The 55,521-nt window shown below is 70.6% G+C and carries 50 protein-coding genes and 3 pseudogenes (1 of these 53 running past the window's edge); 31 read left to right on the top strand and 22 right to left on the bottom strand.

The genetic code is table 11. The features are described from left to right. On the bottom strand, positions 1–98 hold the 5' end (the start) of the coding sequence (locus AC5JOC_RS00780) for a pirin family protein (RefSeq protein WP_124768697.1). 853 nt of this gene lie to the left of the window's left edge; the window shows 98 of its 951 coding nt (coding positions 1–98); it begins with the start codon at positions 96–98; the stop codon falls past the left edge of the window. Positions 99–216: 118 nt separating this feature from the next. Between AC5JOC_RS00780 and AC5JOC_RS00775 the strand changes: the two genes are divergently transcribed. The 5 genes from AC5JOC_RS00775 to AC5JOC_RS00755 all read left to right on the top strand — a co-directional run bounded on the left by AC5JOC_RS00775 (position 217) and on the right by AC5JOC_RS00755 (position 4,132). Further along, a complete protein-coding gene (locus AC5JOC_RS00775) occupies positions 217–1,335 on the top strand; it encodes an AI-2E family transporter (protein WP_079705105.1) in 1,119 nt (372 codons plus the stop codon). A gap of 47 nt (positions 1,336–1,382) precedes the next feature. Beyond that, positions 1,383–1,826, top strand: coding sequence for a DUF3592 domain-containing protein (locus AC5JOC_RS00770; protein ID WP_192018741.1), 444 nt, complete (start codon positions 1,383–1,385; stop codon positions 1,824–1,826). Between the two features lie 125 nt (positions 1,827–1,951). Continuing rightward, the gene (locus AC5JOC_RS00765) at positions 1,952–2,566 is read left to right on the top strand and encodes a hypothetical protein (protein ID WP_494244868.1); all 615 of its coding nucleotides are present in this window, start codon (positions 1,952–1,954) and stop codon (positions 2,564–2,566) included. A 142-nt stretch (positions 2,567–2,708) separates the two neighbouring features. Continuing rightward, positions 2,709–3,476: a YcnI family copper-binding membrane protein gene (locus tag AC5JOC_RS00760; RefSeq protein ID WP_124768700.1), complete on the top strand. Its 768-nt coding sequence runs from the start codon at positions 2,709–2,711 to the stop codon at positions 3,474–3,476. Further along, the gene (locus AC5JOC_RS00755; protein ID WP_494244866.1) at positions 3,476–4,132 is read left to right on the top strand and encodes a copper resistance CopC family protein; all 657 of its coding nucleotides are present in this window, start codon (positions 3,476–3,478) and stop codon (positions 4,130–4,132) included. Before AC5JOC_RS00760 ends, AC5JOC_RS00755 begins: the two co-directional genes overlap by 1 nt. A gap of 153 nt (positions 4,133–4,285) precedes the next feature. Here AC5JOC_RS00755 and AC5JOC_RS00750 read toward each other — a convergent pair whose 3' ends face one another. After that, the gene (locus AC5JOC_RS00750) at positions 4,286–4,942 is read right to left on the bottom strand and encodes a fasciclin domain-containing protein (protein ID WP_079705110.1); all 657 of its coding nucleotides are present in this window, start codon (positions 4,940–4,942) and stop codon (positions 4,286–4,288) included. Between the two features lie 208 nt (positions 4,943–5,150). Here AC5JOC_RS00750 and recQ point away from each other — a divergent pair, with 208 nt between their 5' ends. The 4 genes from recQ to pip all read left to right on the top strand — a co-directional run bounded on the left by recQ (position 5,151) and on the right by pip (position 11,400). Then, complete coding sequence (recQ, locus tag AC5JOC_RS00745; RefSeq protein ID WP_494244864.1) at positions 5,151–7,154, top strand: DNA helicase RecQ; 2,004 nt, start codon at positions 5,151–5,153, stop codon at positions 7,152–7,154. 161 nt (positions 7,155–7,315) lie between these two features. Continuing rightward, positions 7,316–9,397 carry an acyl-CoA dehydrogenase family protein gene (locus AC5JOC_RS00740; RefSeq protein ID WP_124768703.1) on the top strand — a complete coding sequence of 694 codons (2,082 nt, stop codon included), beginning with the start codon at positions 7,316–7,318 and terminating at the stop codon, positions 9,395–9,397. Between the two features lie 90 nt (positions 9,398–9,487). Then, complete coding sequence (gene ypfJ / locus AC5JOC_RS00735) at positions 9,488–10,375, top strand: KPN_02809 family neutral zinc metallopeptidase (protein ID WP_079705113.1); 888 nt, start codon at positions 9,488–9,490, stop codon at positions 10,373–10,375. 65 nt (positions 10,376–10,440) lie between these two features. Next, positions 10,441–11,400 carry a prolyl aminopeptidase gene (gene pip / locus AC5JOC_RS00730; RefSeq protein WP_079705114.1) on the top strand — a complete coding sequence of 320 codons (960 nt, stop codon included), beginning with the start codon at positions 10,441–10,443 and terminating at the stop codon, positions 11,398–11,400. 122 nt (positions 11,401–11,522) lie between these two features. On the opposite strand, the gene AC5JOC_RS00725 is transcribed toward pip, so the two are convergent. Both AC5JOC_RS00725 and AC5JOC_RS00720 read right to left on the bottom strand, forming a co-directional pair. Next, positions 11,523–12,266, bottom strand: coding sequence for a polysaccharide deacetylase family protein (locus AC5JOC_RS00725; RefSeq protein ID WP_494244862.1), 744 nt, complete (start codon positions 12,264–12,266; stop codon positions 11,523–11,525). 101 nt (positions 12,267–12,367) lie between these two features. After that, complete coding sequence (locus tag AC5JOC_RS00720) at positions 12,368–12,847, bottom strand: FAD synthase family protein (RefSeq protein ID WP_494244861.1); 480 nt, start codon at positions 12,845–12,847, stop codon at positions 12,368–12,370. Positions 12,848–13,077: 230 nt separating this feature from the next. On the opposite strand from AC5JOC_RS00720, the gene AC5JOC_RS00715 reads away from it, so the two are divergent. The 3 genes from AC5JOC_RS00715 to AC5JOC_RS00705 all read left to right on the top strand — a co-directional run bounded on the left by AC5JOC_RS00715 (position 13,078) and on the right by AC5JOC_RS00705 (position 20,578). After that, positions 13,078–13,740: a hypothetical protein gene (locus tag AC5JOC_RS00715; RefSeq protein ID WP_494244860.1), complete on the top strand. Its 663-nt coding sequence runs from the start codon at positions 13,078–13,080 to the stop codon at positions 13,738–13,740. 219 nt (positions 13,741–13,959) lie between these two features. After that, positions 13,960–19,644 (top strand): PKD domain-containing protein, encoded by a 5,685-nt coding sequence (locus tag AC5JOC_RS00710; protein WP_494244858.1) that lies wholly within the window; start codon positions 13,960–13,962, stop codon positions 19,642–19,644. A 10-nt stretch (positions 19,645–19,654) separates the two neighbouring features. Beyond that, complete coding sequence (locus AC5JOC_RS00705; RefSeq protein WP_124768710.1) at positions 19,655–20,578, top strand: glycosyltransferase; 924 nt, start codon at positions 19,655–19,657, stop codon at positions 20,576–20,578. Here the strand turns inward: AC5JOC_RS00705 and AC5JOC_RS00700 are convergent. The 3 genes from AC5JOC_RS00700 to AC5JOC_RS00690 are packed head-to-tail and all read right to left on the bottom strand — an operon-like array spanning position 20,512 to position 23,319. Further along, on the bottom strand, positions 20,512–21,870 hold the full coding sequence (locus tag AC5JOC_RS00700; protein ID WP_124768711.1) for an O-antigen ligase family protein: 1,359 nt from the start codon (positions 21,868–21,870) through the stop codon (positions 20,512–20,514). The genes AC5JOC_RS00705 and AC5JOC_RS00700 overlap by 67 nt on opposite strands. Positions 21,871–21,884: 14 nt before the next feature. Next, a complete protein-coding gene (locus tag AC5JOC_RS00695) occupies positions 21,885–22,676 on the bottom strand; it encodes a CpsD/CapB family tyrosine-protein kinase (RefSeq protein WP_494244856.1) in 792 nt (263 codons plus the stop codon). Then, on the bottom strand, positions 22,609–23,319 hold the full coding sequence (locus tag AC5JOC_RS00690) for a YveK family protein (protein WP_494244854.1): 711 nt from the start codon (positions 23,317–23,319) through the stop codon (positions 22,609–22,611). Before AC5JOC_RS00690 ends, AC5JOC_RS00695 begins: the two co-directional genes overlap by 68 nt. A 221-nt stretch (positions 23,320–23,540) precedes the next feature. On the opposite strand from AC5JOC_RS00690, the gene AC5JOC_RS00685 reads away from it, so the two are divergent. The 3 genes from AC5JOC_RS00685 to AC5JOC_RS00675 are packed head-to-tail and all read left to right on the top strand — an operon-like array spanning position 23,541 to position 27,132. Then, on the top strand, positions 23,541–24,686 hold the full coding sequence (locus tag AC5JOC_RS00685) for a glycosyltransferase (protein WP_164486922.1): 1,146 nt from the start codon (positions 23,541–23,543) through the stop codon (positions 24,684–24,686). After that, positions 24,683–26,191, top strand: a complete 1,509-nt coding sequence (locus tag AC5JOC_RS00680; RefSeq protein WP_124768714.1) for a lipopolysaccharide biosynthesis protein — start codon at positions 24,683–24,685, stop codon at positions 26,189–26,191. Before AC5JOC_RS00685 ends, AC5JOC_RS00680 begins: the two co-directional genes overlap by 4 nt. Then, on the top strand, positions 26,188–27,132 hold the full coding sequence (locus AC5JOC_RS00675) for a glycosyltransferase family 2 protein (RefSeq protein ID WP_411557913.1): 945 nt from the start codon (positions 26,188–26,190) through the stop codon (positions 27,130–27,132). Before AC5JOC_RS00680 ends, AC5JOC_RS00675 begins: the two co-directional genes overlap by 4 nt. A 33-nt stretch (positions 27,133–27,165) precedes the next feature. Here AC5JOC_RS00675 and AC5JOC_RS00670 read toward each other — a convergent pair whose 3' ends face one another. The 4 genes from AC5JOC_RS00670 to AC5JOC_RS00655 form a co-directional block, all read right to left on the bottom strand. Beyond that, positions 27,166–28,806, bottom strand: a complete 1,641-nt coding sequence (locus AC5JOC_RS00670) for a right-handed parallel beta-helix repeat-containing protein (RefSeq protein ID WP_124768716.1) — start codon at positions 28,804–28,806, stop codon at positions 27,166–27,168. A gap of 396 nt (positions 28,807–29,202) precedes the next feature. Next, complete coding sequence (locus AC5JOC_RS00665) at positions 29,203–29,976, bottom strand: CDP-alcohol phosphatidyltransferase family protein (protein WP_430891893.1); 774 nt, start codon at positions 29,974–29,976, stop codon at positions 29,203–29,205. Beyond that, on the bottom strand, positions 29,973–31,241 hold the full coding sequence (locus tag AC5JOC_RS00660) for a glycosyltransferase (protein ID WP_124768718.1): 1,269 nt from the start codon (positions 31,239–31,241) through the stop codon (positions 29,973–29,975). Before AC5JOC_RS00660 ends, AC5JOC_RS00665 begins: the two co-directional genes overlap by 4 nt. Positions 31,242–31,718: 477 nt before the next feature. Next, positions 31,719–33,251 (bottom strand): sugar transferase, encoded by a 1,533-nt coding sequence (locus AC5JOC_RS00655; RefSeq protein WP_494244852.1) that lies wholly within the window; start codon positions 33,249–33,251, stop codon positions 31,719–31,721. 486 nt (positions 33,252–33,737) lie between these two features. Between AC5JOC_RS00655 and AC5JOC_RS00650 the strand changes: the two genes are divergently transcribed. The 4 genes and pseudogenes from AC5JOC_RS00650 to AC5JOC_RS00635 all read left to right on the top strand — a co-directional run bounded on the left by AC5JOC_RS00650 (position 33,738) and on the right by AC5JOC_RS00635 (position 37,553). Next, positions 33,738–34,223 carry a MarR family winged helix-turn-helix transcriptional regulator gene (locus tag AC5JOC_RS00650; RefSeq protein ID WP_197977384.1) on the top strand — a complete coding sequence of 162 codons (486 nt, stop codon included), beginning with the start codon at positions 33,738–33,740 and terminating at the stop codon, positions 34,221–34,223. A 349-nt stretch (positions 34,224–34,572) separates the two neighbouring features. Further along, the gene (locus tag AC5JOC_RS00645) at positions 34,573–35,865 is read left to right on the top strand and encodes a C40 family peptidase (RefSeq protein WP_249404639.1); all 1,293 of its coding nucleotides are present in this window, start codon (positions 34,573–34,575) and stop codon (positions 35,863–35,865) included. A 4-nt stretch (positions 35,866–35,869) separates the two neighbouring features. Beyond that, the gene (locus tag AC5JOC_RS00640; RefSeq protein ID WP_191940544.1) at positions 35,870–36,247 is read left to right on the top strand and encodes a DUF1801 domain-containing protein; all 378 of its coding nucleotides are present in this window, start codon (positions 35,870–35,872) and stop codon (positions 36,245–36,247) included. Positions 36,248–36,349: 102 nt separating this feature from the next. Then, a pseudogene (locus AC5JOC_RS00635) lies at positions 36,350–37,553 on the top strand (SLC13 family permease). A gap of 15 nt (positions 37,554–37,568) precedes the next feature. Here AC5JOC_RS00635 and AC5JOC_RS00630 read toward each other — a convergent pair. Then, entirely contained in the window at positions 37,569–37,943 is a 375-nt protein-coding gene (locus tag AC5JOC_RS00630) for an iron chaperone (RefSeq protein ID WP_124768721.1), read from the bottom strand. Positions 37,944–38,034: 91 nt separating this feature from the next. Next, positions 38,035–39,006, bottom strand: a complete 972-nt coding sequence (locus AC5JOC_RS00625) for an NAD(P)/FAD-dependent oxidoreductase (RefSeq protein ID WP_411557919.1) — start codon at positions 39,004–39,006, stop codon at positions 38,035–38,037. 109 nt (positions 39,007–39,115) lie between these two features. Here AC5JOC_RS00625 and AC5JOC_RS00620 point away from each other — a divergent pair, with 109 nt between their 5' ends. The 4 genes from AC5JOC_RS00620 (at position 39,116) to AC5JOC_RS00605 (ending at position 41,321) form a co-directional block, all read left to right on the top strand. After that, positions 39,116–39,727 carry a helix-turn-helix domain-containing protein gene (locus tag AC5JOC_RS00620; protein ID WP_079705135.1) on the top strand — a complete coding sequence of 204 codons (612 nt, stop codon included), beginning with the start codon at positions 39,116–39,118 and terminating at the stop codon, positions 39,725–39,727. Continuing rightward, the gene (locus AC5JOC_RS00615) at positions 39,724–40,152 is read left to right on the top strand and encodes a hypothetical protein (RefSeq protein WP_494244848.1); all 429 of its coding nucleotides are present in this window, start codon (positions 39,724–39,726) and stop codon (positions 40,150–40,152) included. Before AC5JOC_RS00620 ends, AC5JOC_RS00615 begins: the two co-directional genes overlap by 4 nt. A 40-nt stretch (positions 40,153–40,192) precedes the next feature. Further along, positions 40,193–40,708, top strand: a complete 516-nt coding sequence (locus tag AC5JOC_RS00610; RefSeq protein WP_079705137.1) for a DUF427 domain-containing protein — start codon at positions 40,193–40,195, stop codon at positions 40,706–40,708. 124 nt (positions 40,709–40,832) lie between these two features. After that, positions 40,833–41,321 carry a hypothetical protein gene (locus AC5JOC_RS00605; RefSeq protein WP_086474566.1) on the top strand — a complete coding sequence of 163 codons (489 nt, stop codon included), beginning with the start codon at positions 40,833–40,835 and terminating at the stop codon, positions 41,319–41,321. Between the two features lie 9 nt (positions 41,322–41,330). Here the strand turns inward: AC5JOC_RS00605 and AC5JOC_RS00600 are convergent, their stop codons facing one another. From AC5JOC_RS00600 to AC5JOC_RS00590, 3 genes are all read right to left on the bottom strand, one after another. Then, a complete protein-coding gene (locus tag AC5JOC_RS00600; RefSeq protein WP_494244846.1) occupies positions 41,331–42,320 on the bottom strand; it encodes an MBL fold metallo-hydrolase in 990 nt (329 codons plus the stop codon). A gap of 224 nt (positions 42,321–42,544) precedes the next feature. Continuing rightward, positions 42,545–43,450: a LysR family transcriptional regulator gene (locus AC5JOC_RS00595; RefSeq protein WP_124768724.1), complete on the bottom strand. Its 906-nt coding sequence runs from the start codon at positions 43,448–43,450 to the stop codon at positions 42,545–42,547. Between the two features lie 99 nt (positions 43,451–43,549). Further along, positions 43,550–44,299 carry an NRDE family protein gene (locus AC5JOC_RS00590; protein WP_164486923.1) on the bottom strand — a complete coding sequence of 250 codons (750 nt, stop codon included), beginning with the start codon at positions 44,297–44,299 and terminating at the stop codon, positions 43,550–43,552. An 80-nt stretch (positions 44,300–44,379) separates the two neighbouring features. Between AC5JOC_RS00590 and AC5JOC_RS00585 the strand changes: the two are divergent. From AC5JOC_RS00585 to AC5JOC_RS00575, 3 genes and pseudogenes are all read left to right on the top strand, one after another. Next, positions 44,380–44,859: pseudogene (locus tag AC5JOC_RS00585) on the top strand (flavoprotein); the annotation flags it as partial. A gap of 172 nt (positions 44,860–45,031) precedes the next feature. Beyond that, positions 45,032–45,697: a phosphopantothenoylcysteine decarboxylase domain-containing protein gene (locus AC5JOC_RS00580; protein WP_494244843.1), complete on the top strand. Its 666-nt coding sequence runs from the start codon at positions 45,032–45,034 to the stop codon at positions 45,695–45,697. 19 nt (positions 45,698–45,716) lie between these two features. Next, positions 45,717–47,015: a peptidoglycan DD-metalloendopeptidase family protein gene (locus AC5JOC_RS00575; RefSeq protein WP_494244841.1), complete on the top strand. Its 1,299-nt coding sequence runs from the start codon at positions 45,717–45,719 to the stop codon at positions 47,013–47,015. A 21-nt stretch (positions 47,016–47,036) separates the two neighbouring features. Here the strand turns inward: AC5JOC_RS00575 and AC5JOC_RS00570 are convergent, their stop codons facing one another. After that, the gene (locus AC5JOC_RS00570) at positions 47,037–47,705 is read right to left on the bottom strand and encodes an SGNH/GDSL hydrolase family protein (protein ID WP_124768728.1); all 669 of its coding nucleotides are present in this window, start codon (positions 47,703–47,705) and stop codon (positions 47,037–47,039) included. Positions 47,706–47,830: 125 nt separating this feature from the next. On the opposite strand from AC5JOC_RS00570, the gene AC5JOC_RS00565 reads away from it, so the two are divergent. From AC5JOC_RS00565 to AC5JOC_RS00545, 5 genes are all read left to right on the top strand, one after another. Continuing rightward, complete coding sequence (locus tag AC5JOC_RS00565; protein ID WP_411557927.1) at positions 47,831–48,235, top strand: TOBE domain-containing protein; 405 nt, start codon at positions 47,831–47,833, stop codon at positions 48,233–48,235. Continuing rightward, on the top strand, positions 48,232–49,047 hold the full coding sequence (modA, locus tag AC5JOC_RS00560) for a molybdate ABC transporter substrate-binding protein (protein WP_494244839.1): 816 nt from the start codon (positions 48,232–48,234) through the stop codon (positions 49,045–49,047). Before AC5JOC_RS00565 ends, modA begins: the two co-directional genes overlap by 4 nt. Before the next feature lie 52 nt (positions 49,048–49,099). After that, a complete protein-coding gene (locus tag AC5JOC_RS00555; RefSeq protein ID WP_085512174.1) occupies positions 49,100–49,867 on the top strand; it encodes an ABC transporter permease in 768 nt (255 codons plus the stop codon). Further along, positions 49,864–50,895 carry a sulfate/molybdate ABC transporter ATP-binding protein gene (locus AC5JOC_RS00550; RefSeq protein ID WP_494244838.1) on the top strand — a complete coding sequence of 344 codons (1,032 nt, stop codon included), beginning with the start codon at positions 49,864–49,866 and terminating at the stop codon, positions 50,893–50,895. Before AC5JOC_RS00555 ends, AC5JOC_RS00550 begins: the two co-directional genes overlap by 4 nt. A gap of 97 nt (positions 50,896–50,992) precedes the next feature. After that, complete coding sequence (locus AC5JOC_RS00545) at positions 50,993–51,754, top strand: GH25 family lysozyme (RefSeq protein ID WP_494244836.1); 762 nt, start codon at positions 50,993–50,995, stop codon at positions 51,752–51,754. 26 nt (positions 51,755–51,780) lie between these two features. Here the strand turns inward: AC5JOC_RS00545 and AC5JOC_RS00540 are convergent, their stop codons facing one another. From AC5JOC_RS00540 to AC5JOC_RS00520, 5 genes and pseudogenes are all read right to left on the bottom strand, one after another. Then, on the bottom strand, positions 51,781–51,921 hold the full coding sequence (locus tag AC5JOC_RS00540; RefSeq protein ID WP_153303386.1) for a hypothetical protein: 141 nt from the start codon (positions 51,919–51,921) through the stop codon (positions 51,781–51,783). A gap of 274 nt (positions 51,922–52,195) precedes the next feature. Continuing rightward, a pseudogene (locus tag AC5JOC_RS00535) lies at positions 52,196–52,606 on the bottom strand (arsenate reductase ArsC); the annotation flags it as partial. After that, complete coding sequence (locus tag AC5JOC_RS00530; protein WP_494244834.1) at positions 52,603–53,202, bottom strand: TetR/AcrR family transcriptional regulator; 600 nt, start codon at positions 53,200–53,202, stop codon at positions 52,603–52,605. The gene AC5JOC_RS00530 and the pseudogene AC5JOC_RS00535, both read right to left, overlap by 4 nt. Positions 53,203–53,244: 42 nt before the next feature. Further along, entirely contained in the window at positions 53,245–53,703 is a 459-nt protein-coding gene (locus tag AC5JOC_RS00525; protein WP_064294389.1) for a hypothetical protein, read from the bottom strand. 378 nt (positions 53,704–54,081) lie between these two features. Continuing rightward, positions 54,082–55,353 carry an HNH endonuclease signature motif containing protein gene (locus tag AC5JOC_RS00520; RefSeq protein WP_494244833.1) on the bottom strand — a complete coding sequence of 424 codons (1,272 nt, stop codon included), beginning with the start codon at positions 55,351–55,353 and terminating at the stop codon, positions 54,082–54,084. Between the last annotated feature and the right edge of the window lie 168 nt (positions 55,354–55,521).

Genomic DNA, 55,521 nt, shown 5'->3' with positions numbered 1-55,521 from the left:
CCGCCGAGGGGGACCTCGCGGGCCTCGAGGAGTCTCGTCCCGGATCCGTCAGGTGCGTGGCAGACGCTGGGGACCGGGTCGGCGTCGAGTCTCGTCATGAGCGCCTCCTTATCACGGACAACGCTACTCCCGCTCGGCCTGACCTCGGCCCGCACCGACGTGGTTGACTGGGCGCGGGGCCCGTCCGGCTCCGCCGCTGCCGAGATTGGGGATCCCATGGGCCTGTTCGACAAGCATGAGGACGCACCGGAACCGCTCGCCCGCGGCCTCTGGCACGACCGCATCGGCACGTTCGCGACCCGGAGCATCCAGACGCTCGCCATCGTCGCGGTCGCCGCGCTGATCGTCTTCGCGCTGACCCAGCTCTCCCTCGTGATGATCCCCGTCGTCATCGCACTCATCCTCGCCTCGGCGATCTACCCGCTCATGCGGTGGATGCGGTCGAAGGGGCTCCCGTCGATCCTCGCCACCTGGATCGCCCTCGTCTCGATCCTCGTCGTCCTCGGCGGCATCGGATGGCTCATCGTCTGGGCCGTTCGCAGCCAGTGGGACGACCTCGTCGACTCCGCCTCGAAGGGCTTCGGGCAGCTGCAGGACTGGCTCGGCACCCTGCCGTTCGACATCGACGAGAAGCAGATCGAGGACGCCAAGCAGACCGCGGTCGACTTCCTCACCTCGAGCCAGTTCGGCAGCGGGGCGCTCGCCGGCGTCTCCGCGACGGCGAGCTTCCTCACCGGCCTGGTGCTCATGGTCGTCGTCCTGTTCTTCTTCCTCAAGGACGGACCGCGGCTCTGGGAGTTCCTGCTCCGTCCCTTCACCGGAACCGCGTACGACCGCGCCAAGCGCATCGGCGGCAAGACGGTGGACACCCTCGGCGGGTACGTGCGCGGCACCGCCACGATCGCGGCCGTCGACGCGATCGGCATCGGCATCGGCCTCGCGATCATCGGGGTCCCGCTCGCGCTGCCGCTCAGCGTCATCGTGTTCCTGACCGCCTTCATCCCGATCGTCGGTGCGACCGCCGCCGGCATCCTCGCGGCCCTCGTCGCGCTCGTCGCCAACGGTCCGGTCGCCGCCCTCATCGTCGTCGGCATCGTCGTGCTCGTGAACCAGCTCGAGGGCAACTTCCTCCAGCCCGTCGTCATGGCACGCTCGCTCAAGCTGCACGCCCTCGTCGTCCTCCTCGCCCTGACCGCCGGCACCATCCTCGGCGGCATCGTCGGCGCGGTCCTCGCCGTCCCGATCGCCGCGGTCGCGTGGGGCATCATCGGCGTCTGGAACGGTCCGGACCAGCCGGCCGAGCCCATGCGGCAGAAGCGACCCGAGTCCGTCTGAGCGAGGCCGTCCGGGTCGTGGGTCCGCCCGCCGGATAGCATGTGATCGTGGACCCCCACGATCTCCTCGGCCTCGTCTTCGAGGTCTTCACCTGGATCGGCTTCGGCAGCGCCGTCGTCGTGCTGCTCGTCATGCTCATCGCGCGGGCCGCGGACGGCAGCTGGGTGGAGACGCACGGGGTCATCGTGGACCTGCCGGACGACGCGGGCGGCGGGGACGTCGATCGAGGTCCGGGGCGCGAGGTCCGCTGGATGACCGAGGCGGCCGAGCTGTACTCACGACCCGTCACGGATGCGGAGTTCGACGCCCTCCGCGACCCCGAGGAGCCGAACGTCTTCTACGCCCGCCGGGAACCGTCGCGCGCACGCTTCCGCCGGACGGCCGATCACACGAGGGCGCTCCGGCTGCTCTTCGGCGTGACCTTCGGCATCGGCGTCGTCTGCTCCATCGCCTCGATCGTGCTGCTGTTCGTCGCCGACACCGGGGCCTGAGCGCCCGCTCCCTGGTCCCTGACGCACCCCCTCCCCGGTCCCTGAGCCTGTCGAAGGGCGACGCTCGGGTAGGCTGTGTGCACGAGCGTCGACACCTGGTCCGCTCGCTCTCCCGGAGGCATCGCATGACGGAACGGTGGGCCCGTGTCGCCCGCGGCACCGCCGCAGCCGCGTTCGCCACCTTCGCCGCAGCCCTCTCGCACACGATCGGCGGGGCCGCCGCACCGTCCGCGTTCGTCCTCCTGGTCGGCGGCACCTTCGCCGTCCTGGTCTGCGTCCTCCTCGCCGGCCGCCGCATCACCGCACTCGGGGTCGTCGCCTCCGTGCTCGTGAGCCAGCTCGGCTACCACGCGCTCTTCACCCTCGTCCCGAGCACCGTCAGTGCCACGGTCGCATCCGGCGGTGCGACCGGCCCCGCGAACTGGCACCGGCACGGGGTCGTCGAACTCGCGTCCGGCGGCGTCACCGCGGCGCACACCCACGGCGACACCACGATGTGGGCGGCGCACCTCGTCGCGGCCGTCGCGACCATCGCAGCCATCCTGTTCGCCGAACGCGCGACGCTCGCCGCGCTCGCCGCCCTGACCGTCCGGATCCTCGCCCGCCGTGCCGCACCGACGCACCTCGTCCCCGCGCCCCGCCGGGTGCGCTGGGTCCGCGTCAACCGTCGTCCCCGCAACCTCGGGGTGGTCCTGCTCCACCTGCGACACCGCGGTCCGCCGGCGCTCGCCGCCGCCTGACCGACGCACCACCCTCCGACCGGGACGGGTGCCGTGCGTGGCCGGTCGGCCCCGACGCAGCAGCACCCTTCGGCGCGCCATCCGGCGTGACCATCCCCTTTCCGCACGCTCGACGCCGTGCGGAGCAGTCGACAGGACGATCATGAACGCAACCACCCCCCGCCCCACCTTCCGCAAGCCCGCCGTGCTCGGTGCCATCGCCATCGGCGCCGGAGCGCTCCTCGCGGTCGGCGCACCGCTCGCCGCCAGCGCCCACGTCAGCGTCACGCCGACCTCCACGGCCGCCGGCTCCTACACGGTGCTGAGCTTCGCCGTCGGTCACGGCTGCGACGGCTCGCCCACGACGAGCCTCTCCTTCGAGATCCCCGAGGAGATCAACGCCGTGACGCCGACGGTCAACCCGAACTGGACCATCGACAAGCAGATGGCCCCGCTCGCGAAGCCCATCACCGACAGTCACGGTGAGCAGCTCGCCGAGCGCGTCGGCACGGTCGTCTACACGGCCAAGACGCCGCTCGCCGACGGCTACCGCGACACCGTCTCCTTCCAGGTCCAGCTGCCGGCCGACGCCGAGGGCAAGACGCTCGTCTTCCCCGTGACGCAGACGTGCGAGGTCGGCCAGACCGACTGGACCGACGTCGCGAAGGACGGTCAGACCGAGGACGACCTCGAGTCACCGGCGCCGGTCGTGGTCGTGACCGCTGCCGAGGCCGGCGACCACCACGGTGGTGCTGCCATGGACGACGACGGTGACGGCGACCACACCGAGGCCGCTGCCTCGACCGACGCCGGCACCACCGACGTGCTGGGCCGCGTGCTCGGCATCGCCGGTCTCGTCGTCGGTGCCGCCGGCATCGTCATCGCTGCCTCCGCACGCCGCGCAGCGTCCGACGCGAAGCGCCAGGCCTGATGACGGTCTCCCGTCGTCGCCGTCTCGTCGGCACCGCTGCGACCGCGTTCCTCGCGGTCGCGGCGGTGCTCGCCGTGGCCCAGCCGGCCTCAGCGCACAACAGCATCATCTCGACGACGCCGGCCGAGGGCTCGACGATCACCGAACAGCCGGAGCAACTCGTCATCACGACGAACGACAACCTGCTCGACCTCGGGGATGCCGGCCAGTCCAACCAGATCCAGGTGACCGGTCCCGGCGACGAGCGGCTCTACTACGGCACCGCGTGCGCAGCCGTGAACGGCCCTGCGCTCGTCATGCCGCTGCAGCTCGGTGAAGCCGGCGAGTACACCGTCGTCTGGCAGCTCGTCTCGACCGACGGCCACCCGCTGTCGGGCAGCTACACCTTCGAGTGGGCGCCGGCCGAGGGCCAGGAACTCGCCGCGGGGAGTGCGAAGCCCGCGTGCGCGACGAGCGGTGCCTCCACGGTCGAGCCCTCGTCGGAGGCGGGTGGCGTCGAGCCGGAGTCGTCCGCTGGCGGGCTCAGTGGCGATGTGTGGTGGATCGTCGGCGCGATCGGCGTCGTCCTGATCGCCGGCATCGGCGTGCTGCTCGTGACCCGGCGGAAGCCGGAGCCGACCTCGGACGACCAGGGCACGGACACCTCCGCGCCCTGAGCCGCACCCCGTTCCGGTCCCTGAGCCGCACCCCGTCCGGTCCCTGAGCTTGTCGAAGGGTCCCGACACAACGGAACAGCCCCGCCATCCTGGAGAGGATGACGGGGCTGTTCCGTTATTACCGGTGTAGCGTGCGGGTGAACCCGCGGTCGGCTACTTTGCCGGCGGCATCAGCACCGAGTCGATGAGGTACACGGTCGCGTTGGCGGTCTTGACGCCACCGCAGATGACCTTGGCACCGTTGACGGTGATGTTGTCACCCGAGCCCTCGACCTTGACGGTTCCACCCTCGACGGTGGTCTGCTCACCGTCGATGTCGGACGGAGCGATCTGGCCGGGGATCACGTGGTACGTGAGGATCGAGGTCAGCGTCGCAGCGCCCTCAGGCGTCTTGAGGCTGTCGATCGTCGCGGCGTCGATCTTCTTGAACGCGTCGTCGACCGGGGCGAAGACGGTGAACTCGGAGCCGTTCAGCGTGTCGACGAGGTTGACGTCGGGGTTCAGCTGGCCGGAGACCGCAGCGGTGAGCGTGGTCAGCAGCGGGTTGTTGGACGCGGCGACGGCGACCGGGTCGGCCGACATGCCGGCGACGGAGCCAGCACCGTCCGGGACGGCGTCAGCGTAGGCGGCGCAGCCCGAGCCGACGAGGTCCGCTGCGGGGTCTGCAGCCATCGACTCGGTGGGAGCGGAGCTCGGCTCCATCGAGGAACCGCTGTCGGAGCTGGAGCCGCTGGAACAGGCTGCGAGGCCGAAGGTCGCGACGGCGGCGAGTGCGAGCACTGCCATGTGGTTTCGCTTGATGGTACGCATGTGATTCTCCTTTGATGAGGTTTGGACCGGTTGTCGAGTGCCTCTCAGAACCGGCCCTCGATGACACTTCGGAGCCCCCACGGGGGTGGTTTGGAAAAAGATCCGATCGCGTGTCGGACGGGGTCGCGCATTAAGAGGAGCGAAATTCTTCGGATCCGTTCCTGTGGAGGGGCACCGGGGTGTCAGCTGCTGCGGCTACGATCGACGGATGAGCTGGAGCACCGAACCCGACTGGATCCCGGACGACGCGGACGCTCCCGACGACTTCGACGCCCCACCGCCCGACGACGCGTACCTCGGCGGTGGTGTCGCGTGGGGGAGTGGAGCGGTCGCGTCCGCTCCAGGCGCTCCGCCCGCAGCGGCTCCGGTGGCCGCCCGTGCGGCCGGCCAGAAGTTCGCCACGGCGCAGGAGGCACTCCACACCGTCTTCGGGTACGACGCGTTCCGCGGCGAGCAGCAGCAGATCATCGAGCAGGTCGCCGGTGGCGGCGACGCGGTCGTCCTCATGCCGACGGGTGGGGGCAAGAGCCTCTGCTACCAGATCCCCGCCCTGCTCCGACCGGGCACCGGCATCGTCGTCTCCCCGCTCATCGCGCTCATGCAGGACCAGGTCGACGCACTCCTCGCCGTCGGCGTCCGCGCCGCGTTCCTCAACTCGACGCAGGATCCCGCTGAGCGTTCGCGGGTCGAACAGGCCTACCTCGCCGGCGAGCTCGACCTCCTCTACGTCGCGCCCGAGCGCCTGAGCTCCGAGGCGACCCGGCGGTTCCTCGGCCAGGGCACCATCGCCCTGCTCGCGATCGACGAGGCGCACTGTGTGTCGCAGTGGGGGCACGACTTCCGCCCCGACTACCTCATGCTCGGCGAGCTCGCCGAACGCTGGCCCGACGTCCCGCGCATCGCGCTCACCGCGACCGCCACCGAGGCGACGCACCAGGAGATCACGCAGCGGCTCCATCTCGGCGAGGCGAAGCACTTCGTCTCGAGCTTCGACCGCCCGAACATCCAGTACCGGATCGTCGGCAAGAACGAGGTCCGCAAGCAGCTCGTCGCGTTCGTGAAGGAACAGCCGGCCGGCACCGCCGGGATCGTCTACTGCCTCAGCCGCAAGACGGTGGAGCAGACGGCGCAGCTCCTGCGCGACAACGGGGTGGACGCCGTGGCGTACCACGCCGGACTCGACGCCTCCGTGCGAGCGGCTGCGCAGTCCCGCTTCCTCCGCGAGGACGGTGTCGTGGTCGTCGCGACCATCGCCTTCGGGATGGGCATCGACAAGCCCGACGTCCGGTTCGTCGCCCACGTCGACCTCCCGAAGAGCGTCGAGGGCTACTACCAGGAGACCGGCCGTGCGGGGCGCGACGGCGAGCCGTCCATCGCCTGGCTCGCCTACGGCCTCCAGGACGTCGTCCAGCAGCGGCGCATGATCGCCGAGTCGCCGGGCGACCTCGCGCACCAGCGCAACCTCAGCGCCCACCTCGACGCGATGCTGGCCCTCTGCGAGACCGTCGACTGCCGCCGGGTCAACCTGCTGCGCTACTTCGGTCAGCCCTCCACGCCGTGCGGCAACTGCGACACCTGCCTCGAACCACCGGTCACCTGGGACGGCACCGTGCCGGCGCAGAAACTCCTCTCGACGATCGTGCGCCTGAAGCGCGAGCGCAACCAGTCCTTCGGCGCGGGGCAGATCATCGACATCCTCCGCGGCAAGCGGACCGACCGCGTCGCCCAGCAGCGGCACGACGAACTCGCGACCTTCGGCATCGGCGAGGACCTCAGCGACCAGGAGTGGCGCGGCGTGGTCCGTCAGTTGCTCGCACGCGACCTCCTGGCCACCGTCGGCGAGTACGGCACGCTCGGCCTCACCGACGGGAGCGCCGAGGTGCTCGCAGGGAACCGACCGGTGGCCATGCGTCGCGAGCCGGAACGTGCCGCCCGCTCCTCGTCGAGGTCGTCCTCCCGCTCGTCGAGCGCGAACGCCGAGCTCGAGCCGGCCGCGGCCGAGCTGTTCCAGGCCCTGCGTGCCTGGCGGGCCGGGGTCGCGAAGGAGCAGGGCGTCCCCGCCTACATCGTCTTCGGCGACGCGACGCTGCGCGAGGTCGCGACGGCGAAGCCCGACTCGCTCGGTGCGCTCGACGGCATCAGCGGCATCGGTGCGAAGAAGCTCGACGCCTACGGGCAGGCGCTCATCGAGGTCGTCGCCGCCAACGCCTGACGCCGCTCCTGGGAGCGAGCTGCGACAGCTGTGGGGGAGGACCAAGTCGATCGACGACGATGGGGCGGGCCCTTGTCCACATCCCACAGGCGCTTTCACCCATCGTTATGACAGTCCTACCATTGTGGGAGGTTTTCATGGGTGAAAGGCAGGACACAGCGATGGTCGACACAGCGATCCGGACGAGCGTCAGCGGTACCACGGCAGCGACGGTCGAGGTGGCGCCGTCCGACGCGCGGATCGACGTCCCGGCGCTCGCGCACCAGCTGCTCGGCACCTGGCCGGAGGCCCGTCTCGCGTCGCGTGCGCTCGCCGCCAAGCCGGAGATGCAGCGGATCGAGGGCCAGTCGATGGACGACCACCGCGACCGCGTCTTCCACCAGCTGAAGCTCCTCGTCGAGAACGGCCAGGTGCTCAAGGCGTTCCCGAAGCGCCTCGGCGGCGCCGACGACCACGGCGGCAACATCGCCGGGTTCGAGGAGCTCGTCCTCGCCGACCCGTCCCTCCAGATCAAGTCCGGTGTCCAGTGGGGCCTCTTCGGTGCGGCGATCCTGCACCTCGGCACCGAGCCGCACCACGACGCGTTCCTGCCCGGCGCGATGAACCTCGACGTCCCCGGTGCATTCGCGATGACGGAGTCCGGTCACGGCTCCGACGTCGCCTCGATCGCGACGACCGCGACGTACGACCCGGAGACCCAGGAGTTCGTCATCGACACCCCGTTCCGCGCGGCGTGGAAGGACTACCTCGGCAACGCGGCCGTGCACGGCAAGGCGGCGACCCTGTTCGCGCAGCTCATCACGAACGGCGTGAACCACGGCGTGCACTGCTTCTACGTGCCCATCCGCGACGACGAGGGCGCATTCCTCCCCGGGATCGGCGGCGAGGACGACGGCCTGAAGGGTGGGCTCAACGGCATCGACAACGGCCGGCTGCACTTCACCGGCGTCCGCGTGCCGCGCACCAACCTCCTCAACCGCTACGGCGACGTCGCCGAGGACGGCACCTACTCCTCGCCCATCAAGAGCCCCGGGCGTCGCTTCTTCACCATGCTCGGCACGCTCGTCCAGGGCCGGGTGTCCCTTGACGGAGCCGCGACGTCGGCCTCCGCCCTCGCCCTGCAGATCGCGATCACCTACGGCAGTGAGCGTCGGCAGTTCAACGCGGGCAGCGACACCCAGGAGGAGGTCATCCTCGACTACCAGCGCCACCAGCGCCGGCTCCTGCCGCGCCTCGCGACGACCTACGCGCAGATCTTCGCCCACGACCGGCTGCTCGTGAAGTTCGACGAGGTCTTCAGCGGCAAGGCCGACTCGGACGACGACCGTCAGGACCTCGAGACCCTCGCGGCGGCCCTCAAGCCGCTGTCGACCTGGCACGCGCTCGACACGCTCCAGGAGGCGCGCGAGGCGTGCGGTGGCAACGGCTTCCTCGCAGAGAACCGCCTCACCGGCCTGCGCGCCGACCTCGACGTCTACGCGACGTTCGAGGGCGACAACAACGTGCTGCTGCAGCTCGTCGCCAAGCGTCTCCTCACCGACTACAGCCGGAAGTTCGCGAAGGTCGACGCCGGTGCGCTCGCCCGCTACGTCGTCGAGCAGGCGACCGACCGCGCCGTGCACAGCAGTGGACTCCGGAGCCTCGCGCAGACCGTGAAGGACTTCGGGTCCACCGCACGCTCGGTGAGCCAGCTGCGCGACACGAACGTCCAGCGCGAGCTGCTGACCGAGCGCGTCGAGTCGATGATCGCCGAGGTCGCGACGAAGCTGCGCGGCGCGAACAAGCTCTCCAAGCAGGCCGCGTCCGACCTGTTCAACGCGCACCAGAACGAGCTCATCGAGGCGGCGCGCGCTCATGGCGAGCTCCTCCAGTGGGAGGCGTTCACCGAGGGTGTCGAGCAGATCCAGGACCCCGGCACCAAGCAGGTGCTGACCTGGGTGCACGACCTCTTCGGGCTCTCGCTCATCGAGAAGCACCTTGCCTGGTACCTCATCCACGGGCGCCTCTCCCCGCAGCGCGGCCAGGCCGTCAGCGCCTACGTCGACCGCCTCATCGCCCGCTTGCGTCCGCACGCCCTCGACCTCGTCGAAGCGTTCGGCTTCGCCCCCGAGCATGTGCGCGCACCCATCGCGACCGGCCAGGAGGCGCAGCGCCAGCAGGAGGCCGCCGACTACTTCGCCGAGCTCCGTGCCTCGGGCGACGCACCCGTCGACGAGAAGACGCTCACGAAGAAGTCCCGCTGACCACGCGCGGTTGACGGGAGGCACATCGTCGTCCGCGCAAGGGTCCGGCGACGATATGCCTCACCTCGCGCCGCGCGATAGGGTGCCGACATGACGTTCAACGACAACGCCGACATCAGCGGGAACAAGGTCAAGCGACGGGGCCGCACGACCGGCATCGCCGTCGGTGGCGGCGCGGTCGGCGTCATCGTGATCGCGCTCATCTCGCAGTTCCTCGGGGTCGACGTCTCGGGCATCCTCGGCGGCGGCGGCATCGGCGGGGGCCAGCAGGAGGAGAGCCAGCTCTCCGACGAATGCCAGACCGGTGCCGACGCGAACGCGAACGTCGACTGCCGCATGGGCGGTGCCTACTCGTCGCTCGACGCCTACTGGGCCGAGGAGCTGCCCGCGCTCGGCGCCGACTACACCTCGCCGGCGGACTTCATCATCTTCGACCAGCAGACGAACACGGGTTGCGGTGCCGCCACGAGCGCCACGGGCCCGTTCTACTGCCCGCCGGACCAGACCATCTACATCGACACCAGCTTCTACGCCGAACTGCGCGACCGCTTCGGTGCCTCGGGCGGACCGCTCGCCGAGATGTACGTCGTCGCACACGAGTGGGGGCACCACATCCAGGCGCTCACCGGCATCATGGACCGCGCCGACCGCAGCGGTACGGGTCCGGCCTCCGACTCCGTCCGCATCGAGGTCCAGGCCGACTGCTTCGCCGGCGCGTGGGTCGCCGCGGCATCGGACACCGAGGACGCGAAGGGGGTCGCCTTCCTGAAGCCCGTGACCCAGCAGGAGATCGACGACGCGCTGAGCGCCGCGGCGGCCGTCGGTGACGACCGCATCCAGGAGGCCGCGACCGGCCAGGTGAACCCCGAGGCGTGGACCCACGGTTCGGCCGAGCAGCGGCAGCGCTGGTTCATGACCGGCTACCAGTCCGGTCCGTCCGCGTGCGACACCTTCTCGGTGTCGGCCGACCAGCTCTGACCGGCGTGCCGGGTGCGGCATGCTAGATGAGACACGTGTCGTGAACACAGGAGGAAGTGGACCGTATGGGTGAGCCGTATCCCGAGATCGAGCCGTACGAGACCGGCATGCTCGACGTCGGCGACGGGCAGTCGCTGTACTGGGAGACCTCCGGCAACCCCGACGGCAAGCCCGTCGTGTTCCTCCATGGTGGCCCGGGTGGCGCGACGAGCCCGATCCACCGTCGGCTCTTCGACCCGAAGCGCTACCGCATCGTCCTCGTCGACCAGCGCGGCTGCGGCAAGAGCACCCCGCACGCGAGCGATCCGGCGGCCGACCTGTCGACGAACACCACCTGGCACCTCGTCGCCGACCTCGAGGTCCTCCGGAAGGCGCTGAAGATCAAGCGCTGGATGGTGTTCGGCGGGTCCTGGGGCTCGACGCTCGCGCTCGCGTATGCGCAGAAGCACACGAAGCGTGTCACCGAGCTCGTGCTCCGGGGCATCTTCACGCTGCGCGACGCCGAGCTCGACTGGTTCTACGAGGGTGGTGCCTCCGCGGTCTTCCCCGACCTGTGGGAGGGCTACCTCGAGCCGATCCCGGTCGGTGAGCGCCGCCACCTCATCGAGGCCTACCACCGGCGTCTGTTCGACGAGGACCCGGCCGTCCACGGGCCGGCGGCCGTCGCCTGGTCGCGGTGGGAGTCCTCGACGATCACCCTGCTCCCGCAGGAGGAGACCGTCGCCCGGTTCACCGACCCGCACTTCGCGGTGGCGTTCGCGCGCATCGAGAACCACTTCTTCACGAACAAGGGCTGGTTCGAACCCGAGCAGCTCATCCGCGATGCCGGCAAACTCGCCGGAGTCCCCGGCGTGATCGTCCAGGGCCGCTACGACATGTGCACCCCGGTCTTCACCGCGTGGGACCTGCACCGGGCCTGGCCGGAAGCGGACTTCACGATCGTCCCCGACGCGGGCCACGCCTTCGACGAGCCGGGCATCCTGTCGGCGCTCATCGACGCGACGGACCGCTTCGCGAAGGACTGAGGGCTGCGGTCCCGGACGCCGCTGGCGGGAGAGACTGCTCCGGTCCCTGACGACGCCCTTCGACAGGCTCAGGGACCGGGGTCGGCTCAGGGACCGGGGTCGGCTCAGGGACCGGAGTCGGTTCAGGGACCGGGGGTGATCACTATTCCGTGAAGCGTGCCCGGCGGACGGCCTTGCCCACGCCGCAGGGCCTCGCCGAGCGAGCGGCCGACGAGGCCCTCGCGGGCGAAACCGCTCAGCAGCTCGGCAGCGAGCGCGCCGCGGTCGACCTCGGGTTCCGGGCCGTCGTCGACGCCGTCGGCCGGGCCGGCGAAGCCGTCGTGGGCGAGCAGGATCGAGCCCTGGTGGCAGTGCCGGACGGCGTGGGCGACGCGCTCGTGCTCGCCGACGTCCTTGACGTCCCAGGCGGTCGCCGTCCAGAGCACCGTCTGCAGGCCGGCTCGTTTGACGGCCTGCCACGTCTCGATGCTCTGCGCGCCGTAGGGCGGCCGGAACCACTCGATCGACTGGCCGCTCAACTGCTCCAGCTCCTGTTTCGCCGCGAGGGTGCGCCGGTAGGCGACCTCCTCGGAGAAGTCGGTGAGGCGTACGTGGTCGTCGCCGTGCAGGGCGAGCTCATGCCCACCTGCGACGATGCGTTCGAGGAGCTCCGGGTACTTCCGCGCGCGGCCGACGAGGACGAAGAACGTGGCGGTCGCGCCGGCCTCGGCGAGGGCGTCGAGGACACCCGGCGTGCCGTCGGGGCTCGGGCCGTCGCCGTAGGTGATGACGACCGTCCGCTCATCGGTCGCGACGCCGACGATCGAACCGTGGACGGGCAGCGAGCCGGTGAGCCGGGCGAGCAACGCCTGCCGAGCCTTCGTCATGTGTCCACCGCCCTGTGAGTCGATCCGTCCAACAGTACCTCGCTGTCGTGGCGAACGGGAGCGCGGCCGCGGCGGCGGAACGGGCGCAGGGAGGGCGGGTGTCAGGCCTGGACGAGCGTCGTGTCGAGCTCGCGCTGCTCCTCGAGCTGGGCGAGTGCACGGCGGAGTGCCGTGCTCGAGGTGCTCATCGTGTACGGGAAGTAGACGACCTCGACGCCGACCTTGGCGAACTCCGCCTCGAGCCGGAGGCCCTCGGCGGTCCCGCGCCAGTCGTCGCCCTTGAAGAAGATGTCGAACCGGAGCGCTTCCCACGCCTGGAGCTTGTCCTCCCAGGTCTCCTCGACGGCCTCGTCGACGAAGCCGATGTGGCGGACGATCTCGAGACGCTCGGTCAGCGGGACGATGGGCTCGATGCGCTTTCGGGTGCGCAGCAGCTCGTCCGAGACGACCCCGGCGATGAGGTAGTCGCACGCGCTCTTGGCGTGACGGAGGATGTTCAGGTGCCCGACGTGGAAGAGGTCGAAGGCGCCTGCTGCGTAGCCGACGCGTCCCGGTCGTGCCGCTGCGTGCTGATCGCTCATCTGAACGCTCCCCGTGTGTGTGTTTCCCTGACGTCTCCGGCGCGTTCATTGAGCCTGGTCCGAGCGTATGAGGGTCATCACCGCTTGCCGAGTCCACTTTCAGGTGCCACCCGAGGAGGGGGCGACGCCTGGCAGCGTCAGGCCGGGCCCAATAAGCTGCCTCCCGAGAGGACTCCTTCCGGAGGCCTCCGCAGCGGACACGGGCGGATCGCTCGGAACGGGGTACCACGGTGACCGAGCTCGAGGGTGAACAGACGGCAGACACGAACGTGCCGAAGACCCGTCGTCGGACCACGCTGATCGTCGTGTCGGCGGTCGTGGTCGTCGCGCTGCTCGTCGTGGCGTTCCTCCTCTTCCGTCCGGCGACGACGACCGATGCGGGCGGCGCGACCGGGACGGCGGTCCCCACCTCGTCCACCAGCGCCGGAGCCACGACGCCTGGAGCGACCGGCTCGTCGACCGGCGCACCGGTGGAACCGGGTGGACGGCCCACGCAGACGCCGATCGCCTTCGACGACGACGCCGAGCCGCTCCCCGGTGTCACGGTCGCGATCACCGGGCTCGAGGCCGTCGACGGCGAGGCGACCGGCGTGGGGGAGATATCCGGGCCCGCCGTGCGGGTGTCGGTCGAGTTCGTGAACGGCTCCGACGCCGAGGTCGACCTTCGCACCGTGCAGGTCACGGCCGACTCCGGCCCGGACCGGACCGCGAGTTCCGAGCTGAGCGGTCCCGGCGTCGTGGCCTTCCCGGCCCGGCTCGCTGCTGGGGACCGTGCGACAGCGGTCTACGTGTTCGCCGTGCCGGCCGACCAGCGCGAGTCGTTCCGGGTGTTCGTCGACTCGGTCGTGACCGCACCGGTGGTGCTGTTCGAAGGCGCAGCGCCGTCCGCCTGATCATCTCGAGCGAGTCGAGGTCGGCGACGGTGGCCGATGGCGACCTGAGGGGGTGATCCGCGGGGCAACAGCGGGGGGCAAAATCACCCATGTTCGAGGGATACTGGCGCGTCAGCGGCGCTGATAGCATCCGATCGCGCCACTGCACCCGAAGCCGTGTCGTGCATCTCTCTCACCGTTACCGGTCGCCTGCTCGGCGACTGATGGGGGCACCCGATCATGACCCGTTCTCTCTTCTCGAAGGCTGCCGTCGCGGCCGTGGCGCTCGCCGCGGTCCTGACGGGCGCGCTCGTCGCCACGCCTGCGTACGCCGACACCGCGCCGGTCGATCCGACCAGTCCGGCCTCGCCGACCACGGTCAGCGCCGACGCGCTCCCGACCGTCCAGGTGGACGGTGTGGTCTGGCAGCAGATCGTCGTCGGCGACACCGTCTACGCGGTGGGAGACTTCTCCACGGCCCGTCCGGCGGGTGCCGCCCCCGGCACGAACACGGTGACGCGGAACAACATCCTCGCGTACAAGCTCTCGACCGGCGAGCTCATCCAGGGCTTCGCTCCGAGCCTCACCGGCGGCGAGGCGGTCAGCGTCGCGGCATCCCCCGACGGCTCGCGGATCTACGTCGGCGGTTCGTTCACCGCGGTGAACGGCGCGACGGTGTGGCGGATCGCCGCGCTCAACCCGACCACCGGCGCGCTCATCACCTCCTTCCTCCCGAAGCCGGCCTCGACGGTGCGCGCGATCGCCGCGACGAACAGCACCGTCTACTTCGGCGGACTCTTCACCTCGGTCGGGACCGACCAGCGCCTCCGCCTCGCGGCGGCCAGCGCTTCCAACGGCGCGGTCCTCCCATGGGCACCGGCGGCGGACGGCGGGCGGGTGAACGCGATCGTCCTGTCGCCCGACGGCTCGAAGGCGGTCGTCGGCGGCCAGTTCACGTCGGTCAACGGTTCGACCAACCCGGGGTACGGTGTCGCGGCCGTGAACCTCACCGACGGTGCGCTGCTGCCGTTCGGTGCGAACGACAAGGTGCGCAACGGCGGCACCCAGGCCGGGATCACGAGCCTCACCTCCGACGGCGACAGCGTCTACGGCACCGGCTACGTCTTCGGTTCCGGTGGCAACCTCGAGAACAGCTTCCGCGCTTCATGGGACGGCGGGGCGCTCCAGTGGGTCGCAGACTGCCACGGTGACACGTACAGTGCCGCGGTCGTCGGAGACGTCGTGTACACCGCGGGCCACGCACACTACTGCGGCAACATCGGTGGGTTCCCGCAGACCGACCCCTGGTCGTTCTACCGCGGGATCGCCTTCAGCAAGGCGGCCACCGGGACGGCGACCCCCGACATCTACGGCTACCCGAGCTGGGGCGGTCAGGCTTCGCCGACGCTCCTCAACTGGTTCCCGAACCTCGACACCGGCACCAAGACCGGTCAGAACCAGGGCCCATGGTCCGTCGCGGGTAACACGCAGTACGTCGTGATGGGCGGCGAGTTCAAGAACGTGAACGGATCCGGTCAGCAGGGTCTCGTCCGGTTCGCGGTGTCGTCGAAGGCGCCGAACGCGCAGGGTCCCGTCGTGACGGGTTCGCGCTTCAACCCGACGGTCACCTCGTCGGTCAACGGCCAGGCACGCATCCGTTGGACGGCGAACTGGGACCGCGACAACACGAACCTCACCTACCAGGTGATCCGCGACGGCAACACGGCCAAGCCGATCTACACGACGACCAAGGAGTCGACCTTCTGGCAACGTGGCTCGATGGGCTACGTCGACACGGGTCTGACCCCCGGTCAGACCTACCGCTACCGGGTGTTCGCCACCGACCCCTTCGGGAACATCGCTCGCTCCGACACCGTGACCGTGACGATCGCGTCCGGTGGTCAGAGCTCGAGCGCGTACTCGTCGTCCGTGTTGGCCGACAGCCCGAAGACCTACTACCGGTTCGGTGAATCGGGCGGCACCACCGCCGAGGACTGGGCGGGCTTCGCCGACGGCAACATCACCGGTGACGTCTCGCTCAACCAGGACGGCTCGGGGATCGGCGACACGAACGCCTCGTACGGGTTCTCCGGGACCAACGGGAACGTGACGACGCCGGACGTACAGCTGTCCCCGGACACGTTCACCGTCGAGAGCTGGATCAAGACGACCTCCACGAGCGGTGGCAAGATCATCGGCTTCGGCGGCTCTGCGACCGGCAACTCGAACAACTACGACCGCCAGGTGTACCTGGACAACGACGGCCGGATCTTCTTCGGGGTCTACCCGGGCCAGGTCAGGACCGTGAACTCGTCGAAGAGCTACAACGACGGACAGTGGCACCACGTCGCAGCGTCGATGAGCAGCGCCGGGATGAAGCTGTACGTCGACGGCCGCCTCGTGGCGAGCCGTGCCGACACGACCACCGGTCAGCCCTTCAACGGCTACTGGCGGATCGGCGGTGACAACCTGGGCGGTTGGCCCAACCAGCCGTCATCGTCCTACCTGGCCGGCAACATCGACGAGGTCGCCATCTACGACGCCGCGCTCAGCCAGGACTCGATCATCAACCACTTCGTCGCTTCCGGACGGACCTCGCCGATCCCGGCGGCGCCCGCAGACAGCTACGGCGCCTCGGTCTACAACCTGGACCCGACGCTGTACTGGCGACTCGGCGAGACGGCGGGCGCTGCGGCGCTCGACTCCTCGAAGAGCGATCACGCCGGAACGTACACCGGCCGGGTGAACCAGGGCGTCGACGGTGCGATCACCGGGACGGCCAACAAGGCCGCCGCGTTCGACCCCATCAACCAGGGCGGCTGGCAGCAGGCCGGCGTCGCGAGCAACGACCAGTTCTCCAGCCCGAACTCGTACGCCCTCGAACTGTGGTTCAAGACCACGACGACGCGTGGAGGCAAGCTCATCGGCTTCGGGAGCAGTCAGACCGGTACGTCCGGCAGCTACGACCGCCACGTCTACATGGAGCCGAACGGTGCGTTGACCTTCGGGACCTGGACGGGCCAGACGAACACGATCACCTCGGTCGCCGGCCTCAACAACGGTGCCTGGCACCACCTCGTGGCCGAGCAGTCGAGCGACGGGATGAAGCTCTACGTGGACGGGGCGCTGCAGGGCACCAACCCACAGACGGGTGCGCAGGACTACGCGGGCTACTGGCGGATCGCCGGTGACAACGTGTGGAACGGCACCGACCCGTTCTTCTCCGGGACGCTCGACGAGGTCGCCGTCTACCCGACGCCGCTCACGAACGCCCAGGTCCAGAACCACTGGGAACTCGGGACGGGCGTGGTGCCGAACGTCGCTCCGACCGCATCGTTCACCGGTTCCGCCGTCGACCTGCACGCGCAGTTCGACGCCTCCGCCTCGGCGGACCAGGACGGCACCATCGCGTCCTACGCCTGGGACTTCGGCGACGGGACGACGGGGACCGGCGTGACGCCGAGCCACGACTACACGACGGCCGGTGCGCACACCGTGACCCTCACCGTCACCGACAACCGGGGCGCGACGGCGACCACGACCGGCTCCGTCACGACGAAGCTCCCGAACGTCGCTCCGACCGCCGCCTACAGTCCGTCCGCGCAGAACCTGACGGTCGCCTTCGACGCTTCGGCGTCGACGGATCCTGACGGCTCGATCGCGTCCTTCGCTTGGAACTTCGGTGACGGCACGACCGGCACGGGCGCCACCACGTCGCACACCTACACGGCCGCGGGCAGCTACCAGGCCAAGCTCACGGTGACGGACGACCAGGGCGCGATCGGCGAGGTCACCCAGACCATCGTCGTCAGCGCGCCGGTCCTCGTCGCGCCGACGTCGCACTTCACGCAGTCGGCCGCCGGTCTCGCGGTGAGCCTCGACGGTTCGACCTCGACCGACGGCGACGGCACGATCGTGTCGCACGCCTGGAACTTCGGCGACGGTCAGACCGGCACCGGAGCCACGGTCTCGCACACCTACGCCGCCGCCGGAAGCTTCACAGTCACGCACACGGTGACGGACAACGACGGCCTGACGGGCAGCAGCACCTCCGTCGTGACCGTCGCGGCTCCCGCCAACGTCGCTCCGACGGCCGCCTTCACGGCGACGCCGAGCGGCCTCGTCGTCGCGGTCGACGGCTCCACCTCGACCGACAGCGACGGCACCATCGCGTCCTACTCCTGGAACTTCGGCGACAGCGGGACGGCGACCGGAGCCACGGCCTCGCACAGCTACGCCGCCGCCGGGACCTACACGGTCACGCTGACGGTGACCGACAACGGCGGTGCGACGAACTCGACCACGCGCAGCGTGACCGTCACCGCACCGGTCACCCCGACCTCGCTCGCGAACGACTCGTTCACGCGCTCGGTGACGGGTGGCTTCGGCACGGCGGACAGCGGCGGCACCTGGTCGATCACCGGAGGTGCGGCGAACGCCACCGTCACCGGCGGCAAGGGTGTGCTGAAGCTCACCAAGGGCGGGGCAGGCGTGAACGGGTCGCTCTCGGGCGTCTCGTCGACCTCGACCGACGCCAGCGTCGTCTTCCGCCTGGACAAGGTGGCTGACGGCGGCGGGGCATTCGTCTCGCTCGCCGGACGCCAGGTGTCCGCAGGCAACGACTACCGGGCGAAGGTGAAGGTGGCGTCGAACGGCGCGATGACCCTCTACATCACCCGAACGGTGGGCGGCGCGGAGACCACGCTGAAGACCGTCGCCCTTGCAGGCACCTACACGGTCGGCACGGAGTACACCATCCGTGTCCAGGTCGACGGCGCCAACGCGACCACGGTCAACGCGAAGGCGTGGCGCACCGCCACTGCCGAGCCGACGAGCTGGCAGACGACGACGACCGACAGCACGGCCGTCCTCCAGACAGCGGGAACCGTCGGGGTCATGACCTACCTGAGCGCCAGCTCGACCAACTTCCCGGTCTCCGTGGCGTTCGACAGTCTGACGGTGGTGCCCGTCGGTGCCCCGACGACCCCACCGGTCGCGAACGTCGCCCCGGTGGCCGCGTTCACCCAGTCGGCTGCGGACCTCGTGCTGAGTGTCGACGGCTCCACGTCGAGCGACAGTGACGGGACGCTGGCCTCCTACGCCTGGGACTTCGGAGACGGCGGGACCGCGACCGGTGCCACCGCGACGCACACCTATGCCGCGGCAGGTTCCTACACGGTGCGGCTCACGGTGACGGACAACGTCGGTGCCACAGGCACCGTCACGAGTGTCGCGACCGTGACCGCCCCGGTGACCCCGCCGGTCGACCCGCCGGTGGACCCGGCAGCCAAGTTCGCTGCCGACACGTTCGAGCGCACCCAGGCCGGCGGCTTCGGCAACGCCGACACGGGTGGTGCCTGGACGGTCACCGGGGGAGCGGCCAACGCGTCCGTGGCGGCCGGCAAGGGCGTGCTCAAGCTCACGAAGGCCGGCGCCGGAGTGAGCGCGTACCTGGCCGGTGTCTCGGCGCAGAGCACGGACGCCACCGTCAACTTCTCCCTGGACAAGCTGCCCGACGGTGGAGGCGCCTTCGTCTCCCTCGCGGGCCGCCAGGTGTCCCCGGGGAACGACTACCGGGCGAAGGTCAAGGTCGCTTCCAACGGCGCGATGACCCTCTACGTCACGAAGACGGTCGCGGGTGTGGAGACCACCCTCAAGACGGTCGCCGTGGCCGGGGTGTTCGCTCCTGCGACGGAGTACACCGTGCGCGTGCAGGTGACGGGGAGCGGGACGTCGACCATCAGCGCCAAGGTCTGGGCTGCGGCCTCCACCGAGCCGGCCGCCTGGCAGACGACCGCGACCGACGCATCGGCCGAGTTGCAGGGCGCCGGGACCGTCGCGCTCGTCGCGTACCTGAGTGGCAGCTCGACCAACTTCCCGGTGTCCGTGTCGTTCGACAGCCTCGTCGCTCGGCCCGTCCAGTGAGCGCGGCTCGATGAGCGCCGTCTCCACCGGCCACGCGTCGTCACCGAAGGGTGGCGGCGCGCTGCGCCGCGCTCGCAAGCGTCTCAAGCACCTCGTCGCGCGCCTCGACACGATCACCCTCGGCGCGCTCGAAGCCACGCGTCGGTCCTCGCTGCTCGGAGACGGCGATGCCGTCGTCTCGCTGACGAGCTACGGCGTGCGGATCGACGCTGTTCACACCACCATCGAGTCGATCGGACGCGGCGTGGTCCGCCCTCGCCGGATCATCCTCTGGCTCGATGACGCTGACGCTCTGGAACGGTCCACGCCGCAGCTCCGACGTCTGCAGCGGCGTGGGCTCGAGGTGCGTCTCGCCGACAACCTCGGCCCCCACACGAAATACTGGCCGTACGTCGAATCGACGCCGGATCGGTCGGTACCGCTCGTGACGGCCGACGACGACATCATCTACCCCCGTCGATGGCTCGCAGACCTGCTCGAGGCGGGTCGAACGCGCCCCGACACGATCCACTGCTACTGGGCACGGGTGGTGCGACTGGACGACGACGGACGCTTCGCGCCCTACGGCTCGTGGCCGTCGGCATCCGACACCGCACCGTCCCCGGCGAACTTCGCCCTCGGCGTCTCGGGTGTCCTGTACCCGCCACGTATGCTCGACGCGCTCCACGGAGCCGGGCGTGCCTTCGAGACCGTGACCCCCAAGGCCGACGACATCTGGCTGCACGCGATCGCCCTGCGCGCCGGCGTGCCGGTCGCCCAGGTCCGCGACAAGGCCGTGCACTTCCTCACCGTCCCAGGAACCCAGGTGATCAGCCTGCGTGCGGACAATGTGGCGGGAACCGGGAACGACGACGCCATCGACCGGGTCTACGGACCGGAGGACCGAGCCGTCCTCACCGGCATCGATCGCGGAGCGAGGCGGACCGGCACCTGAGCGGACCGCCGGGAGGCGTGTCGGGCGACGACGACCCTGGGTGGCCTGAGCGCGAGAGCCGTCCGGCGGCCGATCGTCGCATCCGCGACGGCGATGCCGATGACCGCCCAGAGCACGATGCCGGCGACGGAGCGGGTGGCGAGTGAGCTGTACGTCTGGGGGATGATGACCGCGATCGCACCGGCCAGCATGACCCCGGGCATCGAGACCCATCGTCGAGCGGTCACGAGCAGTGCGACCATCGTCCCGAAGTACAGCAGCGCGAACACGATCCCGATGTCGATCGAGTACATGAGCACGGCACTCTCGAGGCTGGTGCCGAGGCCGGCCGCCGACCCGATCCGGTAGCTGGAGGAGATCCCCTGCCCCGTCAGCAGGAAGTCCGGCCATTCCCGGGCGAAGAAGTCGAGGGCGAGGAGCCGGGCGCGGGTGGACCCCGTGTCGTCCTGGACACGATCGAGGACGCCGGCCGCGAGGGGTGAGAGGGCGGTCGCGACGATCGCGACGGAGGCGAGCACCATGCCGACGAGTCGTGCGGCGGCACTCTTCGTCGACATCCCGACCACGTACAGGGCGCCGACGATCATGACGATGAGCCCGAGGCGCGACTGCGACACGAGGACGCCGACGAACATCACGGCCAGCAGCGGCAGCCGGAGCCACCAGTGGCGCACACCGGCGAGGAGCGGGGTCACGACGCAGACGGCGAGGGACAGCGCGAGCGGTTGGTCCAGCGTGCCCATCCACCGGTCGTGGACGGGGTTGAACCAGTACTGGGATTCGAAGCCTGCCGCGTAGACGATCGGCTCCTTCACGATCCACTGCGCGATCGCGACGGCGACGGCGACGGTGGTGAGGAGGATGATCAGATCGCGGAGGCGCAACAGCCACCGGCGGTCGGCACCCTCGAGGATGAGGAGCAGGAGCAATACGGGCACGAGGATCTGGTCGACCAGCAGATTCATGCCGCCGCCGTAGCTGCTGAACCGGGTCGTGACGAACGCGACCGACACGACGAGCCCGAGCGCGAGGAACACCACGACGTGCTCGGCGACCACCTCGGCGAGCCGCGGTCCGTTGTGGATCACCTGCATCGCGACGGTGGCGATGACCAGCCAGGTGGCCGGATGGAACGCCAGCCCTCCGCTCGCCTGGCCGGTCAGCACGTATCCGCCGACGGTCGGGACGAGGAACCAGAGTGAGACCGCCATGGCGACGCTCGCCATCGGGCGGTCGCGCAGGACGAGCGCCACCGCCAGGCAGACCAGGATCCAGAGGATGAGTTGGGTCATGGGCGGAGCGCGGCTTACGGTTCGGCGCGAGCGGTCCGGGCCGTCGTCTTCGGTCGCTCGTCTCCGCCGCGCTGACCGATGAGGGAACGCAGCTGCTCGTCCATCCGACGCGCATGGGCGCCCCCGTGGCGCCTGGACGGACGTGGAGACGAGTTGAGCACGGAACCGAGGACCAGGGTGCCGGCCGGCGCGAGCGCCTCCATGCCGCTCAGGAGCTGCGGCTTGGTCGCCCGGTCGCGACCGACCACGAGGACCGCGCCGTCCGAGAGCCGACCGATGAGCGAGGCGTCGATGCGGGGCAACAGGGGAGCGGTGTCGATGACGGCCAGGTCGCAGTTCGCCCTGATGTGCTCGACCAGCTGCGCGAACCGGGTCGAGGCGAACCCCTGCGCGGCGTCGAGGTGCGCACGGCCCGCCGGGATGACGAGCAGGCCCGGGGTGGAGGTCTCAGCGATGATGTCGGACACCTCCGCCTCTCCGGCGAGGTACTCGCCGAGGCCCGGTGACTCGGTGAGGCCGAAGGCCGCGCTGAGCGCCGGATGGGCGAGATCGGCGTCGACGATCACCACGGTCGAGTGGAACCGGGTCAGGGACAGCCCGAGGGAGCCTGCGACGAGCGACCGCCCGTCGCCCGCATGGGCGCTGGAGACTTGGATCACCTGCTGCCGTGGCTTCGCCACGTCCAGGCCGAGACCCGCGACGAGACGCTCGACCGGCCGGTCGAGCTGGCCGGCGGGATCATGGCCGCCCGCCGCCCGCCGGGCGAGGAGTCCGCGGGTGCGGACCCGCGGGATGCTCGCGAGCACGGGCAGTTCGAGGGCGTCCTCGAGCTCGGTGGCGGTCCCGATCGCCCGGCGGCTCGTCTTGCGGACGATGGCGATCGTGGCTCCGAGAGCGAGTCCGACGATGGCACCGAGCGCGAGGTTCAGGGGCTTCTTCGGTGAGATCGGCGTCCTCGTTGAGCGTCGGACCGGAGACCACGTTCAACTTGACGTTCGCAAGCTCGGCATCACCGCGGTTGTCGAGCGTGGAGACGAGTTGACCGAACTGGTCGGCGACGGCGCGCGCGAGCGCGAAGGACCGGTCCTTGTCGGTGTCCTGCACCTCCACGCCCAGCAGGACGGTCTCCGGGTCGGAGTAGGCGTTGATCCGTGAGGAGACCTCGGCGACCGTGAGGTCGACCCCGCTCGACTCGATGATCTGACGAGCCATCGACTCGCTCGTGAGCAGCTGCACGTAGGAGTTGATGCGACGCTGCGCGAACTCGTCCGCGGCAAGCGCCGAACCGCCCACGTCGGTCTGGGTGGACACGAAGAACTTGACGCTGCTCGCGTAGACCGGGGTGCTGATCGAGTTGTAGACCATTGCGAGGCCGAGGCCCGCGATGAGCGCGATGGCGACGATCCACCACCCGGTCACGATGGCGCGTACGTATCCGAGCAAAGTCACGGGTGGTCTCCTGGGTGGTCGGGCCTGCATCGCATCTTACGGCGTTCTCCGAGGACCGAACGCCGTGAGCGGTGCGGGACGTCCGCAGTCCGGTACGCTGATTCCAGCGTGTACCCGTTTGTCTCCGCCGCCCCGTTCGCACCCGAAGCGTGACCTGGGCCTGGGTGCCCGCTCGCAACACGCTGCGACGAGATGGGGTCGGCTCGATGAGAGTCATGGTCATGCACCCGAGCGCGGAGCTCTACGGCTCCGACCGGGTGCTGCTCGAGAGCGTCGCCGCCTATACGGAGCGGGACGTGCCGGTCACGGTCGTCCTCGCGTCCGACGGCCCACTGGTGGACGAACTGCGTCGGATCGGTGCGGAGGTCGAGGTCACGGACCTCCCCGTGCTCCGCAAGTCGATGCTGTCACCGGTCGGGCTCGTCCGACTCGCCGGCCGCTCGATCGTGTGGGTGTTCCGCGGACGGCGCCTCGTCCGTCGGGTGCGACCGTCCGTCGTCTATGTGAGCACCGTCACCATCCCCATCGCCAACGTGATCGCGAGGCTCTCCCGCATCCCGCTCGTGGTGCACGTGCACGAGGCGGAGGACAGCGCGGGACGTCTGGCGCGGTTCGCATTGTCCGCCCCCCTCCATCTCGCCCACCGCATCGTCTACAACAGTGGCTTCTCGCAGCGGACCGTGGAGCGGATGTTCCCAGCACTGGCCGCACGATCCGAGATCGTGTTGAACGGGGTCACCGCTCCCAGGACCGTCCACGCCCCCCGTCCCACCCTCGAGGGTGGCATCCGCGTCGTGTACGTGGGCCGCCTGTCGGCGCGCAAAGGGCCTGACGTGGTCGTCGAGGCCATCGCACAGCTCCCGGAGACCCTGCCGGCGTCGCTCAGCCTCGTCGGCGCGGTCTACCCCGGGTACGAGTGGTTCGAGGAGGCGCTCCGCGAGCGGGTCGGTGCACTCGGGCTCGAGGAGCGTGTCGCCTTCGAGGGGTTCGTCGACGACGCCTACCCGATGATCAGTGCCGCCGACGTCATGGTCGTCTCCTCTCGCGTCGACGAGCCCTTCGGCAACACCGCAGTCGAAGCGATGCTCGCGGCGCGCCCGGTCGTCGTCAGCGACACCTCCGGTCTGCGGGAGGCGGCCGCCGGCTACGAATCCGCGCGTTTCGTCGCCCCCGGTGACGCGTCCGCCATCGCGAGCGCCATCGAGTCCATCGCGACGGGTTGGTCGGACGTGCGGGAGGCCGCAGAACGTGACGCCCTGGTCGCCACCGAGCGTCACAGCACCGCCTCCTACCGCGAACACCTGCGCACCGCCGTGTCCCGGGCGCTCCAGGGGCGTCGGAGCCGTGGGGTCGAGGCTGCGTCGTGACGGCGACCGACCCGGCTGACGACGGGCTCAGGAAACCGCCCCAGACGACGGCGCAGGGCGTGAAGTGGTCGGGCACCGCCGTCATCCTGCGGCAGCTCGCGCAGGTCGCCAGCGCACTGGTGATCGCACGCATCCTCGGCCCGTCGAGCTACGGGGTCGTGAGCGCCGCGACGATCTACGTCACCCTGACCACGTTGATGCTCGACCAGGGCCTCTCCTCGGCGCTCATCCAGCGGCCCTCCCTGGAACGACGAGCACCCGGTGCGGTCGCCACCCTCAACATCCTCCTCGCCGTCCTCCTCGCCGTCCTCACGTGGTTCCTCGCCCCCGTCATCGCGGACTTCTTCCGCGTCGACGCGCTGGCGGAGGTGCTGCGGATCCTGGGCGTCCTCCTGCCGCTCAAGGCGCTCGCCGTCGTGCCTCGTGCGATGCTGTCCCGCACGCTGCAGTTCAAGCACATCGCCGTCGCCGACGTCGTCGGCGCGGTCATCGGCGCGATCGCCGGTATCGCATCGGCACTGCTCGGCGCCGACTTCTTCGCCACCGTCTACCAGACCCTCGTGACCGATGCGCTCGTCGCGGTCGTGCTCCTGATCGCCTTCCGCGGGCCGGTTCCGAACCTCGCGTTCCGCAGCATGGGCATGCTGTTGAGTTACAGCATCAAGGTGTTCGCGACGAACTGCATCGCGTACTTCTCGCGGAACATCGACAACATCCTGGTGGGACGCTTCCTCGGCGTCACCTCACTCGCGTTCTACGGGATGGCCTACCGCGTCCTGTCCATCCCGGTGCAGCTCATCGGGCAGACGGTCAACCGGGTGCTCTTCCCCGTGTTCTCCAGGAACGCCGGCGACCGGGTCCGGATCGCCAGGCAGCTCACCGACGCGACGGAGATGCTGGCGACCACCGTCATCCCGATCATGGTGCTCATCTCCGCGGCGGCTCCCCAACTCGTGATGGCCGTCCTCGGCCCTGAATGGGCCGCCGCCGCGGTGCTCATCTCGATCCTGGCGCTGGGCGGCGCCCGCGAAACGGTGTTCTACATCACCCCGTCACTCATGAAGGCCCTCGGGTTCGCCTCGTTGAACCTCAGATACGAGCTGTTCGCCACGGCGCTCCAGGTCGGCGGGATCGTCATCGGTCTGCAGTTCGGCGTCGTCGGCGTCGCAGCCGGGTACACGATCGCCGGATTCGTCCTCGCGCCCGTGCTCCTCGCGATCCAGCGCCGGCTGACGGGTGTCCGCATCCGCGCCCAGCTCGGCGTCATGCTGCCGGCCGTCCACGCGAGCATCTGGGGCGCGGCGGTCTACCTCGGCATCGGGTTGCTCGGGCTCCCCGACCTGCTCCACCTCGTCGTCGGCGGTCTCGCCTTCGTCCTCAGCTGCGTCGGGGTCTTCCTGCTCTTCCACCGCCGCACCGCGCGACGGTTCGTCCAGCGGGCCCGAGAGACCATCGGGTCCCGTCGCGCGCCCAAGCCGACCACTCCAGGAGAGGATGCCGTATGAGCACCCCACCATTCACCACCCTGACGATCGCGGTGCTCACCTACAAGCGTGTCTCCCAGATCGTCGACCTGATCCCCAAGCTCGTCGAGCAGGGCCGCATGGTCGATGCGAGCGTGCGGATCCTCGTCGTCGACAACGACCCGGAGGCCGGCGCGCGCGAAGCGGTCGTCGCGGCACTCGGCGATGAGGGCGTCTACGTGCACGAGGCGGTCCCGGGGATCGTCGCCGGACGCAACCGTGCCCTCGCCGCGTCGGGCGACCAAGACCTGCTCGTGTTCATCGACGACGACGAGGTGCCGTCGGCACGGTGGCTGGCGCAGCTCGTCGAGGTCTACCGTCAGGCCGATCCGTCCGTCGTGGCCGTGGTGGGGTCGGTCGTGTCCGTCTTCGAGCGTGAGCCGGAGCCGTGGGTCGAGGCCGGTCGGTTCTTCGACCGGCGGCGCCTCGCCACCGGGACCGAGATCACGGTGGCTGCGACGAACAACCTCCTCCTGGACCTCCGATGGCTCCGTGGGCACGGGATCGTGTTCGACCACCGCTTCGGTCTGTCGGGTGGCTCGGACACGCTCTTCTCCCGGGCGATCGTGGCGCAGGGAGGACGGATGCTCTGGTGCGACGAGGCCGAGGTGACCGACGAGGTGCCGGTGAGCCGGATCACGAGGGCGTGGGTCCTGCAGCGCGCCTACCGGAGCGGCAACTCCTGGAGCAGGACGTCCCTGGCGCTCGAACCGTCTCGCCTCGGCCGCCTGCGGATCCGCGCAGGGCTCCTGTCCAAGGGTGCGGTGCGGCTGGTGGGCGGTTCCGCGCAGAGTCTGCTCGGACGGGTGCGCGGTTCGATGCGGCACGATGCGCGAGGACGCCGCACCGCCCGACGCGGAGCGGGGATGATCGCAGGCGCGTTCGGCGGCGTGTACAGCGAGTACGCGCGGGCGTCCCACTGACCCGGACCGGTCGCCGACCCGGATGTCTCCCGGTCAGGACACCAGCAGCAGTGCGCTGACGACCGTCCCCGTGAGCTCCATCACATTGCCGCTCTGCGTCAGGCTGACCGCCGGGTACGCGGTGAAGGGGCACGAGGAGACCACCCGGTTGGGTCCGAACTTGTTGTTCGTGACCGTGGCCGTCTGGCTCCACCCTTTGCGGGTCTGGAGCTTCACGGAGCAATGGCCTCCGTCGATCCAGTTCCCGTCGACGGTGAGCGTCACATCGTCCTGCTCCGCACCGCCGAGGATGGCGAAGTTCGTCGCGCCGCGGATGGTGTTCCCGATGATCCGGAGGTTCTTGCCGCGCAGGATCTGGATGTTGTCGTTGTGGGTCGACCCGCCGCCCTGCGCGGGGTCGTTCGCGTAGAACACGGTGTCCTCGAGGAGGGACTTCTCGACCAGGACGTTGTCACCGTGGATCTTGATCGAGTCGACGTTGCCGACGACGTGCACGCCGCGGGCGGTGAAGTCCCAGCCCTTGATGCCGTCGAAGTAGACCGACGGGAATTCGGCGATCACGTCGACCCGTTCGATGAGGAGGTTGTCGTACCCGTAGTTCGTGATGAGTCCGAGGGCGTACCCCCGTGCCTTGCCGCCGCGGACGATCGAGTTCTTGATCGTGACGTCCGGTGCCTTCACCGTGACGAAGCCGTGGATGTCGAGGCCCGAGATGACGGTGCCCGGTGTCGTGATCGTGAGGTCGCCGTCGTATCGGGTGAGCTTCGTCCCGGCCGGGACACCCGTCGTGCTCGCCGAGGGCTTCACCGGGTCTTTCGGCGGGGAACTCGGCTGACCTCCGGTCGGCGGAGCGGGTGACGGGGACGGATCCGGGGAGGGGACGGCCGACGGAGCGGGAGAGGGTGACGCGGATGGGGCTGGACTGGGCGATGCGCTCGGAGCCGGTGACGGCTGGCCGGGCGCGGGGTCGTCGTCCGGCGGGGTCGTGAGGGTCGGGGCGGGCGGCCGCACGACCGTCGAGGTCGAGGCGTTCGAGAACGGGACGGTCGCGCTGAGCGCCGCCGACGCGGACAGGTATCCCCAGAGGCGGACGACGCCGGGGGTCGAGATCCGTCGGGAGCTCGCATCGGCGATCGACTGCTGCCACCCGGGCTTCGCGGCACCGTCGGCCCACGCTCGAACGGCGATCCGCACCGGGTTGGTGCCGGCGACGACGCCCTCGATCCGGAGCTGCTGACCGGTCGACACCGCGAGGCTCGTCGAACCACTCGCCAGCGTGGTCTCGACGCCGCCGACGACGCGGACGATACCGACCGAGACCTCTCCGGCATCCTGGATGCGGACCTTGGCTCGATATCCCGATCCCGGATCGGTCGAACGCATCTGCACCGCGAGGTAGGTGGAGCGCTGCTCCGGCACGGTGAAGGACGCGGACGCCGTCACATTGCCGAGCACAGCCTCCGACACGGTGACCGCGGTCGAGTAGCCGGTCCGCAGGGCGAGTGACCCGTTCGTCGCGGCGTCGGCCGGCCCGGCCACGATCGTCGTCCCGACGAGGGCCAGGAGCCCTCCGGTCAGGACAGCCGCCCTGATCCGTGAGGATGACGGTGTCGCGAGCGACGCCCCGGTTCCGCCGTCAGCACCGGTGCGCCTGGCACCACTCCATCCACCCATGTGAATCCTCCGTCGGACAGCTGCTTCGGTTCGGCGGGATCCTCCCCCGATCGGGGGGTCCGTGCATCGCGAGTGTGCAATACCTTGCCCGAACCGAAACCCGCTTCGCAAGCCGGATCTGGTGGAGTCGGAGCTGATGACCCCCGAACCGTGGATGGCAGTTGCAGGGCGCCCGTCCGCTCGCGCTCGGCTGCAGGAGGGTGGCCTATAAGAGAGGAACGCCGACGACGATTCCACGCACGCAGGGCGGAGCTGTGCGCCCGTCATCGGCGTCGGAGAACCGGCGTGGAGAACGTCGGTGATGCCCCCCTCGGAACCGGCCGTGAACGAGCCCACGAATACGACGTCGGTCGTCGCCCGGAGGCGACGACCGACGTCGAGGGGGAGGGAGCGCCGCTACTCGGCGGACACCGGTGCCGCACCGAGGCGGTCCATGTCCCTGAACCACTTGACCGAGGCGAGCAGCAGGTGGCCGGCGTTCGCGACGAACATCAGCGTGTACGCGGCGAAGAAGAGGACGGGCGCGCCGATGAGCAGGAACACCAGGCACAGGAACCCGTAGTCCGTGGGGATCACGAGGAGCGAGCGGAGTGGTGAGCTCCTGCGCGCGTCCGCAGCGGGCTTGAAACCGTAGGCGGCCTTGAGCTGGTCGTTCAGGATCATCGCGAAGAACGACACCGCTGCGACGACCGTGTACCCCATCGGGATGAGGTAGAGCGCAGGATCCGTGAACTCGAAGTGACGGAACACCATGATGAGCACGGCGAGGTGCAGGGTCGAGATCTTCGTCGCATCGACGACGTGGTCGAGCCATTCGCCGCTGGCGGATCCGCCGCCGCGCAGACGCGCCACCTGTCCGTCAGCCGAGTCGAAGGCGTAGCCGATCGCCAGCGCGAGCCAGACGGCGACGCCGACCCACCACGCCGGCGGGAGGATGGCCAGCATCGCGATGCCTGAGAAGGTGAACACCGCGCTGATGGCCGTGACGATGTTCGGGGTGAGTCCGACCTTGTAGGCGCCGGCGGCCAGGTATCGGCCGGCTTTGCGGTTCACGTAGATCGAGTAGGCCGGGGCTCCGGCGGCGCGCTTCTTCTGCGCACCGGCCAGGCGGGCGACGATCTCGGTGTAGGACTCGGTGGTCGAACGGGTGTCGGCAGTGATTCGGGTCATGCCAATCCTCCGGTGCTCTCGGTGATGCGTGTCGGGTTGATGCCGCTGACCGGTTTCGGGTTCCAGTCGATGGGCAGGCGGGTGAAGCGTCCGGTGCCGTGGATCGTCGCGCCGTCCGCCAGACGGAGGGCGAGCGCCTCGTAGCCGTCGGCGATCGTGTCCCAGCGGTAGACATCCGCGGCGCGCACCTGCAGGGCTGCGCCGAGGGCGGCGGTGCCCGCCTCGTCCCCCTCCGCCTGCTCGACGAGGCGGGCGACCTCGTCGGCCGTCGCGAAGAACGAGCCGGCGCTGCCGACGACCTCGTGGTTGAACACGGAGTCGAAGCCGATCACGGCCGTACCGGCACCCATGGCGCGGAGGAGCGAGGGGTTGGTTCCACCGACCGAGTGGCCGTGGACGTAGGTGAGTGCGCCGGCGTACAGCTGGTCGAGGAGCTCCTGGTCCCAGACGCCGCCCAGCAGGTGCACCCGGGGGTCGCTCGCGGCAAGGGCGGCGATGCGCTCGCTGTGCTCGGCGCCGTACGGTGCCGAGCCGACGACCACCAGCGGGTGCCGCGCGGCACTGCGGATGAAGCCTTCGACGATCAGGTCGACGTGGTTCTCCGGTTCGAAGCGGGCGACCACGAGGTGGAACGCACCGGCCTCGACGCCGGCACCGGAGCCGAGCAGATCCGTCCGAGGCTGCTCGAGGATCTTGGCGCCGTAGGTGAGGAGTTCGGTCGGCACGCCGAACTGCTGCTCGTAGTAGTCGGCGATCCCCGCCGCGTCCGCGATGAGCGCGTCAGCGGTGCGCACGGACCGCTCCTCCGCCCACCGGTAGTAGCGCTTGCCGGAGCCGCTCCACTTGGCGCGCTTCCATTCGAGGCCGTCGACGTGTACGGCGGTCGGGACGCCCTTGGCACGGATGACGGGGACGAAGGGCGCATTCGCCGCGTTGAAGACGAAGGCGACGTCGTTGCGTCGGGTGACCGCCATGTGGAGGACGGACAGAGCGGTGTGGCTGAGGGTCTCCAAGACCTTCTTGCGGACCGCCGGCAGGTGCACGAGTCGCATCCCGAGGTGTTCGGCCGGTTGCTCGGCCGCGGTGCGGCGGCAGTAGACGGTGACCTCGTGGCCGCGCGCGGCGAGCCTGCTGCCGATCTCCTCGACGGCGGTCTCGAATCCGCCGTAGGCGGCCGGGACCCCACGGGTCCCGACCATCGCGATGCGAAGCGTGCCGTCGGGACGTCGGCCGTGGGCGACGGTCTTGCGTCTCGGGTCGCTCATCGGGTGGACGCGGACGTTGTTCGCAGGAAGGACTGCACGATGCTGTACATGGCTGAGTTCGGGTCTCTCATGGTCGTTCGACCGGCGCACGGGTTTCGGGTCGGTGCGGCGGTACTGCTGCCCGGCGCCTCAGGCGCCGGCGTTCGGGTATCGGGTGCTCGGTCGGGAACCGGGTGTTACGTCGATGATGGTGCCGCTCACGAGCGTGCGAGCGAAGCGTCCGTCGTCGGGTGAGGACGGGACGGAGGCGCGGTCGGCTCGGGTAAGCGTCGCGTGACTCGTCGCAGCTTCGGGTGCATGCGCGCGAATGGCTTCATTGACCGGGTGGGGCTCGGCGGGTTCGGGTGCCGGGAGAGCCCACCAGTTCGCGGTGGTGAAGACGACTGTATCGAAGTGTTGCCCCCTCTGGAAGGGGATTTGTCCTCTTTTCGCAGGACACCCCTCGCTTTGGGGGCATCACCGACAGAAGTCCTGACATCAGTACGCGCCGACCGGTTTGAGCACGACCTTGACGGTCTGCCACATGATCATCAGGTCGCCCGTGATGGACCAGTTCTCGACGTAGTAGAGGTCCAGGCGGACGCTCTCCTCCCACGTCAGGTCGGAACGTCCGGAGACCTGCCACATGCCGGTGAGGCCTGGCTTGATGTGCAGACGCCGGTGGACGTCCTTCTCGTACTCGGCGACCTCGCTCGCCAGCGGCGGCCGGGGCCCGACGAGACTCATGTCGCCGGTGAGGATGTTCCACAGCTGAGGCAACTCGTCGAGGGAGTACTTGCGCAGGATGCGACCGACGCGCGTGACGCGCGGGTCGTTCTTCATCTTGAAGAGCACGCCGTTGCCCTCGCTCTGCGCCATGAGGGCGGGGAGGGCGGCTTCGGCGTCGGTGACCATGGACCGGAACTTGAACATCGTGAAGCGCTCACCGTTCCTGCCGACGCGTTCCTGCCGGAAGAGGACCGGGCCCGGGCTGTCGAGCCTGACGGCGAGGGCGACGAGGGCCAGCACTGGCGAGATGAGGAGGATCCCGAGGCTCGTGAGCCCGATGTCGAGTGCGCGCTTCATGATGTGGTGACCGCCCTCGAACTGCGGGATCTCCACGTGGATGAGCGGCAGCTCCTCCACCGGGCGGAAGTGGATGCGGGGCCCGGCCACGTCGGTGAGTCGGGCCGCGAGCACGAGCTCGGTCGCCGTTCCCTCGAGGTCCCACCCGAGTCGGCGGACGTAGTCGCTGCCGCCGTCGACGGGGCCGGCGATGATGACCGCGTCGGCGGTGAGGTTCGCGGCGGCCTGGGCGACGCCGTCGATGTGCGCGATGACCGGCACCGAGGTTCCCCGGCTCGAGAACGGCTCGGCCGTCTCCTGGTCGACCACGGCCGCACCGACGACGGTGTAGCTCATGCTGTGCTGCTTGGCGACCTGTTCGAGGACGTACGCGACGTCGTCACGCCGGCCGACGACGACCGTCCGTGCGGTGTACTCACCGACGCGACGACGGCTGAGCAGCCATCTGCGCCACATCCAGCGGGAAGCGAGGAGCGCGAGTGTCCCCGCGGGGAGCGCGAGGATGAAGTAGCCCCGGGCGATGTCGATCTTCAGGATCAGGAAGACGATGGCGAGGATGCCGAAGGCGAACGCGCTGGCGTTGACGACGCGCTTGTACTCGGCGACACCGGAACCGATGATGCGGCTGTCCCGGGTCCTGGTGAAGCCGAGGAAGGCGAGCCACACGAGCACGATGACGCCAGACAGCAGGATGTAGAGCTGCTGGGCCTCGGGGCCGACCGGGTCGTCGCCGAACCGCACGACGAAGGCGGCCGAGACGGCGAAGAGTGCGATGACGCTGTCGGTGAGGATGAGCCAGCGACGGTAGCGCTTCGACCACTCGCGCTGCGTCATGGACTTGACCGCGACGGTGGAGGACTCCGCGCCGAGCGCAGCAGCTCGGCGTCGGACGAGCGCGATGGGTCCCGTGATCGGGAAGGCGTTGTCGTTCACGTCGGCGCTCATGCTCGGGTCGACCCCTCGGAGCGGAACTGGGCGAACGCCGCGCTTCGGGTGCGCGGACGGATCTGTCGGGAGGACCGACGGCGGTTCGGGTACGTCGTCATTGGGTTGCTATCCACTTGTGGGGTTCGGGTGCGGTTCGGGTGCGCGATGCGCAAGGGCGGTTCGGGCCGCCCGCGGAGAACGCGACGTCGCTCGTGTGCCCACGACCGACCGGTGAAACCGGTCGAGATGAGCGTCCCCCTTGGATATCCCTCAACTGTAGGAAGCGGGGGTCATCGGCGGATCCCCCACTCCAGGGGGGTCGCCGCCCCCAATGCTGGGGGTGTGGGGGTCCTTCGACGCGCGATTCCGTCGTCATCGGCCGAGATGACGACGGACCTCGTCGGTCGCTCTCGTCGCCGCCCGGTGGGGGACAGCACCCACTGCCGACGTCACACCGGTCGTGGGTGGCGGCTCGGCCGTAGGCTCAGCGACTACATTGGTGCCATGGATGGAGCGCGCGCGACCGATGGCGTGATCGCCGACGCCGCCCGCGATCCCATGGCCGATTGGCCCACCGGGCGCCTCCTGTCCACGGCGTCACGACTGATCGAGCACACCTGGCAACAGGCCCTGGACGGCATCGGGGTGACCCACGCCGGTCTCATCGTGCTGCACCTGCTCGACAGCGGCCCCGCCAGTCAGAAGGAGCTCGCCCGACGAGCCCGCGTGCAGAACCAGACGATGTCACGCACGCTCGACCGACTCGAGCGGGCCGGCCACATCGAGCGGATCGCGGCGGCCGACGACCGTCGTCGTCACGTGGTGAGCCGGACACCAGCGGGTGACGAGGCCTGGCTGGCGGCACACCGGCTCGAGGCCGACGTCTTCCCGGAGCTGCCCGACGAGTCGGCGCTGCGGTCGCAGCTGCTCGCGATCATCCGTTCGGGCGAGTCCGCCCGTTGGTCGCCCGAGGACGTCGAACCCGCCTGACCTGCCCGCTGGGCCGACGTTCCCCGGTCGACTGAGCGTGCCCCCCCGGGGCTGTCCTTCGACGGGCTCAGAGACCGTTCCAGGTCCGGGTGCACCTCTCCCGGTCGCTGAGCTTGTCGAAGCGCCCACGAGGAACCTTCATGATGCGAGGGCGTCCGGCCGGGGCGGCACTTCGGGTGACCGTTCGGGGCACACCCAGGCGCGCCCGTGCCCCGTCCGGGGGGATTCGAGCTGGTGCTCCGGGACGAGAGTGGCTAGTGTGATCAAAGTTTCTATTGTGACTGTTGTGACAGGATGACGGCCGCGACCCGCCGAGGTCGCCGTGATCGTGTCGTCGGACTGGAGAATGATGACCCCCGCACGAACGCCCGGTGCGCAGTACGGCCGCCGCCGTCCCTGGCTGGCGATGGCCCTCTCCGTCGGCGTCGTCACGGCGTCACTCACCGTCGGTGCCCTGCCCGCCCACGCGGACGACTATCCGAGCTGGGCCGATGTCGAAGCGGCCAAGTCGAGCGAGTCCGCGAAGGCCGCCGAGATCACGAACATCACTGCACTCATCACCTCGCTGCAGGAGCAGTCCGACGCCGCGTTCCGCACGGCGCAGATCGCCGCCGAGGCCTATCGTCAGGCGCAGGACGCCGTGACCGAGGCGACCGCCCGCGAGTCGGCGCTGCGCGAGCAGGCCGAGGCCGCTGCGGCCGCCGCCAAGGTCTCGAAGCAGCGCGCCGGTGCGCTCATCGCGCAGCTGTCGCGTGGCGGCGGTGGCGACGTCTCGCTCGACCTCGTCCTCGGCGCTGGGAAGTCCGACGACCTGCTCTCCCGGCTGTCCGTCATGGACAAGCTGGGCGAACGGAACGCCGCGAGCTACGCCGAGGCGGTGACCGACCGCAACGCGGCGAGCGGCCTGACCGACCAGGCGGAGGTGGCGAAGACGGAACGCGAACGCCTCGAGGGCGAAGCACAGACGAAGTACGACGAGGCGGAGAGCGCCTCGGCGGCGGCATCCGCAGCGGTTGCGGCCCAGGAGCAGCAGGCCGACCAGCTCTACGCGCAGCTCGCCTCCCTGAAGAACACCACCGCCGAGACCGAGCGCGGGTACGCGGCCGGTGAGTCCGCTCGCCAGGCGGCGGAAGCGGCGGCAGCAGCGGCTGCTGCTGCCGCGGCCAACACCCCTCCTGCTTCGTCCGGCGGTTCGTCCGGCGGCGGTGGATCGAGCGGTGGCGGCGGCGCGTCCAGCGGTGGTGGCGGCGGCGCGGTCGCACCTCCGGACTCCGCCGGCGTCGAGTCGGCGATCGCCTTCGCGCTCGCCCAGGTCGGCAAGGGCTACCAGCTCGGCGGTTCCGGTCCGAACGTCTGGGACTGCTCGGGCCTCACCCGCGCGGCCTACGGCAGCGGCATCGGGACGCACTCCGCGACGAACCAGTACTACACGATGCAGTCGCAGGGACGCCTCGTGCCCTACAGCCAGAAGCAGCGTGGCGACCTCATCTTCTGGTCGAGCGGCTACGACTACTACCACGTCGCCATCTACCTCGGGAACGGCCAGATCGTCGAAGCGGCCAACGAGCGGGCCGGCACCCGGGTCGGCGGTATCTGGGGATCCGGCGACGTCGCACCCTACGTCGGTCGCCCGACGGGTTGACCCCATGAGCTCCGCCGAGGTCGACGCCTACCTCGCCTCCCTGACGCACCAGCTGAAGCCGGCGGTCGTCCGTCTGCGCGAGGCGATCATGGCCTCGGACGAGGGCATCTCGGAGCACCTCAAGTGGAAGGCGCCGAGCTTCGTCTACGACGGCGAGGACCGCGTCACCTTCGCCCTGCACCCGGCGAACCGCATCCGGATCATCCTGCACCGGGGTGTGCATCAGCGGGACGACACCGACGCCTTCCGGTTCGACGACCCCTCCGGTCTCGTGGTGTGGGCGGCGCCGGACCGCGGTGTCGTCACCTTCTCGACCATCGATGCGGCGGCCGACGCCGAGCCCGCCCTGCTCGAACTCATCGGGCGCTGGGTGCGGGCCTGACACCCGTCGACGAGCGCGGGAGCACGCGGTCGGCGAGCCGTCGTATGATCGACTGCCGAGCGGGCGACAGCGCACCGACGGACCGGCGGTGAAGGAGGCCTCGTGCGCAGTGCCGTGCTCGGCCTCGTGCTGCTCGTCATCGGGACGATCGCGATCCTCACCGGTGTCCTCCCCGCCCCGGAGGCCCTCGGCATCGCCGACCGCGTCTGGCCGATCCTCCTGTTCGTCGTCGCGATCACCGTCGTCGCCGAACTCGCTGCGGACGCCGGCCTGTTCACCCTCGTCGCCTCGCGGCTCGTGCGCTGGGGCCGGGGGAGCACCTGGTTGCTGTGGGTGCTCGTCGTCGCGCTGGCCACGCTCAGCACCGTCTTCCTCTCGCTCGACACCACGGCCGTCCTCCTGACGCCGGTCGTCATCACGCTCGCGAGGCACGCCGGGCTGTCGCCGGTGCCGTTCGCCCTGACCACCGTCTGGCTGGCGTGCACGGCGTCGCTGCTGCTGCCGGTGTCGAACCTCACCAACCTCCTCGCGGAGCACGCGATCGACGAGGCCGCCACGGCCTCGGGTGGCGGTCCGCTCGGCCCTGGCGGATTCGCAGCGCTCATGGTCGTCCCCGCGATCATCGCGGTCGTGGTCCCGTGCGTGGTCCTCGCGATCGTGTACCGCCGTCAGCTCGCCGGTGCCTACACGGTGGACGTGGAGGCGCAGGACGACGACCGGGTGCTGCTGTGGACGTCCGGGCTCGTCGTGCTCGTGCTCCTGCCGCTGCTGGTGTCCGGCATCCCGGTGTGGATGTCGGCGCTCGGTGCGGCGGTGATCCTCGTGGTCGTCTTCCTCATCCGGCGTCCCGGCGGCGCTCCGTCCGGCCCTCGTCCCGTGGCAGCTCGTCCTGCTCGCCTCAGGACTGTTCCTCGTGGTGGAGGCGGCTCACGCCCTCGGGCTCGCGCGGGCGCTCGCGTCCATCGCGGGGACCGGCGACTCGCTCCTGGCGCTCCTGCAGCTGGCGGGGGTCGGCATGGCGAGCGCCAACCTCGTCGACAACCTCCCGGCGTACCTGGCCCTCGAGCCGGTGGCCGGCGACCCCGTGCGCTTCGCGGCACTGCTCATCGGCGTGAACGCGGGCGCGCTCATCACCCCGTGGGCGGCGCTCGCGACGCTGCTCTGGCACGCGCGGCTCACCGCGGCGGACGTCGAGTTCGGTTGGGGCCGGTTCATCGCGCTCGGCTTCGTGGTCGCCCCGCTGACGGTCGCCCTCGCCACCGTCGGGCTCTGGCTGGCCCACGGTGCCGGCGCGATGCTCCCGTGACTTCCCACGCCGCCCTCAGTGCTCGTGGCGTGCGTCGGCCGCCCGACGCCGCTCCAACAGCTCCGTGACGATCCGGTCGATGAGCTCGAAGGGGATCGGCCGGCTGAACGGGAACTGCAGCGTGTCCTTCGCGGCCCGGTAGTCGGCGACGGCGTTCTGGAGGGGGCCGTCGAACGGGGGGATCGAGTACAGGGCGATGTGGTGCTTCCAGGCGCCGAGGTAGAGCAGGTAGCGGTCGTCGAGCATGAACGTCGGCATGCCGTAGCGGATGGCCTCGGTGACTCCAGGCACGATGCGGTGGACGCGGAGTCGGATCTCCTCGATGGCGTCCGCGGCGTCGGTGGGTTGCGCGGCGAGGTAGTCGTCGATCGTGGTGGGTGCACCCGGCATGTCTCTCCTCGTCGGAACGGAGACGGCACGGGAGCCCCTGCCCCCGTGCCGTCATCGTCCCATGTCCGCGTCTCGCGCGACAGTGGTGGTTCTACCGCTTCGCGAGGGCGCGGCGCACGTCCTCCTGGACGAGGTCGGCGTTCATGATCGCACCTGCCATCGATCCGGCGGCCGCCGCCTGCAGGACCTGGGTACGCAGGTTGGTGACGTCTCCGGCCGCCCAGACACCCGGCACCGAGGTGGCGCCCAGTTCGTCGACGCCGATCGCGTCGCCGAACTCGGCCCCACGCGGGTGCGGTCGCGTGTGGAGCCCGAGACCGGTGAACGCCTCGGCGCGCACTCGGTTGACCGGGGCGACGGCCAGCGCCTCGACGGGGACGGTGCGGCCGTCGTCCAGTCGCACGCCGACGAGCCGGTCGTCGGCGATCTCGAGCCGCTCCACGACGCCGTCGACCACCTCGATGCCCCGCGCCGCGAACGCCGCCTCCTGCTCCGCCGTGAAGGCGCCCGCGGTGTTGCGGAGCACGACGACCCGGTCGCTCAGCTGCCGGAACAGCTGCGCCTGGTGGGCTGCGGCCTCCGCGTTCGTGCCGAGGACACCGATCACGCGGTCCTGGACCTCCCAGCCGTGGCAGTAGGGGCAGTGGAGGGCGTCGCGGCCGAACCGCTCCCAGAGGCCGGGGATGGACGGGAGCTCGTCGGCGGTGCCGGTGGCGATGAGGAGGCGGCGACCTCGGACGATCGCGCCGTCCGCCGTCGTCAGGGTGAATCCGTCATCGTCACGCCTCGCATCGACGACCTGACCGTCGACGACGCGGACGCCGTACGACGCCACCTCCGCGCGGCCGAGGCGCAGGAGCTCGCGAGGCGGGGTGCCCTCTCGGGTCAGGAAACCGTGGACGCCGTCGGCGGGCGCGTTCCGGGGCTCGCCGCCGTCGACGACGATCACGGACCGTCGTGATCGTCCGAGCATGATGGCTGCGCTGAGCCCGGCGGCGCCCCCGCCGACGATGACGGCGTCGACGAGGTCGGTGGTGGGTGCTGGGGTGACGGGGGTGCTCATGGATCGTTCCGTTCGGTCGACGTGCTGGGAGGTGTCCAGGGTGCGCCGACCGGTGCCGAAGTGGCAAGAAGACTTGCCGAAGCGGCAACGTGCGAGCGAGAATCGACCCATGGCGCATGCACACGACGAGCAACGGTCCATCGACGGCGTCCTGGATGCCGTCGGGCCGAGGCTGCGAGCCATCCGGCAGCATCGCGGCACCACCCTCGCCGCCCTGTCGGCTGAGACGGGCATCTCGGTCTCCACGCTCTCCCGGCTCGAGTCCGGCCAGCGCCGACCGAACCTCGAGCTGCTCCTGCCGCTCGCCAAGGCGCACCAGGTGCCTCTGGACGACCTCGTCGGCGCTCCGCAGACGGGTGATCCCCGCGTCCACCTGAAGCCCGTCCAGCGGTACGGCCAGACGATCGTGCCGCTGACGCGTCGATCGGGCGGCCTCCACGCGTTCAAGAGCATCATCCACGGCGGCGACGGCCCGCAGACGCCCGAGACGCAGAAGGTCCACGAGGGCTACGAGTGGCTCTACGTCCTCAACGGTCGGTTGCGGCTCCTCCTCGGCGACCAGGACATCGTGCTCACCGCGGGAGAGGTCGCCGAGTTCGACACCCGCGTCCCGCACTGGTTCGGCCGGGCCGAGGCCGCAGCGGTGGAGTTCCTCAGCCTGTTCGGCAAGCAGGGTGAACGGATGCACGTCCGCGCGACGTCGACGAGGAGGAGCGCATGATCGGACACGATGACGAGGAGGGTGCCCGCCCACCCGAGGACGGCCGGCCGTTCGCGGAGCAGGTCCTCGAACGCCGCGGGTTCGCGATCACGGCAGCCCTGTTCGTGATGCTCGGAGGGCTCGTCGTGCCGTTCGTCGGCTGGGTCGCCGGCATGGTCATGCTGTGGCGGTCGCGCGCCTGGACGACCAAGCAGAAGGTCTGGGCCACCGGCGGACCGATCCTCGCGAGCGCCGCGGTGCTGCTCGTCCTGGCCCTCCTGACCGCGAACGGGAAGTCGACGGACGCCGGCGTCGGTGGCTCCCCGGTGCTCCCCGTCGTCTACGACCTCGGGTCGACGGCCGTCGTGCTGCTACTGATCGGGTATGCGGCGGCGGGTGCCTGGTTGCTCTGGCTCGCGCTCCGGACCGTGGGCCGGCGCGCCTGATTCGCGGTCGTCGCTCAGGTGGACCGGGCAGCATGGGGAGATGCCCGACTCCTCGCGATTCCGCCGCCCCCTGCCCGTCCAGCCCGGACCCGGTGAGGAGTCCGTCTGGGAGTACCCGCGTCCGCCGCGGGTCGAGCCGCGCGACGAGCGCGTCGTGATCCGGTTCGGCGGCACGGTCATCGCGGAGTCGACGGCCGCGGTCCGGGTCCTGGAGACGAGCCACCCGCCGGTGTACTACGTCCCGGCGGCGGACTTCTCGCCGGGGGTCCTGGTGCCGGTCGACGGGACGACCATGTGCGAGTTCAAGGGCGAGGCCCACTACCTCGACGTGCGGGTGGGCGACGCGGTCGCCGGTGCCGCCGCGTGGACCTACCCCGATCCACGCCCGGGATACGCGCCGCTGTTCGGCATGATCGCCGTCTATCCGGGACGCATGGACGCCTGCGAGGTCGACGGCGTGCCGGTGCAGGCGCAGGAGGGCGACTTCTACGGCGGATGGATCACGCCGGGCATCGTCGGGCCGTTCAAGGGCGCCCCGGGCACGCGCGGCTGGTAGCAGACGCCGCAGCCTTACACCCGCTCCTCCTCCGCGCGCAACGCCCTGGAGCACCACGCACCCACGTGCCACGCTGAGCGCCAAGCGCCGTCGACGACGAGGCGCGCAGGAGGCGGTCGAAGCCATGGACGTGTTCGATGAAGCAGCGGACCCGGGTTGGTCCCTCCTCCGTGTCGTCCCGCTGTTCGGCCTCGCCGTCAGCGTCGGAGCGGTCGCCGGAGCGGCCCTCGCGGCCGGTGCAGAGCTCTTCGGGACGGTCGGGACCGTCTCGGTGCATCCGGCCGATCTCGGCGGGATCGCCGTCCTCGTCGGTGGACTCGTCGGAGGGATGCTCGCCGCCGTCGGGGCGGTCGGCGCGCTGCTGGCGCTCGGCATCCTCGACCACTGGGGCGAGCGGGGCCCGGTCCACCGGGCCTGGATCGCCGGTGGTGGTGCGGCCTTCCTCGTCCTGATCGTCGGCGGCCTCATCGCCGCACCCATCGGACTCGCCTCGACGATCGGGGTCGTCGTGTTCGCGGTGCTCGCCGCCGGGGTGGCGGCCGGCGGTGGGCTCTACGCCTTCGAACGGGCGCTGGCGCGTCGTCGAGCCGGGTGGGCCGGCCTCAGCCGGTAGCGCGGACGGTCAGCCGGCGAGCTGCTGAAGGCGCGCCCGGTGCCAGTCGGTCTGCGTGAGGGCCGAGACGCGGAGGAGACCCGTCAGCGCGTCCCATCCGGCCGACCAGCCGATGCGGGAGGCGATGGTCCACACGCTCGCGTCGGGGTCGTCCAGAAGGACGGCGCGCACCTCGTCGGCTCGCCGCAGATGGTGGGCGGCCAGCTCGTCGCAGCGGTCCGCGAGTCCCGTGAACCGGAAGCCGTGTCCGGGGACCACCTGATCGCCGTCGTATCCGCGGACGCGGTCGAGTGATGACAGATAGGCCGTCACCGGGTTCTCCGAGGTGTGCGCCCCGAGGCCGAGGCCGGAGAAGATCGTCGGCAGCACGTGGTCGCCCGTGAACAGGTAGCCGCGGTCCTCATCGCGCAGGGTGAGGTGGCCCGTCGTATGGCCGGGGGTGTGCAGGACCCTGATCGAGCGACCGGGGAGCGTCAGCAGGTCGCCGTCCTCGAGCGTCCGGTCCGCACGGGTGTCGCCGAGGTGCCCGGCGGGTGCCGTCGCACCAGTGGCCCAGGGGCGCACGGTCGTGTCGTCCGCCGGGACACCCCACTCGTCCAGTGCCGCAGCGAGGTCGGCCGGGCCCGGCGGGGTCGAGCCCGCCGCCTCGTCCTCGAGGCGGTGCATGAGGACCGGTGCGGCGAGCTCGTCGCGGAGCATGCCGGCGAGCCCCAGGTGATCCGGGTGCAGGTGGGTCACGACGACGCCGGTGAGCGTCGTCACCCCGATGCCGCGGAGCTCCCGCAACAGGTGCTCGCGGCCCTCGGGGGTGTCGGTTCCGGGGTCGACGACGATCGCACGACCGTCGGTGCCGAAGAGCACCGAGCAGAGGGTGAAGGGATTGCCGGGGTCGCCGGTCGGGACGGCGATGACGACCGTGTCGGCGTCGAGGTGCTCCGTCGCAGGGATCCGGCCGTCGCGGAAGGCGGCAGCCTGGGATTCGCTCGATGAGGTGATCATGGTGCTGCTCCGGGTGGTGTCGGGGGACGGACCAACCCTAGTCGTGGGGCCCGTCGGGTTCAGTACGATGGGTGCATGACCGTCAACGACATCCTCATCGGCGTGATCGCCTTCATCACCGTCTTCGGCGGCATCGGCCTGGTCGGGGCGCTCGTCGCCATGGCCAAGTCGGGCTACCACGGCTGATCCTCCCCGCAGGGAGGCTCGGCCGGTTCCGCGGCGGCTCAGCGGGCGACGGCCTCGTCCGTGGCCCGTTGGACGGCTGCGAGCGCTGCCGCGACGGCCGAACGCTGCAGTGAGCCCTTCCGCGCCGTCGCGACGATCTTCCGCTCGCTCATCCCGGCGATGGGCTTCCGCACGACGTCCGTCCGCGAGCCGATCGCGATGTCCGGGAGCACGGCGATCGACAGCCCGGCGGCCACGTGGTCGATGACGACCTCGTAACTCGTGAACCGTCCGGCCACCCTCGGCTCGAACCCCGCGCGACGACAGATCAGCGGGACGAGTTCGCCGAGGTAGGTGCCCGGTGCGTCGAGGGCCCACGACTCCGTCTGCAGCTCACTGAAGGTGACCTGATCCTGCGCGGCCAGTCGGTGGTCGAGCGGCGCGATGAGCAGGAGCGGGTCGGTGGTGAGCGGCACGCTGTGCACTGAGGGGTCGAGGAGGAACCCGTCCTCCTGATCGACGGTGATCACGACGTCGCAGCTGCCCCGCTGGACGGCGGTGGTGCTCTCGTGCGGTTCGACCTCGATGAGTTCGACCTCGAGGCGCGGGTACTGCCGCGCGAGGGAGCGCGCGGCGGGGATGAGGATCGGGGCGATGACGCTCGCGAACCCGGCGATGCGGAACCGACCGGACGGCTCGGACTCGACCTCGGCCAGTTCGACCTCGATGGCGTCCATCTGCGCGAGCAGGGCCCGAGCGCGCTCGACGAGCAGCGCACCCGTCGGCGTCAGGGTGAGCGTCCGGCCGCGTCGTTCCAGGAGCGCGGCGCCGGTCTCGGCCTCGAGCACGGAGAGCTGCTGCGAGACGGTCGAGGGGCTGAGGTCGAGCTCACGGCCGACGGCGCGGATCGTACCGAGGCGGTCGAACGCCTCGAGCAGTCGCAGTCGCACGGGGTTCAGGGCCATGCTGCAACAGTATCGAGCGCGCCAGGGCGCCCTCCACACGGGTGGCAGTCCGATCCGGGTCCCGTGGCTCCCGGCGGGTGCCGACCGTCGCCGTCCTGGTCACTCCCAGACGAGCTCTTCCGGCAGATGGCCGGGCTCGGCGAGTCGGGCGTTCCGGAGCACCGCACCGTCGGGGCCGAGCGAGAGCGCCGTCACCGAGAGCGAGGCGAGACGCAGGCCGTCGTGGTCGTCGATGCGGACGATCGCCTCGTCGGCATCGGCGCGGACGGTCGTCGTGGAGCGCAACGTGCGCAACCACGGCTCCCAGGACGCGGCCGTCGCACCGTCCAACGGCCCGATGGGCGACGGGACGTCGAGGAAGGCCGGCCGCCACCGGTGGACCCGTGGGACGTCGAGGTGGTCGGGGCCCTCGTGCGTCACGAGGTGGAGACCGGGTTCGACGTCGATGGACCGGGGTGAGGTGCCGTCCCAGCTCGTGACGGTGACGCGGTCAGGACGCAGCTCCACGAGGTTCCAGGACCTGGCGCTGCGGGCGTCGTCCGGGTCGACGCCGGTCGTGACGGCTTCCAGCGGCAGCACGCCCCGCGAGGTCCACCCGGCGGCGGGCATGTCGAGGTCCTCGCGTCGGTTGAGGACCACCGCCGCCCGGGGGCCGCCCGGGGCGCCGTCGTTCGTCGCCAGCCACGCGCCGCCCGCTTCGCGGTCGTGGATGCCGCGGACGCTGTCACCGAGTCCGGGCCACCACGCGCCTGGTGGGTCCCAGGCACGCCCCGGCTGTTCGTCTCGCAGCCCGAGCACGGCGATCGGCCACGCGCGCCCCGGCTCGAAGTCGATGATGACGGTGCACACGCTGGTTCCTCCTCGGCCGGCCGGACTAGGACAGACTAGACGAGGACCCGGCGCGGGAGCGCCGGAAGCGAGGAGGCGGCATGGGCGTGCAGGACGCATCGCGGGAGGCGGCGGGGCGCACGGTCGTCGTCGGGATCACGGGCGGGATCGCCGCGTACAAGGCGGTCGGCGTCGTCCGCGGGTTCGTGCTCGCGGGCTTCGACGTCCACGTCGTGCCGACCGAGAGCGCCCTCCGGTTCGTCGGCCTGCCGACCCTCGAGGCGATCAGCCGGAACCCCGTCACGACCTCGCTGTACGACGGCGTCGCCGAAGTCCGGCACGTCGCCCTCGGGCAGCGCGCGGAGCTCATCGTCGTCGCGCCGACGACGGCCAACACCCTCGCGAAACTCGCGGCGGGACTCTCCGACGACCTCCTCGGCACCACCATCCTGGCCAGCCGGGCGCCGGTCCTGCTGGCGCCGGCGATGCACACCGAGATGTGGCAGCACCCGGCGACGACCGCGAACGTCGCCCTCCTGCGATCGCGCGGGGTGGCCGTCATCGGGCCGGCGCACGGCGCGCTGACCGGCGGCGACACGGGGCCGGGACGCATGAGCGAACCCGACGACATCGTGGCCGCCGGCTTGGCGCTGCTCGCCGGACGCAGCCGGTGGAGCGGACGCGCACCCGGACGACCTGCGGGCCGAGCGCGTCGTCGTCTCGGCCGGCGGCACCCGCGAGCCGCTCGACCCGGTGCGGTTCCTCGGGAACCGGTCGAGCGGTCGGCAGGGGCTGGCCATCGCGCAGGCCGCCGCCGAGCGCGGAGCCGAGGTGGTGCTCGTCGCGGCGCACCTGGACTCCGATGTCGCGGCCGAAGCGGATGCGGTCGACGGTCTGCGGGTCGTCCCGGTCGGCACCGCAGCGGAACTCGCAGCGGCCATGGAAGACGCGGCGGCCCACGCGACGCTCGTGGTCATGGCGGCCGCCGTGGCGGACTACCGCGCCGCCGAGATCGCCGAACGGAAGATCAAGAAGGACGACACCGGCGACGAGCTCACCCTGCGACTCGTCCGCAACCCCGACGTGCTCGCCGGACTCTCCGCGGCCCGGGTGCCGGGACGGATGGTCGTCGGGTTCGCCGCGGAGACCGCCACCGACCGCGAGGAGTTGCTGGCCCTCGGCCGGGCCAAGGCGGCACGCAAGGGCGCCGACCTCCTCGTGCTCAATCGCGTGGGGTGGACGAACGGCTTCGGCACGCCCGACAACGACGTCGTCGTGATCGACGGCGCCGGCGAGGTGGTCGGTGAGGCGACCGGCTCGAAGCGCAGCATCGCCGACCGGCTCCTCGACCTCGTGCTCGCCCACCGGGCGGAGCCGGTTCGTTCCCAGGCGGGCGAGCCTCCCCCCGAACGGGGCTGACCACTGCCACGATGGCACCATGCCACGCCTCCGTCCCGCGCGCCGTCGCGCCTCCATCGCCGCGGCCCTCGCCGGAGTCATCGTCCTCTCGATGGGTCTCGCACAGCCGGCCGCAGCTGCGGAGTACCCCAGCTGGGAGGACGTCGAGGCGGCCCGCTCGAGCGAATCCTCGAAGCAGTCGACCATCGGTCAGATCGAAGGGCTCGTCCAGCAGCTGAAGACCGCTGCGGCGCTCGCCGAAGCTGAGGCCGTCCTCCGTGCCGACGAGTACGAGGCCGCTCAGCTGGCCGTCGACGAGGCGAGCTACCGTGCCGTCTCGCTCCGTGAGCAGGCCGTCGCCGCGACGACCGCGGCGCAGGCCTCCAAACGCCAGGCCGGCGCGCTCGTCGCCGCGTGGTTGCGGTCGGGGAACGTCGACCTCAGTACCGCCGCATTCCTCGACGGCCAGGAGCCGGAGTCGCTCCTCGGGCGCTTGAGCACGATCACGAAGCTCAGCGAGTCCACGGACGGCACCTACGACCGGGCGAGGACCGATGCGAACACGGCGTCGCTCCTCACCGAGCAGGCGACCATCGCCGAGGCCGCCCTCGGCGAGCTCGCCGCGGCAGCCGAGACCGCGCTCGGAGATGCGGTCGCAGCCCGTGCCGACGCCGAGACCGCCGTGTCCGAGCAGCAGGAGTACCTCGCGACGCTCGAGGCCCAGCTCGTGGTCCTCAAGGAGAACCGCGCAGCCACCGAGGCCGACTACCGCAAGGGCGAGGAAGTGAAGGCGGCTGCGGCCGCCGCTGCTGCAGCCGCGGCGGCTGCGGCTGAGGCTGCACGCGCGGCTGCCGAGGCCGCTGCGAACGCGGGCGGTGGCGGAGGTGGCGGCGGCGGCGGAGGCGGCGGTGCTTCGGGTGCCGTCGGGAGCCAGGGGTGGGCCCTGCCGATCTCCGGCCGGATCACCGACAACTACGGACCGCGACCCGGTCGCCCCGTGCCCGGCGTCAACCCGTTCCACTCGGGCACCGACATCGGAGCGGGTTGCGGGCGAGCGGTCTACGCCGCGAACGCCGGCACCGTGGTCTACGCCGGCTGGCTCGGCACCTACGGCAACTGGGTCCTCGTCGACCACGGTGGCGGCGTCATGACCGGGTACGCGCACAACAGCAGCATCCTCGTCGGCGAGGGGCAGTGGGTGTCCGCCGGTCAGAACATCTCGCTCGTCGGGACGACGGGTGCCTCGACCGGATGCCACGTGCACTTCGAGGTCAGGATCGGCGGCTCGCGCGTCGATGCCGTCCCGTTCATGGCGGACCGGGGCATCCGCCTGGGCTGAGCGGCGACGGACACCGGGGCGTCAGAGTCCGAGGCGCTCGAGCTCGGCATCCATCCGGCGAGCCATCTCCGCGTATCCCTCGTCGTTCGGGTGGAGGCCGTCCGCGGCCATCCACTCCGGGTGCCCCTCGATCCAGTGCGACGCCCCGGGGATGGTGTCGGCGTCGATCTCCTGCGCGGCGTCGTCCACCCAGCCGATGATCGTCTCGATCGACTGCGGACGCTCGTCGGTGTACCAGAACGGTTCGACGACGATGAAGCGGGCCTCCGGGAGCGCGTCGCGGAGGCGCTGCAGGTCCGTCGTGATCTGCTCGTGGATCCGGTCGGCGGCATCGTCGAAGCTGAACGCGTCGTTGAGCCCCATCGTGACGAAGACGATGTCGGGCTGCTCGGCGATGATGAGGGAGGGCAGGTCGCCGCTGCCGTCGCCGAAGCGGTCGCGGTGGTTCACGAACCCGAGGCCGTTGACGCTGGGGTTGAACTCCCGCCAGCCGCGTTCCTCGCTGACGACGGTGGACCAGCGGTTGGCCGGGTCGCTCGCTCCGGTGCCGAGGGTGTACGAATCGCCGTAGAACGCGACGAGCGGTCCGTCGCCCGGGGCGCCGCCGGTCCCCGAGCCGGGGGACGCGCAGGCGGTGAGGCCGGTGGCGAGGGCGAGCAGGGTGACGGCGGCGAGCAGTCGTGATCTCATAGGGATGCTTCGGAGCGGTGGGCGTCGCGGAGGGTCGAAGCGCCGGTCGGCCGCCGACGACCCGAAGCGCGAATGCGGTTACAGCTAGGTCGTGTCAACGCGAATGCGTGCACTAGCCTGACTCCATGCCGCAGATCCGTATCCGAGACGCCGCCCTGTTCCTCGGGGTCAGCGACGACACCGTCCGTCGCTGGATCGACCAGGGCGCGCTCGTCAGCGCGAAGGACGACGCAGGCCGTGGCGTCGTCGACGGCCTGTCGCTCGCTCGGCTGGCCCGGGAGAACGCCGTCCTCCCCGTCGACCCCTCGGAGATCGGACGCTCGGCACGCAACCGCTTCGTCGGCATCGTCACCGACATCACGATGGACACGGTCATGGCGCAGGTGGAACTGCAGTGCGGCCCGCATCGCGTGGTGTCGCTCATGAGCAGTGAGGCCGTGCGTGAACTCGGCCTCGAACTCGGCTCCACGGCCATCGCCGTCGTGAAGGCCACGACGGTCCTCATCGAGACCCCGAAGGCGAGCTCATGAACCGCACCGCACCCCGTCGGTCCTTCCGACTGCTCAGCGCACTTGCCCTCGGCACCGGCGTCCTGCTCGCAGCCTCCGCGTGCGCCGCCCCCGCCGCGACGCCGACACCCACCGCCTCGGCCACGTCGGACGAGCTCAGCGGCTCCATCACGGTCTACGCGGCGGCTTCGCTCAAGACGACCTTCACCGCGCTCGCGGAGGACTTCGAGGAGGCGCACCCCGGTACGACCGTCGAGCTGACCTTCGCCGGCTCCTCCGACCTCGTCACGCAGCTCACGAACGGTGCTCCCGGAGACGTGTTCGCCTCCGCGGACGAGAAGAACATGGCGAAGCTGACCGATGCCGACCTCGTCGAGGGCGACCCGGTCGACTTCGCGACCAACGTCCTGCAGATCGCCGTGCCCCCGTCGAACCCCGCCGGCGTGGAGACCTTCGCCGATCTCGCCCGTCCGGGCGTCAAGACGGTCGTGTGCGCGCCGCAGGTCCCTTGTGGAGCGGCCACCGTCGCCGTCGAGGACGCCACGGGTGTCGCGCTGAGCCCGGTCAGCGAGGAGTCGTCGGTCACCGACGTCCTCGGCAAGGTGACCTCGGGCGAGGCCGATGCCGGGCTCGTCTACGTGACCGACGTCATCGCGGCCGGCGACGCCGTGCAGGGCATCACCTTCCCGGAGTCGTCGAAGGCCGTCAACACCTACCCGATCGCGCCGCTCGCAGGGAGCGCGAACCCCGCCGTCGCGGCGGCCTTCGCGGCCTACGTCGTGAGCGCCGAGGGACAGCGGGTGCTCGCCGACGCCGGCTTCGGCGCACCGTGACCCCGTGAGAGGACTCGGCTCGGGGGTGCCCCGCTGGATCATCGTCGTCGCCATGGTCGGCGCGGCGTTCGTCCTGCTGCCGCTCGTCGCGATCGTCCTGCGCGTGGACTGGGCGGACTTCGGTGCACTCGTCACCTCGGAGTCGTCGGTCGCGGCGCTCGGGCTGAGTCTGCGGACGTCGTCACTCGCGACGGCCCTCTGCATCGTGTTCGGCGTGCCGCTCGCCCTCGTCCTCGCGCGCACCCGGTTCCCGGGGCAGCGTCTGCTGCGGTCGCTCGTCCTCCTCCCGCTCGTGCTCCCGCCCGTCGTCGGCGGGATCGCCCTGCTCTACACCTTCGGCCGGCTCGGCCTGCTCGGGCCGGCACTCGCGGACGCCGGGATCGACATCGCGTTCTCCACGACCGCCGTCGTCCTCGCCCAGACCTTCGTCGCCCTGCCGTTCCTCGTGCTGAGCCTGGAGGGGGCGATCCGCACGACCGGCTCGCGGTACGAGGCCGTCGCCGCGACACTCGGTGCTCGTCCCACCACCGTCTTCCGCACCGTCACGCTGCCGCTCCTCGCGCCCGCCGTCGTGTCGGGCGCGATCCTCTCGTTCGCGCGGGCCCTCGGCGAGTTCGGGGCGACCCTCACCTTCGCGGGCAGCCTCCAGGGGGTCACCCGGACGCTGCCGCTCGAGATCTACCTGCAGCGCGAGACGGATCCCGACGCCGCTGTCGCACTGTCGCTCGTCCTCGTCGTCGTGGCCGTGCTCGTCGTCGGCGTCGCTGGGGCGCAGGGGTCGATCCGCCGTGGACGGACCGTCGCCGGAGTGGTTCGATGACCGGGGCGGCCCTGGCGTTCCGAGCGACGCTGCGTGAACGCGACTGGGAGCTCGCCGTGGACCTCGCCGCGGGGGAGACCGTCGCCGTGCTCGGACCCAACGGCGCCGGCAAGTCGACGCTGCTCGCCGTCCTCGCCGGGCTCCTGCGTCCGGACACGGGTCACGCGACCCTCGCCGGTCGCGAGCTCTTCGCGGTCGGTGGACCGGGTCGGGACCAGTGGTCGCCGCCGCACCGGCGGGGGATCTCGCTCCTGGCCCAGGAAGCACTGCTCTTCCCGCACCGCTCCGTGCTCGACAACGTCGCCTATGGCCCGCTGGTCGCCGGTGCGTCACGCGGCGAGGCTCGGGACATCGCCCGACGACGGCTCGCGGAGGTCGAGGCGTCCGAGCTCGAGAGGCGCCGCCCCGCCGAGTTGTCCGGCGGCCAGGCGCAGCGGGTGGCACTCGCCCGCGCGCTGGCCCCGGACCCGGCCCTCCTCCTCCTCGACGAACCGATGGCCGCGCTCGACGCGACGGTCGCGCCCCACCTGCGCCGCATGCTCCGTGAGCAGTTGCGTGGGCGGACGACCGTGCTCGTGACGCACGAGGTGCTCGACGCGTACACGCTCGCGGACCGGGTGATCGTCCTGGACGCCGGGCGCATCGTCGAGCAGGGGCCGACGGCGGAGGTGCTCGAACGGCCGCGGACGGCGTTCACCGCGGACCTCGCGGGACTCGAACTGCTGACGGGCGTCCGCACGGCACGCGGGCTCCGTCTGCCGGACGGAGCGGAGGTCGCGGTCGAGGTCGACCCCTCCGCGGAGGCCGACCCGATCCCGGCCGGGGTCGCCGTCGCCTGCGCGTTCCGACCGTCCCGCGTCGAGGTCCGCGAGGCTGGCGGGTCTGGCGGCCCGACTGCGTCAGGCGCCCTCCGGGCGACGATCACCGACCTCGAACCGCAGGGGCGACGTCGTCCGGGTCCGCTCGGCGGTCATCACCGCCGACGTCGCCGTGCAGCAGTTCGCGGCCGCGGGCTGGTCGACGGGTGACGTCGTCGACTTCGTGGTCGACCCGCGGGCAGCCGTCCTCTACCCGCGCTGAGGCGTCCTGCACCGGGACACGGCCGGGACGTGACAGAGTGAGTCGATGAGCCGATTCTGGAGACGCTGGTGGCCGATCGTCGTCGGGGCCGCCGGCACGCTCGCGATCGGCGGGATCTGCGCGGTGCTCGTCGCCATGGGGCTGGTGCGGCCGAACGCGATCCTGGCCGCCTCGTACGCGGTGCGCGGTGTCGACGTCTCCTCGTACCAGGGCGAGATCGACTGGGACGTCCTCGCGGCGCAGCCCATCGACTTCGCGATCATGAAGGCGACCGAGGGATCCGGTGATCAGGACGAACGGTTCGCCGCGAACTGGGCGGGCGCGCAACGAGCGGCCGACGAGACCGGCTTGCTGATCGGGGCGTACCACTTCCTGAGTTTCGACAGCCCTGCCGAGACGCAGGCGCAGAACATCTTCGACACCGTGCCGGTCACGGCGGGCGCTCTCCCGATCACCATCGATCTCGAGTGCTATGCCGACTACTGCCGGACGCCACCGAGTGCGGAGCGGGTCGCCGCCGTACTCGATCCGCTCCTCGCGGCACTCGAGGAGCACTACGGTCGGCCGCCGATCATCTACGCCACCATGCGGTACTACGACGCGTTCCTCGCGGGCTCGTACGAGCGGAACCCGATGTGGATCCGCTCGGTCGTCACGCCGCCGGTCCTGTCGGACGGGCGGGCGTGGGACCTCTGGCAGTACACCAGCCGGGAACGGCTGCCCGGGTACGTCGGCAAGGAGGAGTTCATCGACGTGAACGTCTTCGACGGCTCCCTGCGCGACCTCCAGGCCCTCGTCGGCCCCTGATCCGCGGCCCCGGAGGCGCGTCGGGGTTACGGGGCGGGAGCGGGACCGGTGGTCGGCTCGGCGACGGGGAGGAACGTGTCCTCGCCGTCGACCTCCTGCTCGATGGAGTCCTCGGTGGTCTCGTGGTCCTCGGGGAGGTTGTCGTCGTTCGCTGCGTGCTTGCTCATACGACCACGATACGACGGGTGTCGCGCTGGGCAATGGGGTTGCGTGCCGATGCCGGGCGCTGGCCGACCACCATCGCTCTCAGGAGGCGAAGGCGAGTGAGCGGGCTGTGAGTTCTTCGGTCAGGATGTCGACGGCCTTCGGGCCGACGCCGTGGATGCGGAGCAGGGCGGCGGGGGAGACCCGCGTGAGCTGCTCGAAGCGGGTGAACCCGTGCGCGCCGAGCGCTTCGTGGGCGACCGAGCCGATGGTGGCCGGGAACTCGGACGCCTCGGCGGGCACGAGTTCGACGAACAGTGCGGCGATCCGCTCCTCGATGTCGTCGCGGATGCGGCGGACGGCCTCGATGCCTTGCCCGGCCGGATCCTCGAGTTCCCAGTCCTCGTAGCGCTTGCCGGGGAAGATCGGGCAGGCGTCGCCGCAGCCCATCGTGATGACCGCGTCGGACGCCCGGACGGCGTCGGTCGTGAGGATGCGGGGCACGGCTGCGGTGATGTCGATGCCGTGTTCGGCCATCGCCTCCACCGCCACGGTGTTGATCCGGTCCTTCGGTTCGCTCCCGGCCGACAGCACCTCGACCCGGTCGCCGGCGAGGGCGTCGAGGAAGCCGGCTGCGATCTGGGAGCGACCGGCGTTGTGCACGCAGACGAAGAGGACGGTCGGGGCGGTGGTGGTCGTGCTGGTCATGGCGTCTCCTGGAGGTGGCGTGAGCCGAGCGCGGACGAATGGTCGAGCAGGTCCACGAGGGCAGCGTAGCTGGTGGCGGGGTCGGCGCCGCGGGTGAAGCCGCCGACGAGCTCGAGGGACACGAAGCCGTGGAGGGCCGCCCGGACGATGCGTCCGGCGTCCGTCATCGCCACGCTGTCGAGACCGCGCCCCGCGAGTGCCCGTTCGACGAGCATCACGAGCTCGCGGTCGGCCGGCTCGCCGGTGTCGGCGCGGACGTCCTCGATCGAGAACGCGAGGGCGTACCGACCGGGATAGGCGAGGGCGAAGCGGCGGTACCCGTCGGCCAGCGCGGTGAGTGCAGGGGACCCGCTCAGACTGGTCGTCGCGATGTCGAGTCCGCTGGCCAGTTGGGCGAGGGCGAGCTGGGCGACGGCGGCGCGGAGGTCCTCGGTGCTGCGGACGTGCTTGAGGAGGGCCGGTGCCGAGGTGTCGAGCTCGCGGGCCAGGGCGGCGAGCGTGAGGGCGTCGGCGCCATACGTGTCGGCGAACTCGGCGGCTCCGACGATCACCCGTTGGCGGGAGAACTTCGTCCGGGAAACGGGTGCATCGGTCATCGGATCGAGCCTAACGGCACGCGGCCCTCATGCCGTGCGGCTTCAGACCGTCGGCGGTGTGGCTTCGTGGTGGGGCGCGCCGTGCGTGCGGCGGTCCTCCTTCATGGCGGCTTCCGCGAGGTGGCGTCGGCCGCCCGCCAGTTCGTTGCGGACCTCCGCCTCGAGCGTGCGGAACGGTTCCCAGTAGTTGCCGTCGTAGTCTTCGACGATCTGGAACGTCCAGCGTCCGTCGATGACGTTGCGTCCGACCAGCTCGGTGTCGATCCGGTCGGCGAGGGCGTCGTGTCCGGCTTCGCGCAGGGCGTCCGCGGCTTCGCCGAGCGCGAGGTCCGCTTTGCCGGTCAGGCGATGGAAGCCGTAGAGCATGCCGCGCGCCTGCTCGACCACTTCGAGCGCCTCGGTCACTTTGCCGACCGCTTCCACGGTCGCGTCGTCGACCCCTGCGGGGACTCGGTGGGCGTCGTCGGGGCCGTCGGTCGTGCGGTCGTCTGCAGAACTCATACGACCAGTCTGTCCGGATCGGCCCCGGATGTCTGGGGCTTGCGGACGGAGGTGCACGATGTGAGCCGGCGGATGTCCTCCCGCGCACCGAGCGAGAGCACCCCGCCTGCCCTTCGACAGGCTCAGGGACCGAAGCGATCCGGCCGTACCGTTCCCGGCCACGGAGCCGGCGCAACCGAGGTGCCCTTCGACAGGCTCAGGGATCGAAAGCGTGCGAGCACAGTCCACCCCGGTCACTGAGCTTGTCGAAGTGCCCACGAGGACGCCTCATCGTTCCGGGCACACTTTTCTCGGTCGCTGAGCTTGTCGAAGTGCCCACGGGGAACCCTTCGACACTTCGACAAGCTCAGTGCGGCGCAGCCCAGGGACCGGAAACGGTCAGAACGGTGCGGGGTCCGGTTCGGTCCGGTGGTGTTTGCCGTCGGGTGTCGTCCAGTCGAGGACCCCGCCGGGTCCGTGTTCGAGGTTCCACCCGGGCAGGTGCTTCATCCGGTGGTGATGTCGACAGAGACAGGCGAGGTTACCGACATCCGTCGTTCCGCCGTCTTCCCATGCGACCGAGTGGTCGAGGTCGCAGGCCCGGGCTCGCCTGCCGCAGCCCGGTGCGCGACAGGTGCCGTCCCGGAGGCGGACCGCGCGTTGCAGGTCGGCGGGAACGCGGTACTGATTCCGCCCGACTGAGAGGACCGCGCCGGTTTCCGGCTGGACGAGGATCCGGGTGAAGCTGGGCGCGTTCACCGCGATACGTGCTGCGGTCTCCGGGTCGATCGGGCCGTAGCCGTCGAGGGTGGCCGGGGCGTCGCTGACACCGGCCATGCTCAACGCCGGGACGGTGATCTGCACGGTGGGCTTGATGTGCTCCTGGACCTCGATCGGGTGCGGGAGCACCGGGCTCGACATCACGTCGTCCGGGGTCACGCCGGTGAGCGCGAGGGCCGCGAGGGCGTCCGCCTGCAGCTGCGCGCACGTGCGGGTGTCGCCGGCAGCGCGCGACTCCGCCGCGGCTGCTTCGACGCGCTCGATGATGCCCTGCGCGATCGGCGCCGTGGTGAAGAGGTGCACCCAGGCCATGCCGTCGGCTGCGGGTTCGAACTCGACCCGGCGGTCGGCCTCGGAGCGGACCGCTCGGGCGGTGATGGACTCGGGGTGGAGGCGCTCGCGGATGATGCGAGCGCGTTGCCGGAGGTACGAGACGGTCGCACCTTCGGCGACCGGCAGCACCTGCTCGAGGAACACCGCCCGCCCAGCAGCAGGGACGTCACCGAGCTGGTCGGTGATCACCTGCGCATGCCGCGCCGAGATCCGCCCCGCCTCCAGCGACGCCAGCACGACGGGTGCGTCGTTGACGAGACGTTCGGCATCGTTCGTCGCACGCTGGACGGTCCGCTCCGGCATCCGGGTCGCCATCGCGAGGGCCGCGCACGTCGACCGACGGGACAGCGCCTGACGCTCGGCCGGCGGGAAGATGGCCGGGACCGTGGCGTCCGCGAAGGCGTCCGCGTAGGCGGCGGAGCGGGCGAGGAGGCGCGCCTTCCGCGCGTCCAGGTCGGCCTGTTGCCGGTGGATCTCAGTCCACTCGTCCGAGAACTCCGCGAGTTGCGCGGCGTATTCGTCGCCTGCGCGGGTCGCGGTTGGGGTGGTCTCGGTCATGGGACAAGTCCATCATGGACCACTGACATTCCAGATGCCGAGTCGTCTCGGATGTGGGAGTCTCCTCGTGTGCCCTTCGACAGGCTCAGGGACCGGAGGAGGCATGCCGGATTCGCGGGGTTCTCCCGGGCGCCCTTCGACAAGCTCAGGGACCGGGGAAGGTTGCGC

It is taken from the genome of Plantibacter sp. (genome assembly GCF_059073635.1).
Note: the sequence above shows the minus strand (reverse complement) of the source record. Positions and strands in the feature narration are given on the sequence as shown.

What these genes read in the sequence shown, in the direction of transcription:
- AC5JOC_RS00775 (WP_079705105.1), top strand. Translation starts at nt 217, where the DNA reads ATGGGCCTGTTCGACAAGCATGAGGACGCACCGGAACCGCTCGCCCGC.
- AC5JOC_RS00765 (WP_494244868.1), top strand. Translation starts at nt 1,952, where the DNA reads ATGACGGAACGGTGGGCCCGTGTCGCCCGCGGCACCGCCGCAGCCGCG.
- AC5JOC_RS00760 (WP_124768700.1), top strand. Translation starts at nt 2,709, where the DNA reads ATGAACGCAACCACCCCCCGCCCCACCTTCCGCAAGCCCGCCGTGCTC.
- AC5JOC_RS00755 (WP_494244866.1), top strand. Translation starts at nt 3,476, where the DNA reads ATGACGGTCTCCCGTCGTCGCCGTCTCGTCGGCACCGCTGCGACCGCG.
- AC5JOC_RS00750 (WP_079705110.1), bottom strand. Translation starts at nt 4,942, where the DNA reads ATGCGTACCATCAAGCGAAACCACATGGCAGTGCTCGCACTCGCCGCC.
- recQ (WP_494244864.1), top strand. Translation starts at nt 5,151, where the DNA reads ATGAGCTGGAGCACCGAACCCGACTGGATCCCGGACGACGCGGACGCT.
- AC5JOC_RS00740 (WP_124768703.1), top strand. Translation starts at nt 7,316, where the DNA reads ATGGTCGACACAGCGATCCGGACGAGCGTCAGCGGTACCACGGCAGCG.
- ypfJ (WP_079705113.1), top strand. Translation starts at nt 9,488, where the DNA reads ATGACGTTCAACGACAACGCCGACATCAGCGGGAACAAGGTCAAGCGA.
- pip (WP_079705114.1), top strand. Translation starts at nt 10,441, where the DNA reads ATGGGTGAGCCGTATCCCGAGATCGAGCCGTACGAGACCGGCATGCTC.
- AC5JOC_RS00725 (WP_494244862.1), bottom strand. Translation starts at nt 12,266, where the DNA reads ATGACGAAGGCTCGGCAGGCGTTGCTCGCCCGGCTCACCGGCTCGCTG.
- AC5JOC_RS00720 (WP_494244861.1), bottom strand. Translation starts at nt 12,847, where the DNA reads ATGAGCGATCAGCACGCAGCGGCACGACCGGGACGCGTCGGCTACGCA.
- AC5JOC_RS00710 (WP_494244858.1), top strand. Translation starts at nt 13,960, where the DNA reads ATGACCCGTTCTCTCTTCTCGAAGGCTGCCGTCGCGGCCGTGGCGCTC.
- AC5JOC_RS00705 (WP_124768710.1), top strand. Translation starts at nt 19,655, where the DNA reads ATGAGCGCCGTCTCCACCGGCCACGCGTCGTCACCGAAGGGTGGCGGC.
- AC5JOC_RS00700 (WP_124768711.1), bottom strand. Translation starts at nt 21,870, where the DNA reads ATGACCCAACTCATCCTCTGGATCCTGGTCTGCCTGGCGGTGGCGCTC.
- AC5JOC_RS00685 (WP_164486922.1), top strand. Translation starts at nt 23,541, where the DNA reads ATGCACCCGAGCGCGGAGCTCTACGGCTCCGACCGGGTGCTGCTCGAG.
- AC5JOC_RS00675 (WP_411557913.1), top strand. Translation starts at nt 26,188, where the DNA reads ATGAGCACCCCACCATTCACCACCCTGACGATCGCGGTGCTCACCTAC.
- AC5JOC_RS00670 (WP_124768716.1), bottom strand. Translation starts at nt 28,806, where the DNA reads ATGGGTGGATGGAGTGGTGCCAGGCGCACCGGTGCTGACGGCGGAACC.
- AC5JOC_RS00665 (WP_430891893.1), bottom strand. Translation starts at nt 29,976, where the DNA reads ATGACCCGAATCACTGCCGACACCCGTTCGACCACCGAGTCCTACACC.
- AC5JOC_RS00660 (WP_124768718.1), bottom strand. Translation starts at nt 31,241, where the DNA reads ATGAGCGACCCGAGACGCAAGACCGTCGCCCACGGCCGACGTCCCGAC.
- AC5JOC_RS00655 (WP_494244852.1), bottom strand. Translation starts at nt 33,251, where the DNA reads ATGAGCGCCGACGTGAACGACAACGCCTTCCCGATCACGGGACCCATC.
- AC5JOC_RS00650 (WP_197977384.1), top strand. Translation starts at nt 33,738, where the DNA reads ATGGATGGAGCGCGCGCGACCGATGGCGTGATCGCCGACGCCGCCCGC.
- AC5JOC_RS00645 (WP_249404639.1), top strand. Translation starts at nt 34,573, where the DNA reads ATGACCCCCGCACGAACGCCCGGTGCGCAGTACGGCCGCCGCCGTCCC.
- AC5JOC_RS00640 (WP_191940544.1), top strand. Translation starts at nt 35,870, where the DNA reads ATGAGCTCCGCCGAGGTCGACGCCTACCTCGCCTCCCTGACGCACCAG.
- AC5JOC_RS00630 (WP_124768721.1), bottom strand. Translation starts at nt 37,943, where the DNA reads ATGCCGGGTGCACCCACCACGATCGACGACTACCTCGCCGCGCAACCC.
- AC5JOC_RS00625 (WP_411557919.1), bottom strand. Translation starts at nt 39,006, where the DNA reads ATGAGCACCCCCGTCACCCCAGCACCCACCACCGACCTCGTCGACGCC.
- AC5JOC_RS00620 (WP_079705135.1), top strand. Translation starts at nt 39,116, where the DNA reads ATGGCGCATGCACACGACGAGCAACGGTCCATCGACGGCGTCCTGGAT.
- AC5JOC_RS00615 (WP_494244848.1), top strand. Translation starts at nt 39,724, where the DNA reads ATGATCGGACACGATGACGAGGAGGGTGCCCGCCCACCCGAGGACGGC.
- AC5JOC_RS00610 (WP_079705137.1), top strand. Translation starts at nt 40,193, where the DNA reads ATGCCCGACTCCTCGCGATTCCGCCGCCCCCTGCCCGTCCAGCCCGGA.
- AC5JOC_RS00605 (WP_086474566.1), top strand. Translation starts at nt 40,833, where the DNA reads ATGGACGTGTTCGATGAAGCAGCGGACCCGGGTTGGTCCCTCCTCCGT.
- AC5JOC_RS00600 (WP_494244846.1), bottom strand. Translation starts at nt 42,320, where the DNA reads ATGATCACCTCATCGAGCGAATCCCAGGCTGCCGCCTTCCGCGACGGC.
- AC5JOC_RS00595 (WP_124768724.1), bottom strand. Translation starts at nt 43,450, where the DNA reads ATGGCCCTGAACCCCGTGCGACTGCGACTGCTCGAGGCGTTCGACCGC.
- AC5JOC_RS00575 (WP_494244841.1), top strand. Translation starts at nt 45,717, where the DNA reads ATGCCACGCCTCCGTCCCGCGCGCCGTCGCGCCTCCATCGCCGCGGCC.
- AC5JOC_RS00570 (WP_124768728.1), bottom strand. Translation starts at nt 47,705, where the DNA reads ATGAGATCACGACTGCTCGCCGCCGTCACCCTGCTCGCCCTCGCCACC.
- AC5JOC_RS00565 (WP_411557927.1), top strand. Translation starts at nt 47,831, where the DNA reads ATGCCGCAGATCCGTATCCGAGACGCCGCCCTGTTCCTCGGGGTCAGC.
- modA (WP_494244839.1), top strand. Translation starts at nt 48,232, where the DNA reads ATGAACCGCACCGCACCCCGTCGGTCCTTCCGACTGCTCAGCGCACTT.
- AC5JOC_RS00555 (WP_085512174.1), top strand. Translation starts at nt 49,100, where the DNA reads ATGGTCGGCGCGGCGTTCGTCCTGCTGCCGCTCGTCGCGATCGTCCTG.
- AC5JOC_RS00550 (WP_494244838.1), top strand. Translation starts at nt 49,864, where the DNA reads ATGACCGGGGCGGCCCTGGCGTTCCGAGCGACGCTGCGTGAACGCGAC.
- AC5JOC_RS00545 (WP_494244836.1), top strand. Translation starts at nt 50,993, where the DNA reads ATGAGCCGATTCTGGAGACGCTGGTGGCCGATCGTCGTCGGGGCCGCC.
- AC5JOC_RS00540 (WP_153303386.1), bottom strand. Translation starts at nt 51,921, where the DNA reads ATGAGCAAGCACGCAGCGAACGACGACAACCTCCCCGAGGACCACGAG.
- AC5JOC_RS00530 (WP_494244834.1), bottom strand. Translation starts at nt 53,202, where the DNA reads ATGACCGATGCACCCGTTTCCCGGACGAAGTTCTCCCGCCAACGGGTG.
- AC5JOC_RS00525 (WP_064294389.1), bottom strand. Translation starts at nt 53,703, where the DNA reads ATGAGTTCTGCAGACGACCGCACGACCGACGGCCCCGACGACGCCCAC.
- AC5JOC_RS00520 (WP_494244833.1), bottom strand. Translation starts at nt 55,353, where the DNA reads ATGACCGAGACCACCCCAACCGCGACCCGCGCAGGCGACGAATACGCC.